The 57671-nt window shown below is 42.1% G+C and carries 48 protein-coding genes and 1 tRNA gene (1 of these 49 only partly in view); 27 read left to right on the top strand and 22 right to left on the bottom strand.

Annotation, left to right across the window (positions count from 1 at the left end; translation table 11 throughout):
- Window positions 1-188, bottom strand: the start of a protein-coding gene (locus tag MJ761_RS00455; RefSeq protein ID WP_093091005.1) for an acyl-CoA thioesterase. The gene continues 388 nt to the left of window position 1, outside the view; 188 of the gene's 576 nt are visible here — the first part of the coding sequence; the start codon lies at window positions 186-188; its stop codon lies off the left edge, out of view.
- 448 nt (window positions 189-636) lie between these two features.
- Between MJ761_RS00455 and pnp the strand changes: the two genes are divergently transcribed.
- From pnp to mpl, 3 genes are all read left to right on the top strand, one after another.
- A complete protein-coding gene (gene pnp, locus MJ761_RS00450; protein WP_093091003.1) occupies window positions 637-2760 on the top strand; it encodes a polyribonucleotide nucleotidyltransferase in 2124 nt (707 codons plus the stop codon).
- Between the two features lie 726 nt (window positions 2761-3486).
- Window positions 3487-3903, top strand: coding sequence for a PH domain-containing protein (locus MJ761_RS00445; RefSeq protein WP_093091001.1), 417 nt, complete (start codon window positions 3487-3489; stop codon window positions 3901-3903).
- 238 nt (window positions 3904-4141) lie between these two features.
- Entirely contained in the window at window positions 4142-5545 is a 1404-nt protein-coding gene (gene mpl, locus MJ761_RS00440) for a UDP-N-acetylmuramate:L-alanyl-gamma-D-glutamyl-meso-diaminopimelate ligase (RefSeq protein WP_093090999.1), read from the top strand.
- Window positions 5546-5744: 199 nt separating this feature from the next.
- Here the strand turns inward: mpl and MJ761_RS00435 are convergent, their stop codons facing one another.
- Window positions 5745-6020: a hypothetical protein gene (locus tag MJ761_RS00435; protein ID WP_037406328.1), complete on the bottom strand. Its 276-nt coding sequence runs from the start codon at window positions 6018-6020 to the stop codon at window positions 5745-5747.
- A gap of 182 nt (window positions 6021-6202) precedes the next feature.
- Between MJ761_RS00435 and MJ761_RS00430 the strand changes: the two genes are divergently transcribed.
- On the top strand, window positions 6203-6880 hold the full coding sequence (locus MJ761_RS00430; protein ID WP_093090995.1) for a S24 family peptidase: 678 nt from the start codon (window positions 6203-6205) through the stop codon (window positions 6878-6880).
- A gap of 200 nt (window positions 6881-7080) precedes the next feature.
- Here MJ761_RS00430 and clpX read toward each other — a convergent pair whose 3' ends face one another.
- Window positions 7081-8364, bottom strand: coding sequence for an ATP-dependent Clp protease ATP-binding subunit ClpX (gene clpX, locus MJ761_RS00425; RefSeq protein ID WP_093090992.1), 1284 nt, complete (start codon window positions 8362-8364; stop codon window positions 7081-7083).
- 415 nt (window positions 8365-8779) lie between these two features.
- Between clpX and MJ761_RS00420 the strand changes: the two genes are divergently transcribed.
- The 7 genes from MJ761_RS00420 to MJ761_RS00390 all read left to right on the top strand — a co-directional run bounded on the left by MJ761_RS00420 (window position 8780) and on the right by MJ761_RS00390 (window position 16558).
- Complete coding sequence (locus tag MJ761_RS00420; RefSeq protein WP_093090990.1) at window positions 8780-9730, top strand: serine hydrolase; 951 nt, start codon at window positions 8780-8782, stop codon at window positions 9728-9730.
- Between the two features lie 162 nt (window positions 9731-9892).
- Window positions 9893-10645, top strand: a complete 753-nt coding sequence (locus tag MJ761_RS00415) for an SDR family oxidoreductase (protein WP_093090988.1) — start codon at window positions 9893-9895, stop codon at window positions 10643-10645.
- Window positions 10646-10656: 11 nt separating this feature from the next.
- Window positions 10657-11157, top strand: a complete 501-nt coding sequence (locus MJ761_RS00410) for a Fur family transcriptional regulator (RefSeq protein WP_093090986.1) — start codon at window positions 10657-10659, stop codon at window positions 11155-11157.
- Between the two features lie 529 nt (window positions 11158-11686).
- Window positions 11687-12565: a helix-turn-helix transcriptional regulator gene (locus tag MJ761_RS00405; RefSeq protein WP_093090984.1), complete on the top strand. Its 879-nt coding sequence runs from the start codon at window positions 11687-11689 to the stop codon at window positions 12563-12565.
- Window positions 12566-12574: 9 nt separating this feature from the next.
- Window positions 12575-13435, top strand: a complete 861-nt coding sequence (locus tag MJ761_RS00400; protein ID WP_093090982.1) for an FRG domain-containing protein — start codon at window positions 12575-12577, stop codon at window positions 13433-13435.
- A gap of 730 nt (window positions 13436-14165) precedes the next feature.
- Window positions 14166-14969 (top strand): carbon-nitrogen hydrolase family protein, encoded by an 804-nt coding sequence (locus MJ761_RS00395; RefSeq protein WP_093090980.1) that lies wholly within the window; start codon window positions 14166-14168, stop codon window positions 14967-14969.
- Window positions 14970-15196: 227 nt separating this feature from the next.
- Complete coding sequence (locus MJ761_RS00390; RefSeq protein ID WP_093090978.1) at window positions 15197-16558, top strand: sodium-dependent transporter; 1362 nt, start codon at window positions 15197-15199, stop codon at window positions 16556-16558.
- Between the two features lie 779 nt (window positions 16559-17337).
- Here the strand turns inward: MJ761_RS00390 and MJ761_RS00385 are convergent.
- On the bottom strand, window positions 17338-18180 hold the full coding sequence (locus MJ761_RS00385) for a class II glutamine amidotransferase (protein ID WP_093090976.1): 843 nt from the start codon (window positions 18178-18180) through the stop codon (window positions 17338-17340).
- Window positions 18181-19506: 1326 nt separating this feature from the next.
- On the opposite strand from MJ761_RS00385, the gene argS reads away from it, so the two are divergent.
- Complete coding sequence (gene argS / locus MJ761_RS00380) at window positions 19507-21243, top strand: arginine--tRNA ligase (protein WP_093090974.1); 1737 nt, start codon at window positions 19507-19509, stop codon at window positions 21241-21243.
- A 35-nt stretch (window positions 21244-21278) separates the two neighbouring features.
- On the opposite strand, the gene MJ761_RS00375 is transcribed toward argS, so the two are convergent.
- A complete protein-coding gene (locus MJ761_RS00375) occupies window positions 21279-21743 on the bottom strand; it encodes an Lrp/AsnC family transcriptional regulator (protein WP_037406440.1) in 465 nt (154 codons plus the stop codon).
- Between the two features lie 616 nt (window positions 21744-22359).
- On the opposite strand from MJ761_RS00375, the gene MJ761_RS00370 reads away from it, so the two are divergent.
- The 6 genes from MJ761_RS00370 (at window position 22360) to hslO (ending at window position 29164) form a co-directional block, all read left to right on the top strand.
- Window positions 22360-23604 carry an arginine deiminase gene (locus MJ761_RS00370; RefSeq protein WP_093090972.1) on the top strand — a complete coding sequence of 415 codons (1245 nt, stop codon included), beginning with the start codon at window positions 22360-22362 and terminating at the stop codon, window positions 23602-23604.
- A gap of 22 nt (window positions 23605-23626) precedes the next feature.
- Window positions 23627-24634, top strand: a complete 1008-nt coding sequence (locus MJ761_RS00365; protein ID WP_037406443.1) for an ornithine carbamoyltransferase — start codon at window positions 23627-23629, stop codon at window positions 24632-24634.
- Between the two features lie 22 nt (window positions 24635-24656).
- Window positions 24657-25592, top strand: coding sequence for a carbamate kinase (gene arcC / locus MJ761_RS00360; RefSeq protein WP_093090970.1), 936 nt, complete (start codon window positions 24657-24659; stop codon window positions 25590-25592).
- Between the two features lie 62 nt (window positions 25593-25654).
- Window positions 25655-27127: a YfcC family protein gene (locus tag MJ761_RS00355; RefSeq protein ID WP_093090968.1), complete on the top strand. Its 1473-nt coding sequence runs from the start codon at window positions 25655-25657 to the stop codon at window positions 27125-27127.
- 179 nt (window positions 27128-27306) lie between these two features.
- Window positions 27307-27383 (top strand) — tRNA-Arg (locus MJ761_RS00350).
- An 866-nt stretch (window positions 27384-28249) separates the two neighbouring features.
- On the top strand, window positions 28250-29164 hold the full coding sequence (gene hslO, locus MJ761_RS00345) for an Hsp33 family molecular chaperone HslO (RefSeq protein WP_093091316.1): 915 nt from the start codon (window positions 28250-28252) through the stop codon (window positions 29162-29164).
- 80 nt (window positions 29165-29244) lie between these two features.
- On the opposite strand, the gene MJ761_RS00340 is transcribed toward hslO, so the two are convergent.
- The 6 genes from MJ761_RS00340 to MJ761_RS00315 form a co-directional block, all read right to left on the bottom strand.
- A complete protein-coding gene (locus tag MJ761_RS00340) occupies window positions 29245-30567 on the bottom strand; it encodes an aminopeptidase P N-terminal domain-containing protein (RefSeq protein ID WP_093090966.1) in 1323 nt (440 codons plus the stop codon).
- Window positions 30568-30569: 2 nt separating this feature from the next.
- A complete protein-coding gene (locus tag MJ761_RS00335) occupies window positions 30570-30953 on the bottom strand; it encodes a VanZ family protein (RefSeq protein WP_093090964.1) in 384 nt (127 codons plus the stop codon).
- On the bottom strand, window positions 30950-31159 hold the full coding sequence (locus tag MJ761_RS00330) for a dioxygenase (RefSeq protein ID WP_093090962.1): 210 nt from the start codon (window positions 31157-31159) through the stop codon (window positions 30950-30952). Before MJ761_RS00330 ends, MJ761_RS00335 begins: the two co-directional genes overlap by 4 nt.
- A 71-nt stretch (window positions 31160-31230) precedes the next feature.
- The gene (locus tag MJ761_RS00325) at window positions 31231-31959 is read right to left on the bottom strand and encodes a YebC/PmpR family DNA-binding transcriptional regulator (protein WP_093090960.1); all 729 of its coding nucleotides are present in this window, start codon (window positions 31957-31959) and stop codon (window positions 31231-31233) included.
- Window positions 31960-32128: 169 nt separating this feature from the next.
- Window positions 32129-32605 (bottom strand): low molecular weight protein-tyrosine-phosphatase, encoded by a 477-nt coding sequence (locus MJ761_RS00320; protein ID WP_093090958.1) that lies wholly within the window; start codon window positions 32603-32605, stop codon window positions 32129-32131.
- Window position 32606: 1 nt separating this feature from the next.
- On the bottom strand, window positions 32607-33707 hold the full coding sequence (locus tag MJ761_RS00315) for a conjugal transfer protein (protein WP_176715037.1): 1101 nt from the start codon (window positions 33705-33707) through the stop codon (window positions 32607-32609).
- A gap of 378 nt (window positions 33708-34085) precedes the next feature.
- Here MJ761_RS00315 and htpG point away from each other — a divergent pair, with 378 nt between their 5' ends.
- Window positions 34086-35984 carry a molecular chaperone HtpG gene (gene htpG / locus MJ761_RS00310; RefSeq protein WP_093090954.1) on the top strand — a complete coding sequence of 633 codons (1899 nt, stop codon included), beginning with the start codon at window positions 34086-34088 and terminating at the stop codon, window positions 35982-35984.
- 456 nt (window positions 35985-36440) lie between these two features.
- Entirely contained in the window at window positions 36441-36854 is a 414-nt protein-coding gene (locus MJ761_RS00305) for a DUF2628 domain-containing protein (protein ID WP_093090952.1), read from the top strand.
- Window positions 36855-37238: 384 nt separating this feature from the next.
- Here the strand turns inward: MJ761_RS00305 and MJ761_RS00300 are convergent, their stop codons facing one another.
- The 7 genes from MJ761_RS00300 to MJ761_RS00270 all read right to left on the bottom strand — a co-directional run bounded on the left by MJ761_RS00300 (window position 37239) and on the right by MJ761_RS00270 (window position 46428).
- Window positions 37239-38621, bottom strand: a complete 1383-nt coding sequence (locus MJ761_RS00300) for an amino acid permease (RefSeq protein ID WP_093090950.1) — start codon at window positions 38619-38621, stop codon at window positions 37239-37241.
- A 79-nt stretch (window positions 38622-38700) separates the two neighbouring features.
- The gene (kynU, locus tag MJ761_RS00295; protein ID WP_093090948.1) at window positions 38701-39951 is read right to left on the bottom strand and encodes a kynureninase; all 1251 of its coding nucleotides are present in this window, start codon (window positions 39949-39951) and stop codon (window positions 38701-38703) included.
- 162 nt (window positions 39952-40113) lie between these two features.
- Window positions 40114-41499: an amino acid permease gene (locus tag MJ761_RS00290; protein ID WP_218060188.1), complete on the bottom strand. Its 1386-nt coding sequence runs from the start codon at window positions 41497-41499 to the stop codon at window positions 40114-40116.
- Window positions 41500-41663: 164 nt separating this feature from the next.
- Window positions 41664-43121, bottom strand: coding sequence for an NAD-dependent succinate-semialdehyde dehydrogenase (locus MJ761_RS00285; protein WP_093090946.1), 1458 nt, complete (start codon window positions 43119-43121; stop codon window positions 41664-41666).
- Window positions 43122-43202: 81 nt separating this feature from the next.
- The gene (locus MJ761_RS00280; protein ID WP_176715036.1) at window positions 43203-43373 is read right to left on the bottom strand and encodes a hypothetical protein; all 171 of its coding nucleotides are present in this window, start codon (window positions 43371-43373) and stop codon (window positions 43203-43205) included.
- Window positions 43374-43856: 483 nt separating this feature from the next.
- Window positions 43857-45056: a sugar efflux transporter gene (locus MJ761_RS00275; RefSeq protein WP_239362622.1), complete on the bottom strand. Its 1200-nt coding sequence runs from the start codon at window positions 45054-45056 to the stop codon at window positions 43857-43859.
- A 370-nt stretch (window positions 45057-45426) separates the two neighbouring features.
- A complete protein-coding gene (locus tag MJ761_RS00270; RefSeq protein ID WP_093090942.1) occupies window positions 45427-46428 on the bottom strand; it encodes an asparaginase in 1002 nt (333 codons plus the stop codon).
- 110 nt (window positions 46429-46538) lie between these two features.
- On the opposite strand from MJ761_RS00270, the gene gltX reads away from it, so the two are divergent.
- The 4 genes from gltX (at window position 46539) to MJ761_RS00250 (ending at window position 52130) form a co-directional block, all read left to right on the top strand.
- Entirely contained in the window at window positions 46539-47930 is a 1392-nt protein-coding gene (gltX, locus tag MJ761_RS00265; RefSeq protein WP_176715042.1) for a glutamate--tRNA ligase, read from the top strand.
- Between the two features lie 255 nt (window positions 47931-48185).
- Window positions 48186-49292 (top strand): tRNA 2-thiouridine(34) synthase MnmA, encoded by a 1107-nt coding sequence (gene mnmA / locus MJ761_RS00260; protein WP_093090940.1) that lies wholly within the window; start codon window positions 48186-48188, stop codon window positions 49290-49292.
- A 152-nt stretch (window positions 49293-49444) separates the two neighbouring features.
- Window positions 49445-51109, top strand: a complete 1665-nt coding sequence (locus MJ761_RS00255; RefSeq protein ID WP_093090938.1) for an AMP-binding protein — start codon at window positions 49445-49447, stop codon at window positions 51107-51109.
- A gap of 673 nt (window positions 51110-51782) precedes the next feature.
- Window positions 51783-52130, top strand: coding sequence for an Imm51 family immunity protein (locus MJ761_RS00250; protein WP_176715035.1), 348 nt, complete (start codon window positions 51783-51785; stop codon window positions 52128-52130).
- Window positions 52131-52775: 645 nt separating this feature from the next.
- On the opposite strand, the gene purE is transcribed toward MJ761_RS00250, so the two are convergent.
- The 4 genes from purE to MJ761_RS00230 are packed head-to-tail and all read right to left on the bottom strand — an operon-like array spanning window position 52776 to window position 54886.
- A complete protein-coding gene (purE, locus tag MJ761_RS00245; protein WP_093090936.1) occupies window positions 52776-53288 on the bottom strand; it encodes a 5-(carboxyamino)imidazole ribonucleotide mutase in 513 nt (170 codons plus the stop codon).
- Window positions 53289-53312: 24 nt separating this feature from the next.
- Window positions 53313-53984, bottom strand: a complete 672-nt coding sequence (locus MJ761_RS00240) for a tetratricopeptide repeat protein (RefSeq protein ID WP_093090934.1) — start codon at window positions 53982-53984, stop codon at window positions 53313-53315.
- A gap of 30 nt (window positions 53985-54014) precedes the next feature.
- On the bottom strand, window positions 54015-54683 hold the full coding sequence (locus tag MJ761_RS00235) for an O-methyltransferase (RefSeq protein ID WP_093090932.1): 669 nt from the start codon (window positions 54681-54683) through the stop codon (window positions 54015-54017).
- Between the two features lie 17 nt (window positions 54684-54700).
- Entirely contained in the window at window positions 54701-54886 is a 186-nt protein-coding gene (locus MJ761_RS00230) for a DUF3460 family protein (RefSeq protein WP_093091308.1), read from the bottom strand.
- A gap of 206 nt (window positions 54887-55092) precedes the next feature.
- Between MJ761_RS00230 and pcnB the strand changes: the two genes are divergently transcribed.
- From pcnB to MJ761_RS00215, 3 genes are read left to right on the top strand one after another with little or no spacing between them, the layout of a single operon-like run.
- Window positions 55093-56427, top strand: a complete 1335-nt coding sequence (gene pcnB / locus MJ761_RS00225) for a polynucleotide adenylyltransferase PcnB (RefSeq protein WP_093090931.1) — start codon at window positions 55093-55095, stop codon at window positions 56425-56427.
- The gene (gene folK / locus MJ761_RS00220) at window positions 56424-56930 is read left to right on the top strand and encodes a 2-amino-4-hydroxy-6-hydroxymethyldihydropteridine diphosphokinase (RefSeq protein ID WP_093090929.1); all 507 of its coding nucleotides are present in this window, start codon (window positions 56424-56426) and stop codon (window positions 56928-56930) included. The genes pcnB and folK overlap by 4 nt, the downstream gene beginning before the upstream one ends.
- An 11-nt stretch (window positions 56931-56941) precedes the next feature.
- On the top strand, window positions 56942-57574 hold the full coding sequence (locus tag MJ761_RS00215; RefSeq protein WP_093090927.1) for a deoxynucleoside kinase: 633 nt from the start codon (window positions 56942-56944) through the stop codon (window positions 57572-57574).
- The last annotated feature ends 97 nt before the right edge of the window (window positions 57575-57671 follow it).

Raw genomic sequence — 57671 nt, 5'->3', positions numbered from 1 at the left:
GTATTAATAGCCGCAGTCACCGTTACAGCACGGGCGTGCTTGCTGGCACAGGCATAGGCAGCCTGATCCATCAAAGCCAGAATACGCCCGCCGAAAATAGTATTATTGGCATTGGTATCTTCCGGATGCATCACCACTGATAACAACACATCACTATCAGTTGGTTTCTTATATAAAAGCTCAGACATATATTGTTCCTTATTAATACAGGTACAGCCAAATCCGGTTGAACCAATATGATTTACATACATAAAATTTATTTTAACATATAAATAAATTACATTAATATGTAAATAAATTTTATCAATATGAGCTAGATAACACCAAGAAACAACCTTGCCATCTGAATAAATATTGGCATTTACAGCATAAAAAGACCAAAAACACCTGAATTAAATGGCTATATACCAGCACAAGCCCATCGTGCTTGCGATAAGGTAAAAAATATATGTTAGAATTTGACCACACACAAAATGTATTTGTGGTTATTACAGACCTGTATAAACCATATTTAATAACCATTTTGCAAATTTCGCCCAGCCAGAAACCCTACCCATGTAAATGTGTAGTTACGTATATATGGGTAGGTTTTTTAGCGGGTGCGGCTTTTGTAAAATTCAGAACAGAAAGTCCAGCATGTTTAATAAACATATTAAAACATTCCAGTACGGAAACCAGACTGTTACATTGGAAACCGGTGAAATTGCCCGTCAGGCTGCCGGTGCCGTAAAAATCTCCATGGGTGACACCGTAGTACTGGTGGCAGTAACTGCCGCTAAAGAAGTCAAACCCGGACAGGATTTTTTCCCGCTTACCGTAGACTATCTCGAACGTACCTACGCAGCCGGTAAAATTCCGGGTGGCTTTTTCAAGCGAGAAGGCAAACAAAGCGAAAAAGAAATCCTAACCAGCCGCCTGATTGACCGCCCGATTCGTCCTTTATTTCCAGAGGGCTTCTTTAACGATATCCAGATTGTGGCCATGGTCGTATCAGTTGATCCGGAAATCGACTCAGACATTCCGGCCATGCTAGGTGCCTCAGCCGCACTATTGCTAACAGGCGTACCTTTTGCCGGCCCGATTGGTGCTGCACGCGTGGGTTATATAAATGGTGAATATGTCCTAAATCCCACTAAAGCACAGCTAACCCGTTCACAACTGGATCTGGTAGTGGCCGGTACAGAAAAAGCTGTACTGATGGTGGAATCTGAAGCAGATGTTCTGTCAGAAGAAACCATGCTTGGTGCCGTGGTATTCGGACATGAACAGATGCAGGCAGCTATCCGCGCCATTAATGAATTTGCTGATGAAGTAAATCCAGAAGTATGGGACTGGCAGCCGCCGGCAGCCGATGAAACACTGGAGGCCAAAGTGCGCGAGCTGGCCGGAGCAACCATTGATGCTGCATTTAAAATCAAACAGAAACAGGCACGCACAGCCAAGCTTGATGAAGCTTGGGCAGCCGTAGAAGCAGCACTGATTACCGAAGAAACCGATACCTTACTGGCTAACCAGATTCGCGGTATTTTCAAAGATCTGGAAAAAGAAGTAGTTCGTGGCCAGATTCTCGAAGGCCAGCCACGCATTGATGGCCGCGATACCCGTACCGTACGCCCGATTAATATCCAAACTGGCGTATTGCCACGTACCCACGGTTCCGCTCTGTTTACCCGTGGTGAAACACAGTCACTGGCTACTGCTACCTTAGGAACCCAGCGCGACGAGCAGATTATTGATGCCCTGAGTGGTGAATATACCGATCGCTTTATGCTGCACTACAACTTCCCACCTTATTCCACAGGTGAAGTAGGCCGTATGGGTGCGCCAAAACGACGCGAAATCGGTCATGGCCGATTGGCAAAACGCGCATTACTGGCCGTTTTGCCTGATGTTGAAGATTTCAGCTATACCATGCGAGTGGTATCAGAAATTACCGAATCCAACGGTTCTTCTTCCATGGCCAGCGTGTGTGCCGGTTGTCTGAGTCTGCTCAATGCCGGCGTACCCCTGAAAAGCCATGTTGCCGGTATCGCTATGGGCTTGATACTGGACGGCAATAAATTTGCTGTACTGACTGATATTCTAGGTGATGAAGACCACCTTGGTGATATGGACTTCAAAGTAGCCGGTACCACTGCCGGTGTAACTGCCTTACAAATGGATATTAAAATTCAGGGTATTACCAAAGAAATCATGCAGATTGCCTTGGCTCAGGCCAAAGAAGCCCGTCTGAAAATTCTCAGCCAGATGCAGCAAGCCGTAGAAGGCCCGCAGGAATTATCTGCCCATGCACCTCGTTTATTTACCATGAAAATCCATCAGGACAAAATCCGCGATGTCATTGGAAAAGGCGGCGAAACCATTCGTGCATTAACGGCTGAAACCGGCACCGAAATCAACATTGCCGAAGATGGCACCATCACCATAGCTGCCAGCACCAGTGAAGCGGGAGAAGCAGCCAAACGCCGTATTGAAGCCATCACCGCAGAAGTAGAAGTAGGTAAAGTGTACGAAGGTACCGTAATCAAGATTCTGGATAATAATGTTGGTGCAATCGTATCCGTAATGCCGGGTAAAGATGGCCTAGTACACATTAGCCAGATTTCACATGAGCGGGTAAAAAATGTCAGCGATTATCTACAGATAGGCCAGCAAGTAAAAGTAAAAGCACTGGAAATCGACGATCGCGGCCGCGTGCGTTTATCTATCAAAGCACTGCTGGAAAAAGCACCACAGGAATTCAAACCAGCTGAAAACTGATTATCAGTATTCAATCTTTCAGGCTGCCTTGCATGTAAGGCAGCTTTTTCTTTTGGGCTGCTATTGGTTATTTTCCTGCAATAAAGTCAGAATTACACACCTGAAAACTGATCGGGCGGTTGTATGATCAGAAAATTCAAATCTTAATTACAGGTATGCTATGTCCCGATTATCCTCCCATGTACAAGTCATTAACAGACAGGAAACAAGAAATCTAATCTTATCTCATACTGTTGCCTAAAATTTAATCAATTAAATTTAATTTATAAGTAACAATGGTCTAAATTACTTATCCACAGTTTATATGCAATAACATCCCAGTAATGACAGGAATAATGTGTATTTATCCCAATACATCACACCTGTTCATAACCCAACTGGCAAAAGACTAGGCAAATGCGGCATAAATCATCTTTTTTTGTGGATAAACTCAATCTCCAATACTTATTGATACACAACACCTGCAACGAGCAGCTTTTCATCCTATTAAAATTTATACCAAACCTGTTTTATTTAAACATGGTTCACAGATGATCATCAAACTACAAAGCCAGATGTATACAGCATAAATAACACATTACTCAAAACCGTAATACAGTGCTGAATCATATCAACCAATATGATAAATATATTTTTTGATTCAGCGTTTCTCAGCTATACAAATCATGTTTACATGAATAGAATATTCATTCTAAGTATAATCTTTGTAACAGAGGAAATTTCTCTATGAGTAGTGGCTTAAAACTGGAACAAATCAAAGCTTATTTTGAGCAGCATCAATTACCAGCTTTTGATAGCTCATCAATAATCTATGGCATGATTAATGCCAAAGCGTGGCAATATGCACTATTTTCAGGCTTAGCAACCTTAGGTATTAAACATCTGCTTATCTACTTCAATGCAGAAAAAATAATTTTGATTGGATTGTCGCTAACTGCCAATTTGACGCAGTCTATAACCGTTATCCCAATGACAAAAGTTTCCGATTTAAGTTTCAAGAAAGGCATCTTCAGAGGAGAAATAACATTTACCTTTGAGCAAAAGAAATATCAAATTAAAGTACCCAATTTTATTGTTGCAGCAAAATGGCACAAAGGTAATCTGAAAAATATCTTGGAGCGCTACATCATCAGATATTCATAATAACCATATCTGAAGTAAGCAAATTTATGCCCCTGATTATTCATAGTATAGATCAATTTTAATTATTCAATGCATCATCATCGAATAGTGAAAGTAATCAACTGAGCTATATTCAAGAGCTACTGTCCATAGTGATATCCATTCCAACCAGAGTGCAATCACAGAAAATAAAAAACATACATGTAGTAACCATAAGGACAGTCTATAATGCAGGTTTTTACCGCGTAGAGACAAAAAAATGCAGCATATCCACATCATTGGTATAGGCGGAACATTTATGGGAGGCATTGCCGCTATAGCCAAACAGGCCGGCTACCGCGTCACAGGTTGTGATGCCAAAATGTATCCGCCGATGAGTACACAGCTGGCTGATTTGGGCATTGATGTGGTGGAAGGATTTGAGGCAACACAGCTGGATAACTATCCTGCTGATATCTATGTAATTGGTAATGTTGCCCGTCGCGGAATGCCTGTCGTTGAGGCCATTCTCAATCGCAATTTGCCGTATACTTCCGGGCCGCAATGGCTGGCAGAAAATATACTGCAACACCATTGGGTGCTGGCTGTAGCCGGTACTCATGGTAAAACCACTACAGCAAGTATGCTGGCATGGGTGCTGGAAGATGCCGGTCTGGCACCCGGATTTCTGATTGGCGGCGTGCCACAGAATTTTGCTGTATCAGCACGATTGCCACAAATACCTCCAGCAACACAATCCACAACTACACCAGAACGCAGCCCGTTTTTCGTTATTGAGGCCGATGAATACGATACAGCCTTTTTTGATAAACGCAGTAAATTTGTACACTATCGTCCCCGTACGGCAATTTTGAATAATCTTGAATATGACCACGCAGATATTTTTCCCAACCTAGCTGCAATTCAGACCCAGTTTCATCATCTGATTCGCACTATCCCGAGCGATGGTCTAATTGTTGTCAATGAAGAGTCAGCAGCTCTGGCTGAAGTTTTACAACAAGGATGCTGGAGTGAGGTAGAGGGCTTTGGTTCCGGCAAAGATTGGCAGATAGGCGAAATCTCTGCAACCGGTGGCTTCGATGTGCTGTATCAGCAACAAAAAGTAGGCCATATTGAATGGAAATTGCTCGGGCAGCACAACCGCATGAATGCGCTGGCCGTAATTGCAGCTGCCCGCCATGTTGGCATTTCCGTACAGCAGTCATGTGCTGCACTGGCACGCTTTGAAAACGTGAAACGGCGTATGGAAATCAAGGGCATCGTCAATAATATAACTGTTTATGATGATTTTGCCCATCATCCCACCGCCATTGCCACCACCATAGCCGGCTTACGTCAGAAAGTAGCTAATGCACGTATTTTGGCCGTACTCGAACCACGTTCCAACACCATGAAACTGGGTACCATGAAAGCAGCACTGCCAGCCAGTCTGGCAGAAGCCGATAAAGTATATTGTTATGCAGGCGGTGTAGAATGGGATGTAGCCGCCGCGCTAAGTCCGCTACAGGATAAAGTAAAAGTTTTTCAGGATATGCAGTCACTGATTAATGCCATTGCAGAAGAAGCACAGCAAAGTGATCATATACTCGTAATGAGTAATGGCGGCTTTGGAGGTATTCATCAACAAATACTCACACAGTTAGCACACCAAGCAGCGGATTAATTGCAATAAGCCTGAATTGTGGCACAGAAATAATATCCAGATGCCGATTCAGGCTCCACAAAAGCCAGATTTATCTGCTATCTTGACTAATCAACTGATATTACAAACTCAGTTTGAAACTAGACCTGTATGCCTATGCGTACAAAAGAACAACTAAATTAGTGCAAATATTACTGCCACAGCACAAGAGTGGCTCAGTTCAGGAAGTTTCATATACCATTGCCTTTACCAGCTCAGTATGGTTCATTTTTCCATATATTTTAAGCCAGCCCTGTGCAGCTTCACGCTGGTCACAGCTCTTGGCTACCTGTATCTGAGCTGGATTCATCTCTGTATAAGTTAATTGCGCCAGATGATGACAGTCTACAGCCTGTGCGATTGAGGTTGCAGCCACTGTGGCTCGGGCAGGAGCAGAATGAAAATTTCCCAGCAGCAATAGTAAAACCATCAATCCAGATATCTTCAATAATTTCATAATCTACTCCGAATTTAGAAAAATCTAATAAATTAGTTAATTTTTACTATAATAATTAGAAAAAAATAAATATTCAAGAGGTAGATTTCTTAAAAATATAATTACTATTCATTTTTTTAAAAATGAAGTATAATAAAACAAATTTACTGACGAAATTTCTAATAAATTGCTGGAGTTTGTGTATGCAAACATTCAAGGACCGTCTGGCTTCACTATGGCCGGGTGAGCGTCAATCCAAAATTGCCACAGACATTGACATGACTATGGCCGGATTCAGCCGTATCTGGCATGAAGGCGGTTTACCCAAAGCAGAAACCCTGAAACGCATCAAAGAATTAAAAGGATGCAGCATCGACTGGCTGTTAACCGGAGAAGGGGAACCTTTTCCTGAACACTCTGCTCAGGCGGCACGCGATACACTGGGTAATCCAGTTAATGCAGATGATTTTGTATACGTACCACGGTACGCGATTGAAGCTGCGGCCGGACATGGCAGTCTGGTTACCAATGAGACACCTATGTTTACCATGGCGTTTCGCAAAGACTGGATTAACTCAATAATTAGTCAGGAAGTCAGTGGTCTATCCGTTATTTCGGTTAAAGGTGACTCCATGGAAGGTGTGCTCAATGATGGGGATACCATTCTGGTGCAGAAAATGAATTACATACGGCGTGATGGATTATATGTACTACGTATCAACGATAATCTGCTGGTAAAACGTTTACAGCTAATGCCGGGTAATGTAGTCAATGTCATTTCTGCCAACGATGCTTACCCGAGTTTTGAAATCCGGCTGGATAGCGAAAGCGATGATGTGCAGATTATTGGCAAAGTCTTGTGGTTTGGCCGATATCTGTAACACCGTTAATAATTTATTCTAGCCTGAGTACACTGCCAGATAAAGCAATACACAATTGAACATAATAAATTTATAGATTGGCTATTTAGCTATTTATGCGCCTGCTGGTAATCTGATATACCTGAACAAATAAAAAAACCGCCTGAATTTAAAAAAATTAAGGCGGTTTTATATATACATTAATATTTCAGCTTATCGCTTCAATTCTTATAAACACTGCCATCAGCAAGTAACCACTCCGGTTCTGCACCTTTATCAATCACATCCTGATTGACCACAACTTTTTTCACATCAGCTAAATCGGGCAGGGCATACATGGTGTTCAGCAAAGCTTTTTCTACAATTGAGCGCAAACCACGGGCTCCGGTTTTTCGTGCCATAGCCAGCTTGGCAATAGCTCGCAAAGCTGAAGGCTGAACCTGTAGCTCCACACCCTCCATCGCAAACAAAGCCTGAAACTGTTTGATTAATGCATTTTTGGGCTCAGTAAGAATATTAATAAGCGCGTCTTCATCCAGTTCTGTCAGCGTGGCAATAACTGGTAGACGGCCAATCAGCTCAGGAATCAAACCGAATTTAATCAGATCTTCCGGCTCCACCGTTTGAAACAGCTCACTAACATTAGTGTTTTCGTCTTTACTGTGCACTGCCGCACCAAAACCAATACCGCCTTTTTCAGTACGCTGGCGGATAACTTTTTCCAAACCGGCAAAAGCACCGCCACAGATAAACAGAATATTAGTAGTGTCTACATTAATAAATTCCTGATTAGGGTGTTTACGGCCACCCTGAGGCGGAACAGAAGCAACCGTACCTTCTACCAGCTTAAGCAAAGCCTGTTGCACACCTTCACCCGAAACATCGCGCGTAATTGAAGGATTATCACTCTTACGGGAAATTTTATCGATTTCATCAATATACACAATGCCTCTTTGTGCTTTCTGTACATCAAAATCGCATTTGCCCAGCAATTTAGTGATAATCTGTTCAACATCCTCACCTACATAACCAGCTTCAGTAAGAGTAGTCGCATCGGCCATTACAAACGGCACATCCAGTTTGCGTGCCAAAGTCTGAGCTAACAGTGTTTTGCCGGAACCAGTAGGTCCAATCAGCAAAATATTAGATTTGGACAGTTCTACCTGACCCTCTTCCTTGCCCATACGTAAACGTTTGTAATGATTGTATACCGCTACCGCCAGCGATTTTTTTGCCGTTTCCTGCCCAATCACATATTGATCAAGATTGGCAACAATTTCTGCCGGCGTAGGCAATTTATCCTGACCGGAGCTGACATCTGAACCTGCGGAAGCAGTTGCAGCCGGCGTGCCTTTTTCTGTAGAAGAACCACCCGGATTATGTAGCATTTCATTGCATGTATCTACGCACTCATTACAGATTAATGCGTTTTCACCTTCAATTAAATTTTTAACTTCGTTTTCAGTTTTTCCGCAAAACGAACAATAACGAATTTCTTTACTCATAAACAGGATTTCATCAAGAAAATAGAGCTTATATTGAAAGCCTGACTGGCTACAGCCTTAACCACACCGTACCCAAACTCAGCCAAAAAATGAGTATATAGTGTTATTAGCCTGATATCAAACTGAATGCTAATGTGGTTTTAACTATTGCAGCAACCGGTTTAGCAATGAAAAACTGGTTAAAATATCGTTTATAAACAGCTTTTATTTGCGCTAGCAACTGATGAAAGTTCCGGCAATGATTAAAATTGTCTTATAATTAGCCACAGAAACAGATTTTGTATTGATTATTTGGACGCTGAAATTTCTATTAATCATAGCCAACAGAGATGTATCTGTTCCGCCCTCACGTTCAGCATGAGCATCTTAATTGAGAATTAAATTACCCCGAATCAGAGTCAAAAAGGAAGTTACCATGTCACGTTTATCTTGTCTGCGTCGCTGGCAGTGGGTAAGCCTGTTAAGTAGCAGTCTGTTTTTTGCAGTGCCTGCTTTTGCCGGAGACCTCGATGTCCTCGGTAAATTTATCGAACAAAAGCAAGTGGGTGACCAGAGTGATACCCTCAGTTCATTTATCACCAATCACCCTGATGCCAATCTGGAAACACGTGCCCAGATTGCCGGTCCCTTATTAAGCTCACAATCGGCACTGATTATGAATAATGAGACTGGCGAAATCCTGTACCAGAAAAACATCAATCAGGTACGCTCTATTGCATCCATTTCCAAGCTGGTTTCAGCAATGGTAGTGCTGGATGCCAACCAGAATATGAATGAGCACATTACCATCACCGATGCAGAGATTGACCGGCTCAAAAACTCAACCAGCCGCCTGTCAGTAGGCACCGTGATGACCCGGCGTGAACTGTTGCATATCGGTTTAATGAGTAGTGAAAACCGCGCAATCCACGCATTGGCGCGTACTTATCCGGGTGGTATGCCGGCATTTGTAGACGCCATGAATCGCAAGGTGGCTGAGTTGGGGATGACCAATGCGCGCTTTTATGAGCCAACCGGACTGGATCCGCGTAATCAGGCTACAGCACGTGATCTGGCCTTACTGGTACGCGGTGCCAGCCAGTATCCGCTTATCAGACAGTATTCCACCGATAATTCTGGTTCGGTATATACCAGTAATGGCCGTATAGAGCAGTATCGCAATTCCAATGCACTGGTACGCGAAGGCGCATGGCCAATTGCCTTGCAAAAAACCGGTTATATCCGTGAAGCAGGCCGCTCCATGGTTTTGCTGACCAGCGTACAGAATCAGCCGGTTACCATTGTCCTGCTGAATTCCCCCAGTTCCACCACCCGGGTTAGTGATGCACGTGCACTGCGCTCATGGGCGATGCAGCAGTCTTTGTAAAACTAACCTGTAATGAAACACCCCGTTAGCATTAACGGGGTTTTTATTATCAAGCCGGTTAAACCAGCAATTTACTTTGCTAGCAAAAATACCGGAACGTGCTAACATTAGCTGTTGAAAGACTACCATAGTCTGGAACAAACAACAGGGAAGGATGCTGATATGGCAATATTGATTACAGGCGCTTCTGCCGGTTTTGGTGCAGAAATGTGTCGGGTACTGGTTCATGCCGGCTATAAAGTGATCGGCGCAGCACGGCGGCTGGATAAGCTGCACCATTTACAGGCTGAGCTGGGCACAGCCTTTTTACCGTTACAAATGGATGTGGCCGACAAAAGCAGCGTCGATAGCGCATTGGCTTCCCTGCAAGGCACTTGGGCTGATATTGACTTACTGGTGAATAATGCCGGGCTGGCACTGGGCATGGAACCGGCGCAGGAGGCAAACTATACCGACTGGGAAACCATGATACACACCAATATCCTTGGCTTAACCTATGTAACACGGCAGATACTCCCGCGCATGATAGCCAAAAATGCCGGTTATATCATCAATCTGGGCTCCACTGCCGGCGCATGGCCGTATAAAGGTGGCAATGTATACGGCGCCACCAAAGCCTTTGTACGCCAGTTCAGCCTGAATTTACGTACCGATCTGGCCGGCACCCGTATTCGCGTCACCAATATTGCTCCCGGCCTGTGCGGAGATACCGAATTTTCCAATGTGCGTTTTCGCGGGGACGACAAGCAAGCCGCAGCCGTGTATGAAAATATCAGCTATCTGCAACCGGCAGATATCGCCAACACCGTGTTATGGCTCTATCAAACTCCTGCTCATATGAATGTCAACAACATCGAAATCATGCCAGTATCACAAACCTTTGCCGGCCTGAGTGTCACCCGTGATCTGGCATAAGGCTGGCAGGCATGAGTAGCAATACAGCATGGCAATCCAAAGCCGAAGATAAAGCACGTATCATGGCACAGTGCGCAGAACAGGGCGTTACCGTTACCCAGCTACGTGCTCAGGTACTGGATATTGTAATAAACATGGACGGCGTAATTAAAGCCTATCAGGTACTGGCACATATGCAACAGCACAGCAGCAACACCGTTGCCCCGCCCACTGCCTATCGGGCACTGGATTTCTGGGCGGAGCAGGGCGTATTACATAAAATACCGGCGGTTAACGGCTATATTCTTTGCCGTCATGTTCAGCATGAATGTGACAGTCATTGTCAGCAAGACAATATACATCACAGCGATTTTGTATTGGTGTGCAACCAGTGTGGCGCCGTAGATGAACAAAGCCTGAGCTCCGAATGGGCAGCATTGCGCCGGCGCGCGGCCGATAACGGCTTTATGCTCAATGATGAACATATCGTACTTACCGGCATCTGCCAGCAATGCCAGCAACGCCTGTCGTAAAGTATTTGATTAGTTTAAAGAATGATTCTGGATATCAGCTTTTCAATTAAGCACAATATCCAGAAATTTTCTGCAACTGATATTTGGTACCAATAAGCTATTTTACTGAGTTAACCATTACGGTAATTGCTACATAGAAAATTCTTTTATTAACTGAAAGAGGATTTAAATGTAAAAAATAACTGAGCATCTAAGCCTATTTATTCTTAAGAAAACAGACGCTGACTCCAGTTAAGAAGCGTTTTCGATGATATGGATAAACGATTCAGCTTTATTAAGTGGCGGAATAAATACCGTGATATGTAAATATCCGATATCCAATTCCTAAAGAAACAGAAAGCTGAAACCGTAAGCTTATCGGATACACAATATTAAAAACACGTTGTGTAATTTTCTACAGAGGTTGTGTACTAGGTATGGGTTAGTTACAGATTAACTTATGTCAGTAGTTTAAACGGATTATTTTCTCTTCTTTCGTGAATTATTAACTCATATAACTGAAATAATTTAAAAAAACATTAGTACTATTATGGAAAAATTAAAAAATTTAAGAAAATTATATAATTATAAGCAAAAAGATTTAGCTGCTAGGTTAGGTGTCAAATCAAAAGATATAAGTGACTGGGAGTTGAATAAATCTCAACCAGAATTGAAAATATTAAGAGATATTGCTGTAATTTTTGGTACAAGTGTTTATGATCTTTTAAATAATGACGTAGTTACTATAACATCTTGGCAGCCGTGGAATACTGACAAAAGGATTGATTCTTTTTGGGGGCATATAGGCATTCTTTTATACAACTCGAATGTTATTAAGTGGTATCCAGTTACTTCTGCAACAGCTAATAGAGTTGAACGTGTCTTACATGATGACCAACCAGATACACAAAGCAAAATACTTGCTGTGAAAACTTTAAATAACCGATTACTTTTTATCAATAAAAGTAAAATAAAAAAAATTTCACTCCTTGGTGATTATTCAGATATGCCAAAAGATTGGGAGCTGCCTTGGGATGGATATCAAGGATTAGGAGCAGAAGAGTATTATAATCTTATAGAAGAATATTTCTTTAATTATGAGCACTTTTGTGAGAATACCTCGGAAAAGTTACAAATTATTATTGATGAATTAATCAAAAAAAATAGAATTACAGATGATAATGTTCTTGAGCTTATTAATGATGTCTATATTTATTTTCATGACAATACAACTGAAACTATAAGTATAGGAGATGCTTCTGCATTGTTAAATAGTATCATGGATATTGAATTTGAAATGAGTAGATTCATTCATTTTGAAGACCTTAATGGTGAAATACATTTTATTCCTATAGAAAGTATTGGATTAATTGATATGCCTCTTTATTTGTATAAAACAGGATCTCATGAATTAAGTGATAATGAATAGGTAAATAATATGTATAGCAAACATGAAGAAAATGATATTTATATTGGGGAAGTGGTCGAATTTATTCAACAAATAGTCGCCATAAAAAATGACCACAAGCGACATATATATTATCGTGGACACTCAAGTGAACGGTATCGTTTAGTACCTTCATTATTTAGAAAAAATAGTGAAGGTCAGTCAATATACAGTATGCAAGAACATATTCTATATCGAGAGCTTTACATGTCTGAATATAAAGAATTTATCAATGATAAGTATACTTTAGATAAATTGGTACGAATGCAGCATTATTCAATGCCAACTCGTTTACTTGATCTAACAACTAATCCTCTTATTGCTCTTTATTTTGCTTGCAGATCTAGTGCGTCTATGGACGAGAGTGTTGGAGAAGTAATTATATTTTTTATAGATGATGAATATGTAAAATATTATGATTCAGATACTGCAAGCTGTATTGCAAATTTAGCTAGATTATCTCATCATGAGAAAGATGCAATTAATTTTAACAAAGAACGTGAGCGCTTTAACCAACAACCTAGCATAAAAAAACTTCTTCATTTTATTAGAGAAGAAAAGCCATTTTTTGAACCGAAAATCAATAAAAAAGACTTGGAAGATATTATTTGTATTAAAGGGATTAAAAATAATGTCAGAATATCTTCTCAATCAGGTGTATTTCTTTTATTTGGTTTAAATGCTACTTTAGATGAAATTGGAAATGACTATATTCAGATTAAAAGAATAAAAATTAATAATCGAAAAAAAATATTAGATGAACTTGATTTACTCAATATTAATGAAAGTACAGTTTTTCCTGATATCGAAAGTTCTGCTAGATATATTTCTTATAAAATTAAAGTTAGATAAATTTTAATTTAAACTACTAAACTACTAAACTACTAAACTACTAAACTACTAATATTTTTTAATGCAGCCTCCATCACTGCATTATCATACGAATAGTCTTTTTTGCTCAGGAAACGTTGAATGTTAAATGCATTGAAACACTCATCTGAAAACTAATTATCAAACTTCTTTTATCTATCGGAATGAAATAAATTTAGTGATGATAGAGGTTGCTTAATCTAGCTTAATACCGATATTACTAAGTCTGTTGTTTTATGTTAACTGAAACTATAACAGTTTCTTTGTCAATTAGATAAATTCATTAATACATACAAATAATTATTGTGATAAATGATTTGGACTTCTGCTGTAATTATTTATATAGCTGAATCATCAGCTATTCAGGTCATATTATTTAAAAGTAGTGGTTTGGTTTGTATTACTGCCTATTCCTCCTGTTATGCTGTTAAAGCAGTTAAGTATTAACCTCTGTTCAATTTCATGATTATTCTAGTAATAGCCTTACATTAAAGTCAAAATATATTTATATAGGTATGAATTTATTAATTAATATTAATATGTTAGTAGAAATTAAAATAACATTTCTACAACAATTGCTTTACCATCACAGCAACTACCTGCATTATCACAATAAATATTGATTTATTTGCGTATCAATCCAGTTAAGGCTATAAATAATCTTACGGCTACAGTTATGGCATAAGTTTTTTGAGTATTTAAGGAGCATTACATGAACAATATCAATGTTGGCATTGTACAAATGGTTTCAGGTACAGATGTTGCCGAAAATATCCAGTCTATGCAGCGCTTAGTGCGGCAGGCTGCCGCAGCAGGGGCGCAATGGGTGGTATTACCTGAATACTGGCCAATTATGGGTAAAAACGATACCGATAAAGTAGCTGTAGCAGAGACATTCGGCGATGGGGTACTGCAATCTGCCTTAAAAACACTGGCGGCTGAATTGGGTATTGTCCTGTTTGGTGGCACCATACCCTTACAAAGTACCGATAAAACCAAGGTGCTTAATACCATGCTGGTGTATGGGCGTGCCGGTGAGCTGCTTGGTTTCTATCACAAAATGCATTTGTTTGGTTACAGCGGTGCCAATGAATATTATGCCGAAGCCGATACCATATTGCGCGGCATGGATGTGCCGGAGTTAAAGGTTGATCATATCACTGTGGCGCAGGGTATTTGTTACGACTTACGTTTTCCTGAATTCTTCCGTGCTCAGCTCCCATTTGAGGTACTGGTTTTACCGGCAGCCTTTACCTATACCACTGGTAAAGCGCACTGGCATACCCTGTTAACGGCCAGAGCAATTGAAAATCAGTGTTATGTACTGGCTTCAGCACAAGGCGGGCAGCACCAGAATGGCCGCCGTACCTATGGCCACAGCTTGATTATTAATCCGTGGGGTGAAGTAATCGCTTCACTTCCAGAGGGAGAGGGCGTAATTTGTGCTGAGCTGGATGCAGATTTCCTGCAATCGGTACGCACCAAATTACCGGCACTACAACATCGCTTACTGTAATCATGAATGATTATCTGCCTTAACAGATGTTGAATTAATTGAATACATTAATTCAATAATTTGGACATAATGTCTAAATTGTGCCGTTATTAGCCAGAAAACAGCACATAAGCAATCATTTCTTGTCCAAAAATGCGATTCATGGCATGATTACCAATTAATTTTACATTATAGAGTTAAATGTTGAGTTTTCTATTGAATCTTGAATTAGGATGTAAGGGGCAGTTATGAGTGGCGGAACAAAGAAAAAATCGCATTCACAATGGAGCTCGCGGATGGGATTTATGCTCGCCGCAGCAGGTTCAGCAGTAGGTTTGGGCAATATCTGGAAATTCCCCTATATGGCCGGCCAGATGGGTGGTTCTGCGTTTGTGCTTACCTATCTGATTTGCATGTTTGTGATTGGTTTACCGATTCTGGTAGCCGAGTGGCTGATTGGCCGTCGCGGACAGAAAAATCCGATTCACACTATGGAAGATGTGGCTGCTGCTGAAGGACGATCCAAATCATGGCGCTGGGTAGGTATTATTGGTGTACTTGGCTCATTCCTGATACTGTCTTTTTACAGCGTGATTGGTGGCTGGGCCACTGATTACATTTTCCTTGCCGGCAATGGTACTTTCACAGGGCTGCATGGTGATGGTACCAGTGAGGTGTTTCAGCAATTTCTCGGCAGTGTAAATCATTTGCTTACTTGGCATACTGTGTTTATGTTGGCTACTGGCTTGATTGTAGCGATGGGAGTAGGTGCCGGTCTGGAGCGTTCATGTAAAATCATGATGCCGGGGCTGGGTATTTTGCTGATTGGACTGGTGATTTATGCTGGCGTTGTCAGCGGCCCTTCATTTGGCAAAGCATTTGCTTTCCTGTTTACTCCCAACTGGTCTGCCATCACGGGTAAGGCTGTATTGGCGGCATTGGGACATGCGTTTTTCAGTTTGTCTCTGGGTATGGGGATTATGATGGCCTATGGCTCGTATCTGGGCAAAGATGTTAATCTGATTTCCACTGCCCGTACCGTGGTAATTCTGGACGTAATTGTAGCTATGTTATCTGGTATGGCCATTTTCCCACTGGTATTTGCCAATGGTCTGCAACCGGCAGAAGGGCCCGGCCTGATTTTCGTTACCTTGCCGATTGCTTTTGGTAATATGGCTGGCGGTACCATCATCGGTGTACTGTTCTTTATCTTCCTTACCTTTGCTGCACTTACTTCCTCTATTTCGTTACTGGAACCAACTGTAGAACTGCTGGAAGAAAAAACTCATTTAGGCCGTAAATCAGCTACATTGGTGAGCAGTGTAATTATCTGGGCTTTGGGTATTGCCTGTCTGTTGTCCTTTAATGCATGGCAGGATGTCACCATATTTGGAAAAAATATTTTTGATTTTCTGGATTATGTCACCAGTAAGCTTATGCTGCCGTTAACTGGTTTGGGTACTATTATTTTTGCCGGCTGGATGATGAAGCAGGAAACCATTCGGCAGGAGCTGAATTTGAATCCGGTAATATTTGCGGGCTGGAAATTCTTATGTCGGATTGTTATTCCTGTGGCGGTAATAGCTATCTTGATATACGGCTTTATGTAAGCTTGCAATAATCAATATTAAAATCAAGCTTTATGCCAATGAATACACCGGCTTGCGGGGGAAACGCAAGCCGGTGTATTCATTGGCCTGATTTGTTTTTAAAACATAACATGTTGTTATATAATATAATTTATTCTAACTTTTAAATAATACTTAATCCCCAAGTTTTCTCTGTCACGCCAAAATCACATATGAAGCCAGATAAGTGATGCTGTAGAAAATGAGAGAAAAAGGTTTCGTTAATAAAGAAGATATAGTTCAGATAGTTATCAATATGGTCTGCTTGTTTATGGCTGTACCTATCTGCGACACTGATAATTTATATATTCGTTGTTAATGAAGCTTTATAAGTTTAAGACGGTAATGGACAATCTAATGATAAACATTTTTGTTTAAATCCACTATCGGCTGCAATACAGATATTAATCCGTTAGTAGAGTGAAAAACTTATTTGTAAGCAGCCGATATGCCTGACAATAGTTTTTTATGTTCTTATATTGGGTTTTACCAGTTAATTTATTACTTAAGCCGATATTCTGAGCAGATTAATATTATCGGTAAGACAAATTACTAGCTGACAGCTAAAATATTTTTACATGGCTTTTGCTATTGCCAGCAGATGGGTTTAATACTTTCTGTGCAGGCATAAATATTAGCTGTATCTGGTTTCAGTAATATATAGCCGGAACTATATATGATTGCAAATTATCTGGATTTGTTCCGCTGGCTTAGATTTAATTTAATATCTGATTAATAGTAAATCACCTCTGTTAAATACATCACATACTCACGCCCGCTTTACGTGCAACGGCCAGACCTTCTTCCACGCTCATATATTGTGGCGGCTGGATACAATCACGCAAAACAATTTCTCCCTGGCTGAACATCACCAGTTCGTTAATAGCCAGCTGCTGCCATTGTTCGTTACAGGTAAGGGGTAGGGTAGCGATTACCGCAACACGATCGTGAGGGGTAGTTACGGCGGAAAAATCAATGGCTACATCTTCATCAGTCAGAACTGCCTTACCAAAAGGAGCTTGTCGAATAATATAAAAGAGCAGGGTACTGGCATGGGCAATCAACCAATCGCCATTGGAAAGCATATAATTAAACAGCCCATATTGGCGTAATTCAGCAGTAATTTCTGCCACCGTTTGAAATAAAACTTCGCGTGAAGGCTTGTGGCGAAAACGCTGGCGTAATTGCTCAAGCAAATAGCAGAATGCTTGTTCGGAATCGGTTGTACCTACTGGATTAAAATATTCTCCACCGGCTGGCTTAAAGCGGCGCAGATTTCCATTATGCGCAAATACCCAGTATTCTCCCCATAATTCGCGTACAAACGGATGCGTATTGACCAAATGCACCTGCCCTTGCGTAGCCTTGCGAATATGTGCAATCACGTTTTCCGACTTAATTTTATACTGCTGTACGAGATCTGCTACAGGAGAGCTGGCGCAGGGCTTGTCATCCTGAAGCAGGCGTACGCCATGACCTTCAAAAAAAGCAATACCAAAACCGTCAGCATGATTATCTGTTAAGCCACCGCGTAAGCGGAAGCCTTCAAAAGAAAACACTATATCAGTGGGGGTATTGCAATCCATGCCTAACAACTGGCACATGTATTATTTCTCCATAGATAAATTAGTAAATTGATATGTGCTGTTTCATCAGGTAAAGATTATACATCCGGATTATGGTAATCGATAATTCAAGCTTATATTTGCCTATAAAAAAGCCTGTAACTGTTGTTACAGACACAGATGAAAGTTATCAGTATAAAAATTTGTGTTTATATAGCACTTAAGTTGATAAGTAATGATCAAGAGTGTACGAAGTTTATCACTGGGTCAGTGATATTGCCAAACTACTTTCTATGTTCTGAATCCGTAGCCATCTTGCCACGAAATAATATTGCAGCAGCAGGTTGATCAATCAGCAAGTAAAACCAGAATTGGGCGCTTTATTTCTTAGTGTAATTACCACTTGAATTAATACAGTACAAAAATAGAAAAATTTTTCACTTAATTCCAGAGGATTTAAAATAAAAGAGCTGGCTGAGTATTAAGTTGTAGTGATAGTAAAAGAAGTGGATGCTGCTATTACCGTTAAGATGTTTATATATTAGGGAATGTCGGGTTATTTACACTTCATTATAAAAATAATCTGTTAATGCGCATAAGGTGTTTTGCCTGATAACCGCTTTATACGATTTAACAGTATTGTAGTAGTTAATTTTTGCTTTAATGCTCGTCTATGGATAGGTTGGATTGGTAAATTTATGATTTATTTTATGTTTATTCGATTTTTTTGATAAGCAGATGTTTTCATTGTTCTGATATTCGCTGCCAATAGCTGAATAAATGCATTTAATGATATCAGACTAAAACATTGTCTTGCAGAACTCATGCTGAGCTAAATTGAGATTGAGTTGAGTCAATACCTGCATATGTTCGCACACAAAAAATTAGCAATCCAGACAAATAATTGTTCTCTGCTCTGTTGCTTTATCTTATTTTTAAGTAAAGATGAATACTTTGTGTCTGTATATAATATAACGTACGGATAGATTTTGTTATGGCACTTTACTTGCTACTTTAATTTATCTTTGTTGGATTTTTTAATTTTGACCAGACGTTTAAGACTATAGTTAATAATTATATAGGGTATATTTTAACTGGTTAATGAGGCAAACAGTTTCAATGCGGCTTTTTTTCGGTACATGATAAATGGCGGGGGACTGAGCATAAAGCGTTGAGCCAAAACAGTGACAAGTTATTCTCTTTTCAAAGTAATCATTAAATTTTTTGTCAGTAACAGGGCGTCAATTTAATCTTTTTATGTATATTCATGACAGTTTTTTTCCAATTTTCTGTAAACAATGCGACGATTTCTTACATTTTATGTTATATATAGCAATATAAATATAAAAGATGAGGTGTGAGAGAATGGAATTACAAAAATTTTTAAATAATTATGTGGATAAGGCTTTTGAAGATAGTGGTTTGTCTTCATACCCAGCTCTGTTACGTCCTGCATCAAAACCTGAATTTGGCCATTATCAGATTAATGGGGCTATGGGAGCAGCAAAATCCTTGAAATCAAATCCTAGAGAGATTGCTGAGAAAGTTGTAAACAATTTATCTTGTTTGAAAGATGAAGGAATTGTTGATAGCATCGAAATATTGGGTTCGGGCTTTATTAATATTTTTTTATCAGGCAGCTTTCTTAGTCAGAGGGCATTCGAATGTTTGTTTGATGAAAGGCTAGGCGTAAAAAAACAACCAAAACAAATCATACCGATTGACTACCCATCTGCTAATTTGGCTAAAGAGATGCATGTCGGCCATTTGCGTGCCAGTATTATTGGTGATGCTTTAAATAGAGTATTAAGATTTTTAGGGCATGATGCTTTCAGTCAGGATCATGTTGGTGACTGGGGCACGCAATTTGGAATGCTTATTACTTATATGGTTGAGACGGAAAAGGTTGGGCAGAGTGATGTTGCATTGGCAGATTTAGAAGCGTTTTATCGGAATGCAAAAAAGAGATTTGAAGAATCAGAAGAATTTGCACAAACAGCGAGAAGTTATGTTGTGCAATTACAAGGTGGAGATGAAAAGGTTCTGGCTTTATGGCGTCGCTTTGTACAAGTATCTCAAAAGCATTGTCAGGAAGTCTATAAAAAGCTTGGATTGCTGGTTAATGAAAGTAATTTGAAAGGTGAATCTTCATATAATGACGATTTACAGCCAACTGTAGATGAGCTTGTTCAAAAAGGTATAGCGGTAAATAGTGATGGTGCGAAAGTTGTATTTTTAGATGAGATTAAAGATAAAGACGGTAATCCAACTGCATTTATTATTCAAAAGCGTGATGGTGGTTTTCTGTATTCAACTACTGATCTGGCATGTATCCGCTACCGTGTTAGGCATTTGAAAGCAGACCGGATTATTTATGTTGTTGATGTCCGCCAAAGTTTACATTTCAAAGAGTTATTTGCCACAGTTCGTAAAGCGGGATTCGCGACTGAAAAGACTCAGTTAGAGCATATTGCCTTTGGTACTATGATGGGAAAAGATGGCAAACCATTTAAAACCCGTGATGGCAATACGATTAAGTTAATTGATCTGTTAAATGAGGCTGTTGAAAGAGCGTCAGAGCTGGTACGTCAGAAAAATCCGGCGCTATCGAATGAGGAAGTTACTAAGATATCAACTGCTGTAGGGATATCGTCGATAAAATATGCAGATCTATCTAAAAACAGAACGAGCGATTATATTTTCAATTGGGAAGGTATGCTGTCATTTGAAGGGAATACTGCACCTTATTTACAGTATGCTTATACTCGAATTCAAAGTTTGCTTAATAAAAGCGGGCAATCAATTGAACCCAATACTGATCATGTTATTCTGGCAACAGAGCAGGATGAAAGAAATCTGTTATGTTTATTGTTGCAGTTTGAGGATGTAATTATTACTGTGGCTAAGGATTGTATGCCTCATTATCTTGCAAGCTATCTGTTTCAATTGGCTTCTTCATTCTCTAAGTTTTATGAGAAATATCCGATTTTGAAAGAAAAGGATGAAATCAGAAATAGTCGTTTACAAATAGCCAGATTAACAGGAAGAACTTTAAAGCAGGGGATGGATCTTTTAGGGCTGGATGTATTAGACAAAATGTAGATAATAAAAAAGCCTGTAAATTCAGGCTTTTTTATTTAAATGTCTATTTCTGTTGTCCATTTAACAACTTGTAATGGTATTTCTGTTTTAATATTACACACGCCTGGTAACAATGCTAAGGTATTAACCTGAAAATTTCTATACTCTTCTAAATCGGTACACAATACTCGTAATAAAAAATCATTTTCTCCTGCCATAACATAACATTCTTGAATTTGTGACAATAATTTTACTTCATAAATAAATCTTTCAATGGCAGCAGAGCTGGTGTTGGCAATATCTATTTTTATTCTGACATATACTATTAGTTGTTTATTAATGGTTTTTTTATCAAGCAATGCTACGTATTGTTTTATAAATCCGGCGTCTTCCAATATTTTAATGCGACGCAGGCACGGGGATGGAGATAATCCTACTTTTTTGGCAAGTTCATTATTCTGAATGTTACCTTCTCGTTGAAGTATTCGGAGTATTCTTTTATCTATGTTATCCAGTTTCATAATAAATACCTCATTGTTCGTACAGCAATTACATTGAAAATCGTGCATTTTGTATCAATAATTTTTATTTTATCGGTATCATATTGCTTCATTCCTTATGAGGATGTTTGGAGTTATATGCTGCTAATATCTCTTTGATATGCTCCTTGTGTTTTTGAGATTAACAAAAAAATATAAATCTGGTATTTCTGAGCTGTTTTGTTGGTTAAACCGGCAAATATTTCAGGCTGGGTTGCTTTGGTGATTTTAATCTCAGGACAATGACTGTTTTATCATTTATAAGAAGTATAAACCCTCTTTTTTGCAGTGAAAGCCTTTGGCAGGTATCTCAGCCCCTGCTTTTTTAATATTGATACAGTTTGATGCTCAGCTAGTTTTTTCATACTTCACCAATTCCTTTTGGTTCAATGATAGAGAATTTTAAACATTTTTGCAGTACTTTTTAAGGAGTATTTACAATTAAAATCTGATTCTATCAATCTAAGATTATTTGATACAAAATTCTAAAATACAGTACATATAAATAATTAAAAAAATTTAATTTCAATGAAAAAAAGCCATAATAGCTTCGAATTCAGTAGATTCATGTTAAATAATGTGTTGAGGAGTTTTGATAATGTCAGGAAATTTCGGTGTTAATTCAGAATGCGGTAAATTGCGCAGTGTTATGGTATGTCGCCCTAATTTAGCTCATAACAGATTGACTCCATCTAATTGTCACGAGCTTTTGTTTGATGATGTTATCTGGGTTGAAAAGGCTCAGCGTGATCATGATAATTTTGTAAAAATAATGAAAGATCGCGGTGTCCATGTTATTGATGCAAATGTTGCGTTAAGTGAAGTATTACAAAATAAAGAACATAGAAATTGGATTCTTGATCGTCTTTTCGTTCCTCAAAACATTGGGGTTCATATGCTAAGTGATGTACGTGCTTGGTTAAATGAGCTTCCGGCTGAGAATCTGTCTGCATATTTATTCGGTGGTATTACTAAATCAGATTTACCTTTTAAAACAAGTTGTGATCTGATGTTCAATTATATGAGTGAAGATGATTTTTTAACTTCTCCAGCTCCAAATGCTCTTTTCCAGCGTGACCCAAGCTGCTGGATTTATGGTGGTGTGAGTTTAAATCCGATGTATTGGCCTGCACGCCGCCCTGAAACGCTAATCATGCGAGCAATCTATAAATTTAATCCTTATTTTGCAGGAAAAGCCAAAATCTGGTGGGGCGACACAGATGAAAATCTGGGAACGTTATCTGTAGAGGGTGGCGATGTAATGCCAATTGGAAACGGGATTGTGCTGGTTGGTATGGGCGAACGTACAAACCCGCAAATGGTATCTCAACTGGCAAAAAGTGTTTGCGGTAAAGAGAATGGGGCAACAAGGGTAATTGCCTGTCAAATGCCCAAATCGCGTGCTGCTATGCATCTGGATACTGTGTTTTCAATGTTAGATTATGATTTGTTTTCAGTTTTCCCGGAAGTTGTCGATCAGATTAAGTGTTACAGCTTATATAGAAGTGGTGCAGAAGATGAAATCGCTATTGAGGAACATAAAGGACAACATTTTGTTGATGTTGTTGCTGAAGCAATGGGCAAGGTAACGGGTTCACAAGTTACGCGTATCCAAACTGGCGGCGATAATTTTCAGGCGCAAAGAGAGCAATGGGATGATGCCAATAATGTGATTATGCTGGACAGACGGGTTTGTATTGCTTATGACCGTGATACTTATACGAATAAGATTATGCGTGATCACGGTGTAGAAGTATTGGAAGTGGATGCAGGTGAATTAGGACGTGGGCGTGGTGGCGGTCATTGTATGACTTGTCCGATTATCCGTGATTCAATCATTTAAATTTAAATAAAGGAAATTCATTATGGCTTTTAATTTGAAAAATCGTAACTTACTGAGTTTAGTTCATCATACTGAACGTGAAATTAATTATTTGATTGATTTGGCTCGCGATCTTAAAAGGGCTAAATATGCTGGTACTGAAAAACAGTTACTGAAAGGCAAGAATATTGCTTTAATTTTTGAAAAGACTTCAACCAGAACGCGTTGTGCATTTGAGGTTGCTGCTCATGATCAAGGTGCTAATGTAACTTATATTGGTGCTAGCGGATCACAGATCGGGCATAAAGAAAGTATGAAAGATACTGCCCGTGTATTAGGACGGATGTATGATGGGATTGAGTATCGCGGTTATAAGCAATCTATTGTTCAGGAGCTTGCTGATTATGCCGGTGTTCCTGTATGGAATGGTTTAACCGATGAATTCCACCCAACACAAATGCTTGCTGATGTGTTAACTATGCTGGAGTATTCTAACGGTAAACCTTTAAATGAAATTAAGTATGCATATGTTGGTGATGCACGTAATAATATGGGTAATTCATTATTATTAATTGGTGCAAAATTGGGAATGGATGTACGTATTTCTGGCCCTAAATCATTATTGCCTGAGCCTGAATTGGTGGCAATGTGTGAGAAATTTGCCAAAGAAAGTGGTGCACGCATTACTGTTACTGATGATGTGAAGAAAGCTGTAAAAGATGTAGATTTTATTCATACTGATGTTTGGGTTTCTATGGGTGAGCCTATTGAATCTTGGGGTGAACGTATTGATGCATTAACGCCATATCAGGTAAATAAAGAATTGATTGCGGCAACAGGCAATCCACGAGTTAAGTTTATGCATTGTTTGCCAGCTTTTCATAACTCTGAAACAAAAGTGGGCAAGGAAGTTGCAGAACAATATCCACAATTTAAAAATGGGATTGAAGTTACTGAGGATGTATTTGAGTCTCCTATCAATATTGCATTCGAACAGGCTGAAAACAGGATGCATACCATTAAAGCAGTTATTGTATCCAGCTTAGTTTAAGATAAAAACGATTGGAATTAATATGAGAATTGTTATTGCTTTGGGTGGTAATGCATTATTGCGAAGAGGAGAGCCGTTAACGGCTGAGAATCAACGCCAGAATACTAAGATTGCATGTCAGCAAATTGCTAAAGTTTATCCCGGGAATGAATTGGTTATTGCGCATGGTAATGGCCCGCAAGTTGGTTTAATTGCATTACAATCTTTGTCATATACTGATGTTCCTTCATACCCATTAGATGTTTTAGGAGCTGAATCTATTGGGATGATTGGTTATATGATAATGCAAGAGTTGGGTAATCTTCTTCCTCTGGAGACGCCATTAGCTACATTATTATCTCAGGTGGAAGTTGATAAAAATGATCCTGCATTCTTGAATCCAACTAAACCTATCGGTCCTGTTTACACAAAAGAAGAAGCAGAAAAGCTTGCGAAAGAAAAAAATTGGAGCATTGCTCCTGATAATGATAAGTACAGGCGTGTGGTTCCCAGTCCGATTCCTAAACGTATTTTTGAAATTAGACCTGTAAAATGGTTGTTGGAAAAAGGTACGGTGGTTATTTGTGCTGGTGGTGGTGGTATACCGACATTCTATGATGATGATGGTACTTTAAAAGGTGTAGAAGCAGTAATAGATAAGGATCTTTGCTCTGCTGTTTTGGCAAAACAGGTTGCGGCTGATATTTTTATCATTGCAACGGATGTATCAGCTGCTTTTGTTAATTGGGGAAAACCCAATCAACAGGCCATTAAAGAGGCTCATCCGGATACGCTAGAAAAAATGGGCTTTGCTGCTGGTTCTATGGGGCCAAAAGTACAGGCAGCCATTAATTTTGCTAGGGAAAATCCGGGAAAATCAGCGGTAATTGGTTCTTTGGCTGATATTGATGATATTGTTAAAGGTATAGCTGGTACGAAAATTAATACATCTTTTTCTACTGAGTTAACATACTATTAACTAAAGCAAACAAGGTATCGTATATGATAAATGCGATACCTTTTTTTTAAGGATTCTTTATTATGCAATCTGAAAAAAATACGCAACCAAAAGAAAAGAAAAAATCCTTATCAGCATTTAGTATTTTATTTATTATTTTGGCTTTGCTATGGATTATTTCTAAATTGCTATCCGGTCATTCATTTACGCCGGTCACGCTCCCTGAAAATTCAGAAGTAGTCTCTACAGTTATTTCTCCATCACTGAGTAATCTTGTGATGGCACCATTCAAATCCTTTCAAAATTCAATCAATATAGCAGTATTTATTCTTGTCTTAGGTGGGTTTATCAATGTAGCGATGAAGACAAATTCCTTGGAAGCAGGTATTTCTGCATTGGTTCAGAAGTTAAAAGGAAAAGAATTGGTGCTTATTCCGCTGCTGATGTTTTTGTTTTCTATTGGCGGTACTGTATACGGGATGGCGGAAGAAACTATTGCATTCTATATTCTTATTACTGCAACTTTGGTGGCCGCTGGTTTTGACACTCTGATAGCCGTGGGAGTTATTCTCTTAGGAGCAGGAGCGGGTGTATTGGGATCAACTGTTAATCCTTTCGCTACTGGTGTGGCCGGTGATGCGCTTAAGGGCGTTGGCTATAATCCTAATCAGGGAACCATTATTACGGTAGGAACAGTTCTTTGGCTCTCAACGCTTGCTTTTTGCATTTGGTATGTGATGAGATATGCCAAAAAAATTAGAAAAGATAAAACGCTTACATTATTGTCGCAACAAGAACAAACTGAAATGAATTTGTATTTCAATAAAGAGAATACAGAACATCTTAGTTTTGGACGACGTGAAAAAAATATTCTGATCCTGTTTGCATTCACTTTCATTGTTATGATAATTTCATTGATACCATGGGGTGAATTCAATATAACTGTTTTTAATGGCTGGACGTCGTTTTTAACTGGTAGTAATTTTGGCGATTGGACTTTTGGTGATTTAGCAATGTGGTTTTTACTGATGTCAGTAGTCATTGGTGTGGTGGCGAGGATGTCAGAAAAAGATATTATTGATAATTTTATTGCGGGTGCGTGCGATATTTTATCAGTAGTTTTGATTATTGTTGTTGCCCGTTCTATTTCGGTATTAATGGGGGAAACGCATTTAGATCTATTTATTTTAGATAAGGCACAAAGTCTGTTAACTGGATTGTCGCCAGTTATCTTTGTTCCTGTAGCTTACTTGATTTATTTAGGTCTGTCTTTCTTAATTCCTTCAACATCTGCTCTTGCCTTTGTTTCTATACCAATTTTAGGACCGCTAACTGCTAAGTTAGGTATGGATCCTAATATTATGATTATGATTTTTGTGGCTGGTAGTGGTTTAGTGAATTTGATTACGCCTACATCTGGCGTTGTCATGGGTGGCTTGCAGCTATCTAAAGTAAATTACAGTACTTGGTTAAAATTTATGGGGCGTCCAATCGCTGTTATATTAATTATGAATATAGTTATTTTAACGGTATCGATGATGGTGCTGACAAGCTGATTGTCAAATTTATACTGGCTATTTTTCTTTATCCCCCCCACTAATCTTTGGCAGGTTACAGGGGGGTACTTACGATAGACTGGGAAGCAGATTTTGAGAAGTAGTTTTTTTACGCAGGATAAATTCAAACTGAGAATTTGACGGTATGTTTTTATTTAGAGTAGTATAATAAATTAGTTGCACCCGTAGCTCAGTTGGATAGAGTATCTGGCTACGAACCAGAGGGTCGGGCGTTCGAATCGCTCCGGGTGCACCATCTGGCAAATTATTCTTATTAGCTATATAAATGGAGCTTTAGAATTTTGAGTTTGGTATGAGTTTATATCAAGCTTTTGTCATTAAATTCTATATGAGAGCTCATTATATAATTTTCTAAATTAATCATCAGCTACTACTTCAGGCATAAGCCAGTTTTAAACAGCTGGTTTTGTTTTCGTGCTGTATTTTATGCAATCAGGTGGTTACTATGCATTAAAATATTTCAGCCAGAAGTAGGATATATTTTATTATAAAATCCAAAATAAATAAGTTGAATGTGGTCAATGGATTCGATAAGTGACTGTGGCCGAAATCAATGTTGCTTTAAAACGTTCAATATAATTGAGGACTTCAATTGTGAGGTATTTAATACTGATACTGTGGTAATCAGCAGGCAGGATTACCTGAACTAGTCGAATTATGCTTGTCCGTTAAAAATATATGTAGATGGTGGAGTGAAATATACCAAAAAATATTCTTTAACTGGTTGTAATCATAAGGTATAACTCTAGATTATATTCAATCAGACAATTTATATGTAAATGGTTATGGTGAACGGTTTAATCGTACTTAGTGTATAAAAGTATTAGATTCATACTTTTGGGTGAGTGAACCAGAGTAAGTAAGGGTGTTAACTGGAGAATGGCTGACGGTTTATAACCAAGAAATACTTCATGAGATGCTAAATGATATGACATCTGATGAATATAAAACACTAGAACCGCTGCGTAATTTAGTATGTGAATTGTGAGCTGAGATGCTGGTATTTACAGAGGTTTTCTGATTCTGGTGTGGTGATAAGATGACTTGATTTTTTCACTAGGAGTGACCATATAAGCTGATTATTTTGCCGAGATAGTAATGATGACAGAAAGTAAGATGGCTAAGGCAGATCAGTTGACGCGTTTTATGTTTGATGATTGCCCGGTGCGTGGCCTGCATGTAAATTTACAGCAGGTCTGGCAGCATGTAGCTAAGAATAAGGCTTATCCGAAAGCGATCCATCGGGCATTAGGGGAGCTGACTGTTGCCGCGGTATTACTGGCCAGTAATCTGAAGTTTGATGGGAATCTGATTGTGCAGGTACAAGGTAAGGGTGTGCTGAAAATGTTGGTAGCGGAGGCTACATCAGCAGCTACCTGCCGGGCAACTGCGCGCTGGGATGAGTCTGCGGTAATTGATGAAAATATGCAGTTGGCGGATTTGCTCGGTGAAGGCGGCATGTTTGTGCTGACATTACAACCGGCGCAAGGTGAGTCATGGCAGGGGGTAGTGGAACTGGCCGGTGACAGTATTGCACAGATGCTGATGAATTATATGGCGCGTTCGGAACAGTTGGCGACTTATATTACGCTGGCGGCAGATGATGATCATGCTAGTGGGTTGTTGCTGCAAAGACTGCCAGAACGGGATATTGAGGAAGATAGCTGGACGGAATTATCTGCTCTGGCTGGTACGCTTACTGAGGATGAGTTGTTGCAGTTGGATGCTGAGACTTTATTGTACCGGCTGTTCCATGAACATGAGGTAAGGTTGTTTGCGCCGCAGGATGTGGAATTTGCCTGTACCTGTTCCCGTGCCAAGGTGGGTGATATGCTGCTGTTGCTTGGTGGACAGGAGGTAGGTGAAGCGGTAGTGGAGCAGGGCAGTATTGAGGTGAATTGTGATTTCTGTTATGCGCGCTATGTGTTTGATGAGGCGGATGTGAATGCTCTGTTTGGCAGTGATGTGGTGGCAACGGCACAGCAGGAATTAGCCGATAGGCAGATAAATCATTAGTCCTGAGTTTGCAACAGAAAGCAGCCGGTGTAGTTGGCTGGCTGCTTTTTTTGCAGGCTGATTATGGTAATTCTGTTGTTTTAATGCTGCATTAATATTTCTATTTCTGTGGTGGTTTTAGGCACGGAGGCGGTAAGAACTTCGTTGCCAGTTTCGGTAACCAGTACGTTATCTTCGATGCGGATGCCGATGTTATGGAATGCTGCTGGTATGTCATCGGCAGCGCTGATATACAAGCCGGGTTCGACTGTGGTTACCATGCCGGGCTGTAACAGGATTGGCTGTTCATTTTCATTAAAGCGACCGCCCACGTCATGGACATCCAGACCGAGCCAGTGGCCGAGGCCATGCATGTAAAAGCGTCGGTAGGCTTTAGTTTCGATATTTTGTTCAAGGCTACCGTGCAGTATACGCAAATCTATGAGACCTTGGGTCAGCATGTTGATGGCTGTGGCACTGATGGTTTGCCAGTTGGCTTGTTTGATGGTAGCGGCAATACAGGCCTGATTAACGTCCAGTACGATGTCGTAAACATCTTTTTGCGCGCTGTTGAAGCGGCCGCTGACGGGGAAGGTACGGCTGATGTCACCTGCATACATCTGGTATTCGGCACCGGCATCTATCATGAGTAGTTCGTTGTGCTGAAGCTGGCAGTTATTGCTGACGTAATGCAGGCAGCAGGCATTTTTGCCGCCGGCGACGATGCTGTTGTAGGCAGGGTAACGCGCTCCGCGCTGCATGAATTCGTGCAGAATTTCGGCCTCTACTTGATATTCATATTGTCCCGGGCGGGTGGTCTGCATGGCGCGGATATGCGCCTGTGCGCTGATTTCGGCGGCCGTGCGCATTAATGCCTGTTCATGCTGGTCTTTAATGAGGCGCATTGGATCGAGTATGGTGGCAAGATTGACCATGCTGTCTGGTGCGAGGGTGCTGCCATTGGCACTGCGATAGTTGGCGATGCGAGCCACTTCGTACCATAATTCGATTAGTTTCGGGTCGTTTTCAGGATACAGTCCCCACAAGGCAAATAGGCGACGATGTCCTGAGAGGGCATTTCTGAGGTAAGTTGGCCATTGGCTGATGTCGTCGCTGGCATCAAAGGCAAATGTTTCTCGTGCTGCTGTATGACCATAGCGAAAACCATTCCAGATTTCGTGTTTGGGATCTTTATTGCGGCACAGTAGGGTGGCGCTGTGTTCTCGGCCATTCAGTATGAGGGCTGCGCCAGTTTCGGGAAAGCCGGTTAGGTAATGGAAATAGCTGTCTTGCCGGAAAGGGTATTCTGTGTCGTTGCTGCGACGTTGCTCGGGAGCGGCAAAAAGAATGGCAATGCCATCTTCGCCGATTTGTTCCAGTACTTTCTGACGGCGTTGCTGATAAATGGTAATGTCGATAGGCATTGTTAGTATTTCTCCTTACTGCTGTTGCGACGAGCAGTTTGTATGTGTTGAGCCAGCCACAGTGCCAGTGCTGCACCGATGAGGTCGGCAATGGCATCTATTATATCGCCCTGGCGGGTGGTGAACAGTGCCTGAATGGTTTCGCTGGCTGCTGCCCAGCTGATTGCGGTGATGATAAACAGGCGTTGAGGTATGGTGATGTTGGCACTGAAGCAGGCTTTGGCCAGTAACCAGAACTGACCGAAAAACAGGCCAAGGTGGCAGATTTTGTCGAATTGTGGAATGGGTACTGGATTGCCGCTGGCTTTGAAAAACAGAAAATAGATGCTGGCGATAAACCAGCAGATGGCCAGTAATACCCATTTGTTGAGGTAGGCGGTTTTCATAGGGAGTTGGTTTCGTTCAGCCATTGCTGGCATAGGGAAGCCAGACGGTTAAATTTGCTGCCACGCTGTTGGAAGAGTTGCTGCCATTGCTGCACTGTCTGTGTATCCGGTGCTTGATCAAGGCTGCATTCGTTTAACCAGAAATCAAGAATTTCGGCACACTCACCGGCTGAAGCTGTTTGGAAAAGTTGGGTTGTGGCTTGCATGAATCTGTTGGTATTAATGGTTTTAGGGTGGTGAAGAATAAAAAACGGACTGGATTACAGTCCGTTTTGTTTTATTCAGTTTCCAGTACGGCGGTGGTGTATACGTTTTGGACGTCATCCAGATCTTCAAGTGCATCCAGAAGTCGCTGCATTTTTTCTGCTTCGGCTCCGGCCAGTACGGTTTCGTTGACTGGGCGCATGGTTACTTCGCCATCTGCGGCATGAAAGCCAGCAGCTTCGAGTGCTTCTTTGATGCTGCTGTACTGATAGGGCTCGGTGATGACTTCTTTGGAACCGTCTTCCTGTATGATGATGTCTTCTGCGCCTGCTTCCAGTGCGGCTTCCATTAGGCTGTCTTCATCGACATCCGGGCTGAAAAGCAGATAGCCCTGATGGGTAAACTGGAATGCCACGGAACCGTCGGTGCCCAGATTACCGCCATGTTTGGTAAATGCATGGCGTACGTCGGCTACGGTGCGGGTTTTGTTATCGGTGAGGCAGTCTACCATGACTGCTGCGCCACCGATGCCGTAGCCTTCGTAACGCAATTCTACGTATTCAACACCTTCGAGGTTACCGGTGCCTTTGTCTATTGCACGCTGGATATTGTCTTTGGGCATGTTGGCATCGGTGGCTTTATCCATTGCCAGACGCAGACGCGGGTTGGCACTTGGGTCGCCGCCACCCAGTCTGGCGGCAATGGTAATTTCTTTAATCAGGCGGGTGAATATTTTGCCGCGTTTGGCATCCTGACGTCCTTTACGATGCTGGATATTGGCCCACTTGCTGTGTCCTGCCATTTTGAAATCCTTGTTTTTGCGATAGTTTTATGCGTTAAAACAAAGCCAAAGCTTGAGGCTTTGGCAGGTTTGAACGCCATCAAATAATTGAAATATGGTGTTAATTTTACCATATTGCGTTTTTATTGAGTAGGCTGCTATCTGATTTGTATAAATGGGCTAATCTGAGCTATTTTGTACGGTTGTTTTGCCAGTGTTTTAGCCAGGCGATGCAGCCGGCGTGGACGATGGTGTAGGTTTCGCTAAAGTTGCCGCTGAAATAGGGATCGGGTACGTAATCGTATTCGCTCTCTGGTAGTAAATCGGTAATTTTATAAACTTTGTCCGGCTGATTGCCGCCAAAAATCCGTGCTAAGTCTTGCAGATTTTTATCGTCCATGGCGATGATATGATCGTAAATGGCGATATCTTCCGGCCGTACTTCGCTACTTTGGAAGCCATCGGTGTTGATGTTGTGTACATGCAGAATGTCTTTACTGCCTTGATGCATGTCTTCGCCGTTGTGCCAGCCGGAAGTACCGGCGCTGGCAATTTTAATCTGCTGACTTAGACTTTGTTGGGTAACCAGTTCACGCAGGATGTATTCAGCCATGGGTGAGCGGCAGATGTTACCCAGACAGACAAACAATACTTTGGTGGCAGGCATATCAGTGACTCCGGGAAAAGAGGGGATTATGGCCGATCATGCGGATCGATTGGGCATAACTGGGCAGTTGTGTTTGTATGCTGATAGGTTCATGCAGCAGGCGGATGTTTTCAACTTGGCATTCGGCCAGTAAATCAATGAAATTCTGTACGATGCTGTCGATATTATCGGCCTGAGTAAGTGGCCAGTGAAAGGTTTGTGGCTGTAGTTCGAATGCGCTGTCTGCTGCGTTAAAGCCAAACAGGATTTTGCCACCTTCCTGTGCGGCGATGACGACGCCTACGCGAGGACTTTGCAGGCGTATGGTGCGAATGGCATTGGTGGTGAATACGTCGCAGGCCATGCGCAAACGCATGGCATTGCCTGTACGCAGGGCACTCAGGGGCGATTGCGGGGAAAGCGGGTTGATAAATAATGTAGTACCGGTGGTAGCCAGATGGGTATGCCAGACTTGCATCAGGGGCAGGGCAGTATCGGCCAGATTGCAGTTTAAAGCCGGCCGGATGTCTGTGCTGGCAAAGCCTAAGGCGTAAAAAGCCTGTACGGATTGTCCGCTTTCTACTGATAGCGGTGTATGGGGCAACTGGTTAAGGAAGTCGGTGGCCAGTTGTGGATTTTGTTTGGCTGCAAACCACTGGTTGGCCTTGATATGGGTTAGGGCGGTGTCGCTGATGAGATGTGCAGCCCAGTGAATTTTATTCCAGGATTCAGACCATGGCTGGTTTTTGAAAGTTTCGGCAATGGCTGTTGCTGGTATGGTGTCGGGTAAACGGATGTTTTCTTTGGCACCACCTACTACTATGACAGGTAAAGCCAGCCATTGTACTTCTGTCTGGTTGTGTGCCTGTAAGACTGCTTCCAAGGTATCCCACAGGATATTGTAAATATCGCAGTTGGCAGCCATAGCCAGAGCTACTGATAGGTTGGTGTAATTATTCTGTGCCAGCATTCGGGTGATTTCTGCTTGCAGGCTTTCGCGGGCGAGGGTGGTCTGTGCTTTTGATGTAGGCGTTACCAGACTGGCTGCATGCAGTAGCAGTTCGTTTTTGATATGGTCGGTAGGATATGCGCGTGTATCTGGCAGGCAGTAAGATGTGTTCATGATGTTGAGATGGTTTTAGTAGGCTTGTTTGATGAGATAGTGTATTAAGTGTTAATAATCAATTTACACAAGTTAGGCAAAGTTTCAGGATAACAACAATTTAGCAATAGCAAATGAACGGGATTATTAATATTACTTTGCACAATAGGCACAATTTGTCTTATAGACTGTATATGCATAAATCGCAAGCTAATATATAAGCTATTGTAGCAAATTAGTTCTGGCTGAAATGAATATGCTGGCAGGAGGTTATATTTTTGTCTGCTGATTTGTTGCAGCAAAGCTGTTGATTTGGATAACAGGCTGGCTTGAAACTGGTTTGTGCTGCCCTTATTTTGAGCTAACAACAATCAATTTTTGGGTAATTTGAGAAAGATTATGAAACAAACACACAGTTTCCAGACTGAAGTAAAACAGTTGTTACAGTTGATGATTCATTCTTTATACAGTAATAAAGAGATTTTTTTGCGTGAGCTGATTTCCAATGCAGCAGATGCCTGCGATAAGTTACGCTTTGAGTCATTGAATGATGCCTCTTTGCTTGGGGATGATACGGAATTCAGAATTACTGTTACTGCGGATGCGGAGGCTAAAACGGTTACGGTATCGGATAATGGTATTGGTATGAATGAGGCAGATGTAATTGAACATCTGGGTACGATTGCCAAATCTGGTACGAAAGCATTTCTGGAAAAGCTGACTGGTGATGATAAGAAAGATGCCAATCTGATTGGTCAGTTTGGTGTGGGTTTTTATTCTGCATTCATTGTGGCAGATAGGGTAACTGTTGAAAGCCGCAAGGCTGGTGTGGCTGAAAATGAGGCGGTACGCTGGGTGAGTGCCGGTGATGGTGAGTTTACTGTTGAGCCCATCAGTAAGACTACGCGTGGTACAGATGTGATTCTGCATCTGAAAGAAGACGAAAAGGATTTGTTGTCTGACTGGACGTTACGCCGGATTGTGACTACATACAGTGATCATATTTCTGTGCCGATTTATATGAAAAAGGCACCGGAATATGATGAAGAAGGTAATGTAAAATCTTCAGATGAGCTGGAGGTGGTTAATCAGGCTCAGGCGTTATGGCAACGACCGAAAAATGAGATTACTGCTGAGCAGTATCAGACTTTTTATCGTCATGTAGCGCATGATTATGATGATGCTCTGGCGTGGACGCATTTTCGTGTTGAAGGCCGGCATGAATATACGGGCTTGCTGTATGTGCCTAAACATGCGCCGTTTGATTTGTATGAACGCGAACAGAAACATGGGGTGCAGTTATATGTAAAACGTGTGTTCATTATGGACGATGCGAAAAAGCTGATGCCTTCCTACCTGCGTTTTATCCGTGGTGTAATTGACAGCAGTGATTTACCGCTGAATGTATCACGTGAAATTTTGCAGGAAAGCCGTGATCTGGATGCTATTCGTGCTGGTAGTGTGAAAAAGGTATTGTCTTTACTGGAAGATTTGAAGAAAAACCAGCCGGAGAAATACACTGAATTCTGGCAGGTATTTGGCAATACGCTGAAAGAGGGTATTGCTGAGGATTATAATAATAAAGATAAAATTGCTGGCTTATGCCGTTTTGCCTCTACGCATAATGATAGCAGCGAGCAGAATGTGACGCTGGCTGATTATATTGGTCGCATGAAAGAAGGGCAGGAAAAAATTTATTATATTACTGCCGATAGTTATGCTGCTGCCAAGAATAGCCCGCATCTGGAAATTTTCTTGAAAAAAGGTGTTGAGGTATTGCTGCTGACTGACCGTGTGGATGAATGGGTGGTAAACAGTCTGCCGGAATTTGATGGTAAAGCTTTGGTGAGTGTGGCCAAGGGGTCGCTTGATTTGGGTAATCTGGCTGATGAGGAAGAAAAAGCAGCACAGGCTAAAACTGAAGAAGACAATAAAGACTTGGTTGAGTTGATTAAGACTGCTCTGGGCGATAAAGTAGATGCTGTGCGTGCAACGGCTCGTCTGACTGAAAGCCCGGCCTGTCTGGTGGTTGGTGAGCATGATATGAGCCAGCATCTGGCGCGTATGCTGGAAGCTTCTGGCGCGGCCGGCCAGATTCCGCACACTAAGCCAACGCTGGAAATTAATCCGGAACATCCGCTGATTAAGAAAATTGCAGGGGAACAGGATGAAACCCAGCGCACTGAGCTGGCTGAACTGGTATATGATCAGGCGCTGCTGGCTGAAGGTGGCAAACTGGAAAATCCGGCTGCATTTGTGAAGCGCATGAATCATTTATTACTGACGTTAAACCAGTAAAGCTGTTTGTATGGTTTATAAAGGCTGTCTCGTCTGAGGCAGCTTTTTTATTGCTGTTTGAATAGTTGTTTTATTTGATGTGACTTATGGCAATGTGGCATAAGGTAGATAGATTCAATTATTTATTTTGCTGTAATGATAATTTCTTTCCGATATGCTTTGTTTGACAAGAAAAAAATCAATACATTCAAAAATATAATTAGCAGTATGAGATTACATACTATTTTTATCGCTCAGATAGGTTAGTTCAACACGGGTTTATGGTTTCAGAAGCTGTTTTATAAAATAAAATGTAAAGAAATTTTTGATTAAATTATTTTAATATATTTATATTAATAAAATAGGTTAAAATAATAAATTGCGTTAAAAATTTGGATTTTATTTCTAAAATTATTATTTTTTGTTAAATATAATATTAGGATTTCTTTTTTTGAGTTGTATATTAAAAGGTCATTTATGGATAATAGCACTGAAAAAGATTTTGATTTCAACAATTGGGGGCTTAGTAAGGCATGGCAGTTGAGATTTAAATTTTACGAAGAAAATGGTTTACCAAAATTTAAACCAACTGCTCAATACACAGAAAAATTTAAAGCTTTATCATTTGGGCAGCGGTTTACCTTAACTAGTAATATAGGTGCGTGTTTTTTTGGACCTCTGTATTTTCTATGCGTTGGTATGTGGCGTAAAGCGATAGTATTGTGGCTATTATTGTTTACTATTGGATTTGTTATATTGGCATTCACTGGAAGTAGAGCTATAGCAATCTGCGTTAATATGGCAATTTCAATGACAATTGCTAATCCGGCCTATTATTTACATAGAGTAAAAAAATCCAAGTCCTTTAATATATTTGAGGGATTGTTTTAATAGCTTGAGCAAAATGTTACTGATAACGGCTATCTATCGTGTTTTTGGGAATGCGTTATTTAGCCGTTTTATTTATTGTCTATTTTGAAAAATATGATCGTTGCTGACGATATTTATGGAGAAATCAGGGGTTTATCCTAGCAGTTTTGTGCTGGCAGAATATGTAGTATAGGTGTAATTAGTTAATTAGATTATATAAGTTGTATAAAATAAATTATAGTATATCTTTTATGTTGTTGATTGAATTTATGGTTTAATTTCAGACAGTATTGCCCACTTCTAAATAAGCTGTATTTTATATTTGTTACCGTTTAATTCTGAATTAAATAGCAGCTTCATGGCTGTTACTATTGAAGCTGCTATTGTATGCGATTAAGCATGGGTTTATTTATTTGCCTGTGCTTTTTTATGATATGCCTGAATAATATACATCAGAATTAAAAACGCCAGAAAAGGAATGCCAAATAACAGGGTGGCATGGAATATTGGTGTAAACCAGGTGGTAATCATGATACTGATGATGGCAATCAGGCCGGCCAGAGTGATAAAAGGAAATCCTGGAACCCGGAATTTAAGGGTTTGTTGCTGCTGCCGCATGCGGATGCGAAAACACAGATGTGTCAGAAACACTGCGCCCCAGCTAAACAGGGCGCCGAACATGGACAGGGCGATCATGATGGGAAAGGCGGTTTCTGGGTTAAACACATAAACCAGCGCAGCCACGGCAATGCCGGCAGAAGACAAAGCTAGCGCATTGAGCGGTACGCCATTGTTTTTTACTTTGCCGAGTATTTGTGGTGCTTCGTTGGCACGTGACAGGCTGAACATCATGCGGGTAGCAATGTAAAGCATGCTGTTCATGGCTGAAAGTGCAGCCACGATGACAATAAAGTTAAGTATGCTGTCGGCAAAGGGGATGCCTACATTTTGCATTACGGTTACGAACGGGCTGGTACTGTTTTCTTCAATTAGTTCCTGCCAAGGTACCAGCATGACAATCAGGCTGAGGGCTAGCAGGTAGAATATCAGTAGTCGTGCCAGTGTGCCCTTGAATGCTGTTTTTACTGCCTGTTCGGGATTGGTGGCTTCGCCTGCGGCTATGGCAATCATTTCGATACCCAGATAACTGAATATGGAAATAATGACGCCGGTCCAGATACCAGAAAATCCATGCGGGGCAAAACCGCCGTTGAAAAGATTATGCTCAATCCTGCTGATACTGCCCTGTGACAGTAATACGCTGACAGCCAGCACGATGAATACCATAATGGCGAAAATCTTGATGGTGGAAAACCAGTATTCTACGGAACCGAATGCTTTGACACTATAAGCATTAACACCAATCAGGCTACCGGAAAACAGGATAATCCATATCCATGAGTTTACCTGCGGAAACCAGAATTTCATGTATTCGGCAATGGCGGTGACTTCGGTACCTACAGCCAGTACGATACATGCCCAGTAGCTGTAACGTACGAGAAAGCCGGCCATTGGGTGCAGATAGAATTCTGCGTAGGCGCCAAAAGAACCAGAAGTAGGGTGTTGTACGGTCATTTCTGCCAGACAGCCCATCAACGCCAGTGCAATCAGCCCACCTAAGGCATAGCTGATTATGACGGCTGAGCCGGCAAAACCAATGGCAAATTTACTGCCCAGAAACAGTCCCGTACCAATTGCACCGCCAATGGCAATCATACTCATCTGGCTGGCAGACAGTTTTTTGTGTAACCCGGTTTCCCGCGACTGTATTCGCTCGAAATTACCCATCGTTTTTCCTTATGATGAGAAGCACAAGCCGAGCAGAATACTTATTCTCGGCTTGTTACCGTTTGAGTTAAAATGCAAATCAGGTTACTTGTCCGCGCGTATGAAACTGCGGTTGTGCCCATTCCTGATTGAGCAAAACCTGTTTCAGGTGCTGTACAGCATGCCAGATATCGACGTGGCTCAGGTATAGCGGGGTTACACCAAGACGGATAACTTCGGGTTCGCGGTAGTCACCTATCACGCCGCGGGCAATCAGTGCCTGCACTACGGCATAACCATGCGGGTGGCGCAGGCTGACGTGGCTGCCACGCTGTACATGTTCACGTGGGGTAATTAAGGTGAGGTCAAAGCCGGCACATTCTTGTTCAGTTAGCGCAATCAGTAAGTCGGTTAGTTGCAGGGATTTGCGTCGCAGGGCGTGCATATCGGTCTGTAAAAAGATATCTACACCGCTTTCGATCAGGCTCATGGAAACAATCGGCTGGGTGCCGCATAAATAGCGGCGTATATTGTCGGCAGGTGTGTAGTTTACGGCCATATCGAAAGGTTGTGCATGTCCCCACCAGCCGGAAAGAGGTTGACTGAATGCAGTCTGGTAGCGTTCATGTACCCATAACATGGCTGGTGCACCGGGACCACCATTGAGGTATTTATAGGTACAGCCAATGGCAAAATCGCTGTTACTGCTATTTAAGTCAATGGGTACGGCACCAATTGAGTGACACAAGTCCCAGATGAGCAATGCGCCATAGGCGTGTACCAGTTCGTTGGTTGCCGCCATATCGTGCAGGTAGCCGGTGCGGTAGTTGACATGCGAAAGTACTACCACGGCGGTATGCTGGTTGATACTGGTAGCCAGATCAGCGCGTGAGTCGATTAAATGAAGCTGATAACCCTGATTAATCAGCGCCATAAAACCTTCAATCATGTAAATATCGGTAGGGAAAGAATCGCGTTCGGCAATAATAATTTTACGGGTATTATCATTATTCTGCTGAATATGTACCGCGGCAGCCAGCACTTTAAACAGGTTGAGGCTGGTGGTATCGGTAACCACTGTTTCGTTTTCCTGTGCTCCAATCAGCCGGCCGATTTTGTTGCCCAGCCGTACTGGTAAATCCCACCAGCCGGCTTTGTTCCAGCTGTTAATCAGATCTGTGCCCCATTGCTGATTAATTACAGCCTGTGCGCGTTCGACTGCCTGTCTGGGTTTGGCACCCAGAGAGTTGCCATCCAGATAAATAACACCTTGCGGCAGTTCAAACTGGTTTTTTAGTGAAGCCAGGGTGTCGGCTGCATCCCATTGCTGACATTGTTCTAGTGTAATCATGTTACGCAGGTTAAATTTGGAAAATTAATAGTGTACAGAATAGTTGCGTGACATGGAGAATAAATTTTAAATTAATTTATCCGAATATTTACTTTAAACTAAATTTGTGAAGTCAGATGGGTAAGGTGTTAATGCTGTTATGATTGAAAGTGGTTGTTGGTTTTAGCCTGCTTTGCCCGTGTTTCGGCCAAATTTGAATGTCTGTGCCAGTATGCCCATAATCAGAATAATAGCTGCCAGCATGCTGGTGTAAATTACTTCATGTTTATAAGTTCCGTCAATAATCATGATGATGATGGAGGCGATAATCAGCCCGATAACTATATAGGTCAGCCAAGGAAAGCACCACATTTTGAATGTCAGTATCTGTCCCTGTCTTTCCAGTTTCTTGCGCATAAATAACTGTGAAAAGCTGATGGCCAGATAAACATACAAAGCAATGGTGCCGGTAGCTGTTAGCAGTACGTCGTAAATGTTCATTCTGGCACTGGCAGTTAGGTAAACAGCAAATAGGGTAAAGATACAGGAAATGAATACGCTGATTTGCGGGCTGCCATTATTCGAGGTATAGGCCATTATCCAGTGTGCATCACCACGTTTGGCCAGTGAATACAGTATACGTGAACAGGTATATAGAGCTGAGTTAAAGCAGCTTAATACTGATGTGAGTACGACAAAATTGACAATATGGCGTGCATGCGGAATACCTAATGAGGTTAATACGACGCTATATGTGCCCCATGTAGGGTCGTTCAGGCGTGGGTCATTGTAAGGAATCAGGCAGACGGTGATAAAAATTGAACCGACATAAAACAGGATAATGCGCCAGACTACAGATTTGCTGGCTTTGCGGATTTCTGTTGCCGGATGGCTGGATTCTGCTGCGGCAACCGTTACGATTTCGACACCGATATAGGCGAACATTACGCCCAGTAAGGCGATGACGACCGAAGCTATTCCGTTGGGCATGAAGCCCTGATTGCTTAAGTGCGACCAGCCTTTGGCATCTGTCTGTCCCCAAGGCCATAAATGCATAATGGCCAGACTACCCACAATCAGAAACAGGATAATAGCTACCACTTTGATTAATGCAAACCAGAATTCAAATTCACCATAATTTTTAACATCCATCAGGTTGATAATGGCTAATGCTATTGTTACTGCCAGCATATAGCCCCAGATGGGGATCATCGGAAACCAGTTATTAAGAATTTGACCGGCTACATATGCTTCCCAGCCCATAAGTAGTGCCCAGAAATACCAGTATAACCAGCCGATGCTGAAACCTGCCCAGCGGCCGATAGCAATATCGGCATAGGTTGAGAAAGAACCGCTGTCCGGATGGGCGATGGCCATTTCACCAAGCATGCGCATAATCAGCATGACCAGTATGCCGCCTGCGCCGTAAGCAAGAATAGCTGCTGGTCCGGCATGGTAGATTACTGGTCCGGAACCGATAAATAATGCACCACCAATGACGCCGGCAATGGATATCATGGCTAAATGGCGTGTTTTAAGTCCGTTTTTGAGTGCGGATGATGTACTCAATGTGTTCTCCTATTGTGGTAGTGAATGTCAGACTGGCAAACTGGTATGAACAGTAGTCAGTCCGCCACAAACTGTCCTGATTTATTGTAAGGCTTCAGGATTTTTTACCATTACAGGAACGAAGATAGCAGCACCCTGTGGTGATGCTGCTATCGTTTTAGAAGTTACTGGTTGATACCGGCCAACAGTACGTATTTGATTTCAAGATAATCTTCAATGCCATATTTGGAGCCTTCGCGTCCAAGGCCGGATTGTTTGACACCACCAAACGGGGCTGCTTCATTCGAAAGCAGACCAGTATTAATGGCTACCATGCCATAGTCTAGATTTTCGCTGACACGCACAATCCTGCCGATGTCACGGCTATAGAAATAACTGGCCAGTCCGAATTCTGTATCATTTGCCCAGTTAATGACTTCTTCTTCTGTTTCGAAGCGGAATACTGGTGCCAGCGGGCCGAAAGTTTCTTCGCGGGCAACTTTCATCTGCTGAGTAACGTTTTTCAGCAAAGTAGGCTGAAAGAACAGTTCACCATGATGGTCTGCCGTTCCACCGGTAACGATTTCGGCTCCTTTACCAACGGCATCAGTGATATGTTCCTTAACTTTGCTGACTGCACTGGCATCAATCAGGGGACCAACGGTTACACCCTGTTCCAGTCCATTGCCGATTTTCAGTTTGGCAATAGCCTGTGCCAGTTTGGTGACAAACTGGTCATATACTGCGCTTTGAACGTATAGGCGGTTGGCGCAGACACAGGTCTGGCCGGCATTGCGGAATTTGGAAATCATTGCTCCTTCAACCGCAGCATCGATATCAGCATCATTAAAGACGATAAACGGTGCGTTACCACCCAGCTCCATGGAAACTTTTTTTACCGTGCCGGCACATTGAGCTATCAGTTTTCTGCCTACTTCGGTGGAACCGGTGAAGCTGAATTTTTTAACCCGATCGTCTTCGGTTAATACCTTGCCGATTTCACTTGAGCTGCCGGTAACCACATTGACTACGCCGGCTGGTATACCGGCACGTTGTGCCAGCTCTGCGATGGCCAGTGCAGACAAGGGTGTTTGTGAGGCAGGACGAATAACAAAAGTACAGCCGGCAGCCAGAGCCGGTGCAATTTTGCGCGTAATCATGGCGTTCGGGAAATTCCACGGGGTAATTGCTGCACATACACCGATTGGCTGTTTGAGCACCATAATCCGCTTGTCATTAGCAGGAGCAGGGATGGTATCGCCGTAAATACGTTTGGCTTCTTCTGCATACCATTCCAGATAAGACGCACCATAGGCAATTTCACCTTTGGCCTCAGCCAGTGGCTTGCCCTGTTCTGAAGTCAGTATCATGCCCAGATCTTCCTGATGCTGCATCATCAGTTCAAACCAGCGGCGCAATAGATTACTTCGCTCCTTCGCTGATTTCGACTGCCATGGCTTCAGGGCAGCATGAGCTGCGGCTACGGCACGTTCTGCTTCTGCTTTACCCATTCGGGGCACATCGGCCAGATTGTCTCCGTTAGCCGGATTAATCACTGAAAGAACTGCGCCGTTGTCGGCGTTTACCCATTGACCATTTATATAGCACTGGGTCTTTAGTAGTGCAGGATCATGCAATTGCATAGATTTTCCCAAAGTAACTGAAACACACACAATAGGCTGCCAGTAAACCAGTCTGTACTGGTAGCCTGTAGATACCGGATATTATTGAGCCAGACGCGGGGCTGTTTCAAGTATAGCCAGTACTTCATCAAACACGTTGTCTTCGATGGTTAGCGGATACAGGCAGCCGGTTACATTGTAGTACTGGCCGCAGATGGAATCATCAGAGCATTTTCCAGTTTGACACTGGCAGAAGATGTCTGTTTGATTCATTAACTCTCTCCACAAATGTAGGCAGGAGTAGGCAGGCATATTACGCATACCATCGGTATGATGCGCGTTGTAATAATAAAATTAACTGGCGCAGATGAACCAGTCAATAGGGGTAATTGCATTATTCCGGCAAGTTACGGGATTAAATTTATACTGTCAATCCAACTAAATATTTTCTTGGCGTGGATATAAAAAATAGCACATTAATAGAATTAAATAATTTATAGACTGTAAATATTGAAATTATATTAAAAACGGCTACTGATAATTAATTCGATAGCTTAATTCATATACGTACATTTATATGTGCAGCTTGAGCTAAGGGTTATTTAAATCTTGGTACTTGTATTGGCTTAACTTTATGAAAGTAATGGGTATCGCCGGTAAACAGGCTAAATCACCCTGATTTAGCCTGGATACATAACAGATCAACATATGCCGATACGGAAATGCTATGTGAGTGCAGCAACTTTTGACAGTTGTTCAGGAGCGCACCTTGATACGGGGAGATTTACCAATAAGCAGACAGAAAACAAAGGAAACAGAAATCATCGCCAGCGCAATCTCATATATTACATGATGGCCAAAATTGGCGGTAATTGCTCCCTGTAGCATACCCGCGAGAATAACGCTGCAAGACATGCAGTTATTAAACAGTGTAGAGGCAACACCAGGGCGTCCTGGCAGCAAATCCTGAAAGTAAATCAGGCCGATACTGGCTACGATACCGATAAAAAGACCATTGAACAATTGCAGGGCAATCAGCATCCTTTCGTTCTGGGTATAGATGATACCGATATAAAATATGATGCCGCAAATAACAGCAAAGCAAATCAGATTCTTGTTGCCAAACCGTGGCACAAGCATACTGGCTATCAGCATAGCCGGAATTTCAATCGCGGCAGCAATACCCATTAAATGGCCGGGCAAGGAGGGGGAGCCGGGCAGAATACTGTCGATGTACAACGGCATATCAATTAAATACATCATATTGGCTGTACCCATGCTGATTGAGGCGATAAAAAGCAAAAGTACATTGCGGTTACTGAAAATTTTTTCTTTCTGCTCATGTTGTTTGCTGACAGGTGCAGGGCGTCTGATGGCTGGAAAAAACAGAAAAACAATCAGCAAGGCTACAAAAAACATTGCCGCAGCACTCAGATACATGACAGTAAAACCGTAATTTACCGCCAGTGCAAAGGATAATGGGGGGCCGATTACCCATGCCAGCGATAATTGAGCCCGTAAGATGCCATTGAATACCACAACATTGCGGCCAGTCTGATCGGTATATTCACGTGCAGAGGCAAAAATCTGTGGCATGGCTGCCGAAGTGAGTGCAGAAAAAAAGATACCAACAGTAACCAGAATCAGATACTGGCGAGAGAAGGCAAATGTTATGCAGTTACCGATACCCATCAGGCAGCAAAATAAAATAATATTGCGCCGAATACCTTTATTATCTGAATACTGTGCCAGTAGAAAACTCACTACTATTCCGGCGATGGCATTTATTGAGTAAAACAAGCCTACCTGATATGGATTGACTTTAACATCTTCAGCCAGATAGCGACTGAGGGTAGGTGCCTGCAAAGCTCCGGCAATACCAATAATAAATGCAGCAACCAGAAAAGAGCCTAGAATAATATAAGTCTTTTGTTTAATAGCAATATTCTCTTCCACGTTTAATTTTCTATTCTGAAAATAAAGATTTATATTACATCTCATACAGACGAATGTCTAAAATTCTACCTGAGCGGGTGGCTGTATCAACACAATCAATATTAAATATTGTTAATCTGTTAACTAAGCTGCTATGCAATGTTAAATTTTTTTATTATCTGTCTGTTACGCATGTACCATTAGCCTGTAACTGAATGATAGTAAAATCAGTTGGCGGGTATAAATAGTGGCTTGGCCGTTTGAATAAACCATTTAAATTTTTATTGCGTACTATCTATGCCAATGGCTGATAATTAAGCATATTAAAGTGAATAGATGTGCAGGATTAAACATTTTTAAATTGCCGAATAATCCCGCTCTGGCAAAAGATTCAAACTAATTGCTGCTGATGCAGTAAATTTTCAATCTGTTCTTTTTTCCAGTGATTGCTTGCGGCCAGCGTGAGAATAGCCAGCGCTGTTTCCAGATTGCATCTGCCTCCATTAATGATACCGGCAGTGCGTAGCTCATGTCCTTGTGCATAAACCGCGGAGGCGCAACCCTGTAAAACTTGACTGATATTTAACACAGGTATGGATTGCTGGCTGATTTGTCTGATTGCAGCCAGAAAGCTGGCATCAGTGGGCGTATTACCATTGCCATAACTTTGCAGAACCACACCATCGGGCGGGTTGTGGGTTAGGCTGGCGGTAATCATGTCAAGATTGGCACCCGGAGTAAGGATAAAACAGTGAATTCTGGCATACGGGCTGATGCAATAGCGTATTGGTGCAGCCGGGGAAGAGTTGGTAGGCAGATTAGTGTTGAACCAGCCGGTTGTGGCCGACCATTGTGCCAGTGTGCCAAATTGCGGGTTTGCAAATGCTTCTGCCTGCTCCGTACTGATTTTACTGCTGCCAATGGCTGGCCAGAGCTGGCCGTTGAAAGCAATCGCGGTCTGAGTAAAATCAGACAGGCTGAAAGCAGCCAGTGCAGTGTGCAGATTCAGTGGTGCATCACTATTAGCCGCAGCCAGCGGCAGCATGGCGCCGGTAAAGATGACAGGAATACCGAGGTGTGGCCGTGCCAGTGCAATGATATTGGCGCTGTAAGCCATGGTATCGGTGCCATGCAAGATAAGCAGACCATCATAATCAGCAGCCTTGCTGTCAATCCAGTTAAGCCACGTCTGCCAGTTGCTCAGGGTAATGGCTGAAGAATCGATTAATGGTTCGCTGATAAACCAGTCACATTGAAGCTGATGACTGTATTGCTGAAAGATAGGAGTGGCCAGACTGGCAAGGTTGGTTGCAGGCGCCAGACCGGCAGAAGTTTGCTGCATACCTATGGTGCCGCCGGTGTAGTAAACAGCCACATGTTTCGGAGTTGTCATGTATATATCGCGTTTCTGACAGTGGAAGTAGCAGATGCTAGCATAGCATGAACGGGTTTTGTTTAACCCAGCTTGCGCGTACAATAGCAGTTTTCTGTGTCCGAATGGTAATCATGATACGTACTCGTTTTGCTCCCAGTCCTACCGGTTTTCTGCATATTGGCGGTGTGCGCACAGCCTTGTTTTCATGGGCATTTGCACGTAAACAGCAGGGTAAATTTGTGCTACGGATTGAAGATACGGATCTGGAGCGCTCTACTGCGGAATCGGTACAGGCTATTCTGGATGGTATGCACTGGGTTGGTTTGGATTATGACGAAGGACCGTTTTACCAAACGCAACGCTTTGAACGCTATGCAAAAGTGCTAGATGAATTGTTGGCATCCGGCCATGCCTACTATGATTACACCAGTCGCGAAGAACTGGAAGCCATGCGAAAGGAAGCCGAAGCACGCGGTGAACATTTCTGGTACGACCGTCGCTGGCGCCCGGATGAAGGTAAAACGCTACCACCTGTACCGGAAGGGGTGCAGCCGGTGGTACGTTTTAAAATGCCGTTGACTGGTGAAACTGCATGGGATGATTTAGTTAAAGGGCATATTGCTATTGCTAATCAGGATCTGGATGATCTGATTATTGCGCGTGCCGATGGTACGCCTACTTATAATTTCTGTGTCGTAGTAGATGATTATGACATGGGTATCACGCAGGTAATCCGCGGTGATGATCATGTTAATAATACGCCGAAACAGATTAATATTCTGCGTGCCATGGGCGCTACGCTGCCACAATATGCTCATTTGCCGATGATATTGAATGAAAAAGGCGCAAAAATGAGTAAGCGCCGTGATGCAGTGAGTGTGGTTGATTATGACAAACAGGGTATTTTACCAGAAGCACTGTTGAATTATCTGGCTCGGCTCGGTTGGGGGCATGGTGATGATGAATTCTTTACCATGGCACAATTTATTGAGTGGTTTGACTTAAAGGATGTCAGTCCCTCAGCCAGCCGTTTTGACCATGAGAAGTTGTTGTGGCTGAATGCACAGCATATTAAAGCCAGTGATAATACCCGTCTGGCTGAGCTGGTACACCCGCGTTTAGTACAGTCTGGCATCGAAGTTAATGAGCAGCCGGCTTTGGCCGATGTGGTGGCATTAGTTAAGGAGCGCGCTCAGGATTTAAATCAGCTGGCCGAAGAATGCCGATATTTCTATGTGAAAGCCACTCCGAGTGAGAAAGAAGTAGCCAAACACTGGGATGCTGATGCGCCTGCACGTATGCAACGTTTTGCCACTGAGCTAGAACAACTGTCACAGTGGGATGCAGAGAGTATTCATGCCCTGTTTGCGCCATTCTGTGAAGCAGAAAATATTAAAATGGGTAAATTAGGTATGCCTTTACGACTGGCCGTATGTGGTACAGGTAAAACTCCTTCAATTGATCAAGTGCTGGCGTTACTGGGGCGTGAAGAAGTATTGCGCCGATTGCGCCAAGATTGAGTCTGATTTGCATTTGCACAGGCTGCTGGTATTGTGATTATTTGTCTGCGGACAAATATTGCAGTACCGGCAGCCTGTGTTATTTATTCTGTTGCTGCTCTGCCGGCCGTCTTTCAGGAAAAAATACTTCCTTTTAATGATTATTGTGTGTTTATGCTGGCATATGACTAGTATGCTAAAAGATTAATTGATACCGGCAAGTTGTGGCTACGCTGTAGCTGTGGCACAATCTGCGCCGGTTTTGGATGAATATAAATGAATATAAAGGCAAATTTATCCCAACGTATTGTTGTTGGTATGTCCGGTGGTGTGGATTCATCGGTCACTGCTTGGCTGCTCAGACAGGGTGGTTATGATGTGCGCGGTGTTTTCATGCAAAACTGGGAAGACGATAACGATGACGAATATTGCTCCATCAAGCAGGATTCACTTGATGCGGTAGCTGTGGCCGACTTGATTGGCATGGATATCGATATTGTTAATTTTGCTGGTCAGTATAAAGACAATGTTTTTGCGTATTTTCTGCAGGAATATCAGGCCGGGCGCACACCCAATCCGGATGTACTGTGTAATGCTGAAATTAAATTCAAGTGTTTTCTGGAATATGCACTGGCCGGTGGCGCGGATTTGATTGCTACCGGACATTATGCGCGCAAGGATGTGCGTGATGGTGTGCATTATCTGCTCAAAGGGCTGGATCAGAATAAAGACCAGAGCTATTTTCTGTATCGTCTGCAACCCTATCAGTTGCAGCGTGCTCTGTTTCCACTGGGCGAACTGGAAAAATCTCAGGTGCGTCTGCTGGCTGAACAGGCGCAATTGCCGACAGCAAAGAAAAAAGACAGCACTGGTATCTGCTTCATTGGTGAGCGACCTTTCAGACAGTTTTTACAGCGTTATCTGCCTACCAATCCGGGCGCAATGGTAACGCCGGAAGGTAAAGTGGTAGGTGAACATGAAGGCCTGATGTATTACACCCTAGGACAGCGTAAAGGTTTAGGCATTGGTGGAGATGGCGAACCGTGGTTCGTAGCCGGTAAAAATCTGCCATGTAATGAGCTTGTGGTGGTGCAGGGACATGATCATCCACTGTTATTTAGCCACAGCCTGATTATGCATGATTTGAGTTTCACTACTTTGCAGCGACCGGCTGAGGGGCGATATGGAGTCAAGACTCGTTACCGGATGCCAGACGCACAGGCTACTTTGCGCTATCTGGATGATGATTGTGCCGAGCTGGTGTTTGATCAACCGCAGTGGGCAGTAACGCCCGGACAATCTGCGGTACTGTATGCTGGCGAGGTATGTCTGGGTGGTGGTATTATCAATGATACTGATAGCCACAGTATTTATAATAATTAGTTTAATTTCAACAGACTGTCTGGATACAGGCAGTCATCTTACAGGCAATAATGCTGAAGTTCTGATTTGATGTTTTCTTTAAAGTTGGTTTTGACTGAAATTTCCTTACTTCCTTTTAAATCAGACGTATTGTTGCAGAAGGATAAAAGATAATGGAAAAAATCTGGTTAAATAGTTATCAGGAAGGGGTGCGGGCAGAGGTGGATGTGCGTGCGTATTCGTCGATTATTGACGTGCTGCACTCCAGTGTAAAGAAGTTTGGTCCGCAGCCAAGTTTTTCCAATATGGGTACAACACTTACTTATACGCAAACTGCTACTTATGTGAATCAGTTTACTTCTTATTTGCAGAATATACTCAAGCTGCAAAAAGGTGAACGGGTAGCAATTATGATGCCGAATGTGTTGCAATATCCGATTACCGTATTTGGTGTATTGCAGGCGGGTGGTGTTGTGGTGAATGTCAACCCGCTGTATACGCCGCGTGAGTTGGCTCATCAACTGATTGATTCAGGTGCTACTGCCATTATCGTGCTGGAAAATTTTGCCCATACAGTGGCTGAAGTATTGGCACAAACAGCAGTTAAACAGGTAATTGTGGCCAGTATGGGCGAGATGCTTGGCTGGCTAAAGGGCAGCGTGGTGAATTTCATGCTGCGCAAAGTTAAAAAAATGGTGAAGCCTTTTCATCTTCCTCAGTCGATTACTTTTGCTCAGGCATTGGCGCTGGGGAAAAAGCAGCGTTTTACCCCAGTACCATTGGAACTGGAAGATTTGGCATTATTGCAGTATACCGGCGGCACAACTGGTGTTTCCAAGGGGGCAATGCTGACACATGGCAATATTGTGGCCAATATGCAGCAGGCATCGGAGTGGATTAAGGCCAATCTGACGCCGGGCGAGGAAGTGGTGGTAACGCCATTGCCGCTGTATCATATTTTTTCACTCACTGTGAATATTATGATTTTTGCCAATACCGGCTCCAAGAATATTCTGATTACCAATCCGCGTGATATCAATGCTTTGGTTAAAGTATTGAAGAAGAATCGGGTAACGGTAATGAGCGGAGTCAATACACTGTTTAATGCATTGATTCATAATGAGGAATTTAAAACAATTGACTTTGCATCATGGAAATTGGTTCTGGGCGGCGGGATGGCTACTCAGAAAATAGTGGCGCAGGAGTGGAAAGCTATTACTGGTGTACCAATTATCGATGCCTATGGTCTGACTGAAGCCAGCCCGGGCGTGTGTGCTAATCCCTTAAATAATCCTGAATATACAGGTACGGCAGGTTTGCCAGTATCGAATACGGATATTGAAATCCGTGATGATAACGGTAAGGTGCTGGGTATTGGTGAAGTGGGTGAGTTATGGGTGCAGGGGCCGCAGGTGATGAAAGGCTACTGGAACCGGCCGGAGGAAACCGCTAAAGTACTGGATAGCCGTGGCTTTGTGGCTACGGGTGATATGGCTGAAATTGATGCCAAAGGCTATGTGCGTCTGGTTGACCGCAAGAAAGACATGATATTGGTATCAGGTTTCAATGTCTATCCGAATGAGGTGGAAGAAATAGTAGCCGCTATGCCCGAAGTATTGGAAGTAGCCTGTATTGGTATACCCAATGAGAAAAGTGGTGAGGCGATTAAATTATTTGTGGTTAAACGCGATCCCAATCTGACACGTGAACAGATTATTGCTTATTGTCGCCAGAATCTGACTGGTTATAAAGTGCCAAAAGATATTGAATTCTGCCCTGAATTGCCTAAATCTGCGGTAGGCAAGATTCTGCGCAAGGACTTACGCACCAGCAAATAACTTTTCAGGTACAGAAAAACGGTTACTGCCATTATGCAGTAACCGTTTTTGTTCCGTATCTTTATAATATCTGCGGGAGGAATACTGGTTTATTTTATTTGCATGAGATGGTAATAACTCTGCTATAAATTATGGATAAAAAATAATGTGCTGTTGATTTATATAATCTGCGCCAGTGTGAGTTAAATTTGTGATATTTAACTAGAATTAAATTCTGTTCGTATCTGGATTATAATTTCAGTTAATGAAAATATAGAGTAAGCAAATGTATTGAAATTCAATAATGCTCATTTGTCTATCAACAGGTAATAAGTGAAAATGAAAATAAGTAATTATGTAATTAGTTTACTACCTAGTAACGATAGCTAATTTTAATATTTATATGCTCAATATGGCTAATCTGTAAATACCAAGGCTTAGTATTAATACCAGAATCCCTCGGAATTGATTAGATGGAAACGGGTCATTATATTTAGAAATTATGCATTTTAGATTTTTATGGGAATGGAGTCATTTCCGTATATTTTTATAAAGAAAGAAATATTTACTGTATTAGCAGTAATCCTTTATACTTTCTAACCGTCTTTGAAACAAGAAATGCAAAAGATGGGTATGGTTAAAAGAGCAGACACATAAAATACATTGTGTGATGAAATTGAGGTTTTCAATGGATATGAGTAATGAATTTAAGAAATCAATTCAGCCTTTTTTCTGGGTGGAAAATGGCGAAAACGTATCTGTATGTTTGAATGCAGGTACATACAGAAATGAATTATTTCAAACCAGAAAGGAAGAGGGTTTTGAAGGTAATGGATATGACTGGACAGCTTTAGCAACAAGGTTCTTAAAAGAAAAATTGCCTAATTTGAAGAACGCCATTAAGTTTGACTCCGAAGCAGAAATGTTTTGCGCATATTCATCAGATAAAGATGCATTGGAAAAGTTCATTATTGGTTTTAAAAATGCCTGTGAAAATAATTTTCTAATACAAGACTTATTTTCCAAAATAGAACTAGATTAACTACCATTTTTCAAATTACTGGGAATAAAACGCTCGAAAGGGCTCTTTTGGTCTTATTGTCTGATTTAATAAAACAATTATTAATTAAAAAATTTGAAATTTTGATAATTCGTAATTGCCATTGTTATATACATAAAAGTTTTGGCGGGGTCGATTAGAATATAAGCCAGTTTATCATTCTTACTTCAAACAGTACCTTGAGAAAAGTAAAATATTTGTACGCCAGTTTTTAAATTAAATGACGGGATATGGTTGTAGCGATTATTGCGATTTTATTATCCAAATAACTTGCTGCTTGTTGCTCACATTGTTGTATCTCTTCACGCTAGCCATCTTCTATTAAATTTGTGTCAATCAAGCAATACTTTTTATTGCTTGAATTTTATCGGTTGCAATTTGATTAATATGAATATTCTTTTAGTTAATTTAAACATTTAATACTTCTGTATTTTATTAGATGTATTGATTCAACACTAAAGTTCGGCAATTGAGTGGCAAACAAGTAGTGATGTGATAATTAATCCGAACAGGTAATGAGTATGTGTTGTGACAACGCATTACTATACAGGTTTTTATCTGAATAAAATGCCATAGGAGCAGCAATAGGATAATTCAGTTCGGCATGGACTGTTATTCAGAAGATGGCTACAAGAAAGTATGGCAATCAGGCTGGCTGGGTAAATTCATGGCCAGTACGCTTTGCTTCTGGTTTTCACGGAAATCAGCCAGTTTCTGCGCCAGCTCGGGGTTGTCATTGGCCAGAAGGGAAATGGCAAACAGAGCCGCGTTGGCAGCACCGGCTTCACCAATAGCGAATGTGGCTACAGGTACTCCTTTAGGCATTTGTACAATAGACAATAATGAATCTTCACCACGGAGATATTTGCTCGGAACAGGTACACCCAGTACTGGAACAGTGGTTTTGGCAGCAACCATGCCTGGCAGGTGAGCTGCGCCTCCGGCGCCGGCAATAATTGCTTTCAGGCCGCGTGCACGTGCATTTTCGGCATATTCAAACATTAAATCCGGAGTACGATGGGCGGAAACAACGCGTATTTCATATGGAATGCTGAATTGTTGCAGAAATTGTTCAGCTTGTTGCATTACTGGATAATCGCTGTTACTACCCATAATGATGCCGATTAGTGGCGTGCTCATGTTATACCTTTACTGATAAACGGGTTATTTTTTTAACTGATGTCTGGCTTTGTTGGCTGCACTACTATTGGGATAACTGCTGATAATGCGCTGATAAGTGGTACGGGCAATATCCTGCTGTTGTAAATGTGCCTGACATTGTGCCACTAGATACAGGGCATTAGGGCTTTGGCTAGACTGCGGGAACAGGTTAACGAAACGTTTGCCAATATTGATAGCTGATTCGCAGTTATTTAATCGGGCATGGTTTTGCAGGAGTAACCACATACGCTCCCGTGCCAGTGTATTGCCATTGCCACCACTATCAGCATTTTTAAGTAGCCGGATACTTTGTGCATAAAGCCCTGCATTATATAAACGGCGTGCTTCGCTGATATTGTCGCTGGTGGCTGGTGTTTTGGCTGAATTAACTTTACTGCTGGGTGTACGTACATTCATATAGCGCGACAAGGTGGCCTGTTGCTGGCGAACATCGTTAATCTGATTTTGCAACCCGTTAATCTGAGTTTGTAGACTGGTCAGTTGTGCCTGAATCTGGCTGAGCTGGTTCGCAGTCTGGGTAATTTCTGGCGCTGGATCGTCTGAGGTAGGGGTAATGGTTGTGCCGGAGGTAGCAGGCATAGTGCTGCTACATGCGCTGGTGGTTAAAATAGTGATCAGTACCAGACAGAAATGACGATAGTTTGAAAGTGGCATGTGGCGTTTTGCTCCTCTGGGTGATTATGATCATTTTTTCTGAATAAGTGTCAGACCATCACCCAGCGGTATGGTTAATGGACGGATGCGCTGATCGTGAATTAGCCCAGCGTTAAACTGACGCATGATGTGAACACTTTCAGATTCACTGCCAGTGGCTGTCTGAGCAACACGGCCATGCAGCAATACATTATCTATGGCGATAATGCCACCGGGGCGAACCAATTGCAGGCAACGTTCAAAATAATAGGGAGTAGGTGTTTTGTCTGCATCTATTAGGGCGATGTCGTAATGATTGGTCTGATTAGTGGCGATTAGTTTATCCAGTGTGATTAGCGCCGGTTGCAGGTGTAACTGTATTTTGTGGCTGACTTTAGCCAGTTGCCAATAGCGGCGAGCAATATCGGTATAGGTAACGTTAATGTCACAGGCTGTAATGTGTCCGTCATCAGGCAGCGCCAGCGCCATGGCGGTACTGCTGTAACCGGTAAAAACGCCGATTTCGAGATAATGACGTGCCTGAATCAGCTTGGCCAGCCACACCAGTAATTTTATCTGCTCCTGTGCCATGCTCATGGCACCCTTGCGGTGTTGTGTGGTTTCTGCACGCAGCTGTGCCAGCAAGGGTTCTTCTACAGGATTAATTCCGGCCAGATATTGCGCTAATGCGGGCGTACTCAGACAGGTGTGTTGACTCATAACAGACCAGCCAGCGATTATTCTGTCAGATAGGTATAGCCTTTTTTCGGCAGTTTGGCAGCAGCAAAATTTGCTTCATCTTCTGGGTTGAGCTGGACATCCCATAACATGCCGCGATGTTTTAGCTGAGTTTGGGCTTCTTCGGGGTGTTTTGCCATAAATTCATTCAGGAATCGGGTAGTGTCAGACTGATAATTGTACATTTTGGTTTGTTCTTGCATATGTTATTCAGAAACGAGTGTAATATTATATACAAATTAGCGCCTACTGGTGTAGATACTGGCCTTATTGCACCAGTTTTGGCAGCGGGGAATGATAAGATATGAGCAGATTAGGTTATACTATGCCGTTTTATTGGTCGTGTTTGCTGCGGCACGCGAGTATTTTTTCATAAATTATTGTATTATTTATGCTAACAAATTGGTTACATAGGGTTTTGCCGCGAAAGAGTATTCGTGGTGGCAGAAAACGGGAAATACCCTTGGCTCAACACAATATTCAGGCAGATGAGCTTAGTTTTGCTGCGGAAAAAGTTATTACGCGCTTGCAGAAAGAAGGATATCAGGCCTATGTGGTGGGCGGTGCTGTGCGTGATTTGTTGCTAGGTGTGACACCTAAAGATTTTGATGTGGCGACTAATGCCACGCCTGAGCAGGTACGCAAGCTGTTCAGGCGCAGTCGCATTATTGGCCGGCGTTTTCCGATTGTACATGTTATGGTTGGTCCGGAAACGATTGAGGTAACAACTTTCCGGGGTGGTGTGGTCAATAGCCACAATGAGCTCGGCCGGATTATGAAAGATGCCAGTTTCGGTACTCTTGAGCAGGATGCAATGCGTCGCGATTTTACTGCTAATGCACTGTACTATGATCCCCAGCGTCAGGTTATTCTGGATTTTCATCATGGAATAGAAGATATCCGTAACCGCCGTCTGGTAATGATTGGTAATCCACTGGAGCGCTATCAGGAAGACCCGGTACGGATGTTGCGTGCAGCACGACTATCAGGCAAACTTGGTTTTTCTGTCGATAAGCATACATCTAAGCCGATTGCCGAATGTGCGCAATTACTACAACGCGAACCACCTGCCCGGCTATTTGATGAAGTACTGAAGATTCTGTTTAGTGGCAATGCTCAGGCATGTCTGCGTCAAATGGCTGTTCTTGGGCTGAAAAATACTCACCCATTACTTGATGCACTGATGCCGGGTGGTGAAAGTGATGATAATATTGTCGCATTGGCTCTGCATAATACGGATGAACGTCTGCGGGCAGATAAATCAGTTTCGATGGGCTTTGTACTGGCTGCTGTGTTATGGCCTCATATCAGAGATGCATGGCAGCGCGAACAGGCCGCTGGCATGCGTACCAATGCGGCTATGAATGCGGCCATCGCTTCGGAACGACAATATGTGGATAAACGTTGGGGTGTGCCGCAGCGGTATAGTGTTACTATGCGTGAAATCTGGTCTTTACAGCCTCAGTTTGAAAATATGCGCGGGGCACGGCCTTACCGTTTACTTGGTCAGCCACGTTTTCGCGCTGCTTTTGATTTTATGTGTCTGCGTGCAACACTAGGCGAATTGCCGCAGGAAACCGTTCAATGGTGGCAGACTTTTCAGCATGGTTCAGATGCAGAGCGGGAACAGTTAATCTGTGCGGCCATGCAGATGGAAAAAACTTCAACAAGACAAAAACGATATCGTAACAGACGAAATAAGCAATCCAAGCAGGAGGAATTATGAATACAATGACAGCGGTTATTGCTTTAGGGGCAAATCTAAAAAATCCGCGCCAGCAGGTTGAGGCAGCCATGGCGGCTTTAAATCAGCTTGCAGGTGTTCGCGTTAAGGCAATTTCACCACTTTATAAGACTAAGCCGGTAGGGCTGACTGACCAGCCTGATTTTGTCAATGCAGTGGTATTGGTCCATACCACGCTGAGTGCTCCTGAATTGTTAAGCGCTTTGTTAAAGCTGGAAGAGCAGTTGGGTCGGGTACGCGATGTTCCCAATGGTCCGCGAGTTATTGATTTGGATCTGATTGATTACCATCATCAGATTTTTAATGATACTGATTTGGTTCTGCCTCATCCGCGTGCACATGAGCGTGCCTTTGTGATGGCTCCGCTGGCTGCCATTGCTCCGTATTATGTGATTGGTACACATGGCAGTGCTTCAACTCTGGCTGCGAAATTATTGAAAGCACAGCCGGATGCGGTGACGATTATTACTGATGGTCAGGACTAGGCAGGGAAAATATGGATTATCGCTACATTGTCGTAGAAGGCTCTATAGGCAGTGGTAAATCAGCTTTAAGCCGTCGTCTGGCGCAGTATTTTGATGCCTTACTACTGTCGGAAATACCGGAAAGCAACCCGTTTCTGGAAAAATTTTATCTCAATGCCACTAATCATGGTTTGGCCACCGAGATGCATTTTCTGATACGTCGTTGCGAAGCAATCAATGTAATTTATGCTGAAGATGAGCGCCGTTCACGGATAATTGCTGATTTTCTGCTGGAAAAAGACCAGATATACGTGCCGGTTATTTTGCGCGAAGATGAGCAGACTCTGTACTGGCAAGTCAAGCAGAAAGTGATGCCGAAATTTCCGGTACCCGATCTGGTGATTTATCTGGAAGCAGATGATGATTTGCTGGACAGGCGTCTGCATCAACGGGGTGATGGGTTAATGAATCTGTTTCCTGCGGGCTATCTACAACAGATTCATGCAGAATATCGCCGTTTCTTTCATTTATACCAGCATGCTCCTCTGTTAATTGCTAATACCAATGAGCTGGATTTTCTTGGTAATGACGATCATTTTGAACTGTTGTTAAATACTATTGCTAATATGCAGGGTAGTCGCAACTATTTGAATCTGAGTGAGTAGTTATATTATGAGGCATCTGATAAAGATGCCGTTAATATCTGCGGCTTGTTGTGCATTTGCAGAATGAGGCTGTTGTGAATTTGCTATTTTAATTGGC

The organism is Snodgrassella communis (genome assembly GCF_914768045.1).
Classification (GTDB): domain Bacteria; phylum Pseudomonadota; class Gammaproteobacteria; order Burkholderiales; family Neisseriaceae; genus Snodgrassella; species Snodgrassella communis.
This window is presented reverse-complemented; position numbering and strand designations above follow the sequence as displayed.

What these genes read in the sequence shown, in the direction of transcription:
- MJ761_RS00420 (WP_093090990.1), top strand. Translation starts at nt 8,780, where the DNA reads ATGTCACGTTTATCTTGTCTGCGTCGCTGGCAGTGGGTAAGCCTGTTA.
- MJ761_RS00395 (WP_093090980.1), top strand. Translation starts at nt 14,166, where the DNA reads ATGAACAATATCAATGTTGGCATTGTACAAATGGTTTCAGGTACAGAT.
- MJ761_RS00365 (WP_037406443.1), top strand. Translation starts at nt 23,627, where the DNA reads ATGGCTTTTAATTTGAAAAATCGTAACTTACTGAGTTTAGTTCATCAT.
- MJ761_RS00375 (WP_037406440.1), bottom strand. Translation starts at nt 21,743, where the DNA reads ATGAAACTGGATAACATAGATAAAAGAATACTCCGAATACTTCAACGA.
- MJ761_RS00255 (WP_093090938.1), top strand. Translation starts at nt 49,445, where the DNA reads ATGGAAAAAATCTGGTTAAATAGTTATCAGGAAGGGGTGCGGGCAGAG.
- kynU (WP_093090948.1), bottom strand. Translation starts at nt 39,951, where the DNA reads ATGATTACACTAGAACAATGTCAGCAATGGGATGCAGCCGACACCCTG.
- MJ761_RS00235 (WP_093090932.1), bottom strand. Translation starts at nt 54,683, where the DNA reads ATGAGTCAACACACCTGTCTGAGTACGCCCGCATTAGCGCAATATCTG.
- mnmA (WP_093090940.1), top strand. Translation starts at nt 48,186, where the DNA reads ATGAATATAAAGGCAAATTTATCCCAACGTATTGTTGTTGGTATGTCC.
- clpX (WP_093090992.1), bottom strand. Translation starts at nt 8,364, where the DNA reads ATGAGTAAAGAAATTCGTTATTGTTCGTTTTGCGGAAAAACTGAAAAC.
- MJ761_RS00315 (WP_176715037.1), bottom strand. Translation starts at nt 33,707, where the DNA reads ATGAACACATCTTACTGCCTGCCAGATACACGCGCATATCCTACCGAC.
- MJ761_RS00230 (WP_093091308.1), bottom strand. Translation starts at nt 54,886, where the DNA reads ATGTACAATTATCAGTCTGACACTACCCGATTCCTGAATGAATTTATG.
- MJ761_RS00385 (WP_093090976.1), bottom strand. Translation starts at nt 18,180, where the DNA reads ATGTGCCAGTTGTTAGGCATGGATTGCAATACCCCCACTGATATAGTG.
- MJ761_RS00215 (WP_093090927.1), top strand. Translation starts at nt 56,942, where the DNA reads ATGGATTATCGCTACATTGTCGTAGAAGGCTCTATAGGCAGTGGTAAA.
- MJ761_RS00430 (WP_093090995.1), top strand. Translation starts at nt 6,203, where the DNA reads ATGCAAACATTCAAGGACCGTCTGGCTTCACTATGGCCGGGTGAGCGT.
- arcC (WP_093090970.1), top strand. Translation starts at nt 24,657, where the DNA reads ATGAGAATTGTTATTGCTTTGGGTGGTAATGCATTATTGCGAAGAGGA.
- MJ761_RS00355 (WP_093090968.1), top strand. Translation starts at nt 25,655, where the DNA reads ATGCAATCTGAAAAAAATACGCAACCAAAAGAAAAGAAAAAATCCTTA.
- MJ761_RS00410 (WP_093090986.1), top strand. Translation starts at nt 10,657, where the DNA reads ATGAGTAGCAATACAGCATGGCAATCCAAAGCCGAAGATAAAGCACGT.
- MJ761_RS00300 (WP_093090950.1), bottom strand. Translation starts at nt 38,621, where the DNA reads ATGGGTAATTTCGAGCGAATACAGTCGCGGGAAACCGGGTTACACAAA.
- MJ761_RS00330 (WP_093090962.1), bottom strand. Translation starts at nt 31,159, where the DNA reads ATGCAAGCCACAACCCAACTTTTCCAAACAGCTTCAGCCGGTGAGTGT.
- argS (WP_093090974.1), top strand. Translation starts at nt 19,507, where the DNA reads ATGGAATTACAAAAATTTTTAAATAATTATGTGGATAAGGCTTTTGAA.
- MJ761_RS00405 (WP_093090984.1), top strand. Translation starts at nt 11,687, where the DNA reads ATGGAAAAATTAAAAAATTTAAGAAAATTATATAATTATAAGCAAAAA.
- mpl (WP_093090999.1), top strand. Translation starts at nt 4,142, where the DNA reads ATGCAGCATATCCACATCATTGGTATAGGCGGAACATTTATGGGAGGC.
- pcnB (WP_093090931.1), top strand. Translation starts at nt 55,093, where the DNA reads ATGCTAACAAATTGGTTACATAGGGTTTTGCCGCGAAAGAGTATTCGT.
- MJ761_RS00280 (WP_176715036.1), bottom strand. Translation starts at nt 43,373, where the DNA reads ATGAATCAAACAGACATCTTCTGCCAGTGTCAAACTGGAAAATGCTCT.
- folK (WP_093090929.1), top strand. Translation starts at nt 56,424, where the DNA reads ATGAATACAATGACAGCGGTTATTGCTTTAGGGGCAAATCTAAAAAAT.
- purE (WP_093090936.1), bottom strand. Translation starts at nt 53,288, where the DNA reads ATGAGCACGCCACTAATCGGCATCATTATGGGTAGTAACAGCGATTAT.
- MJ761_RS00250 (WP_176715035.1), top strand. Translation starts at nt 51,783, where the DNA reads ATGAGTAATGAATTTAAGAAATCAATTCAGCCTTTTTTCTGGGTGGAA.
- MJ761_RS00390 (WP_093090978.1), top strand. Translation starts at nt 15,197, where the DNA reads ATGAGTGGCGGAACAAAGAAAAAATCGCATTCACAATGGAGCTCGCGG.
- pnp (WP_093091003.1), top strand. Translation starts at nt 637, where the DNA reads ATGTTTAATAAACATATTAAAACATTCCAGTACGGAAACCAGACTGTT.
- MJ761_RS00270 (WP_093090942.1), bottom strand. Translation starts at nt 46,428, where the DNA reads ATGACAACTCCGAAACATGTGGCTGTTTACTACACCGGCGGCACCATA.
- MJ761_RS00325 (WP_093090960.1), bottom strand. Translation starts at nt 31,959, where the DNA reads ATGGCAGGACACAGCAAGTGGGCCAATATCCAGCATCGTAAAGGACGT.
- MJ761_RS00400 (WP_093090982.1), top strand. Translation starts at nt 12,575, where the DNA reads ATGTATAGCAAACATGAAGAAAATGATATTTATATTGGGGAAGTGGTC.
- MJ761_RS00415 (WP_093090988.1), top strand. Translation starts at nt 9,893, where the DNA reads ATGGCAATATTGATTACAGGCGCTTCTGCCGGTTTTGGTGCAGAAATG.
- MJ761_RS00335 (WP_093090964.1), bottom strand. Translation starts at nt 30,953, where the DNA reads ATGAAAACCGCCTACCTCAACAAATGGGTATTACTGGCCATCTGCTGG.
- MJ761_RS00305 (WP_093090952.1), top strand. Translation starts at nt 36,441, where the DNA reads ATGGATAATAGCACTGAAAAAGATTTTGATTTCAACAATTGGGGGCTT.
- MJ761_RS00370 (WP_093090972.1), top strand. Translation starts at nt 22,360, where the DNA reads ATGTCAGGAAATTTCGGTGTTAATTCAGAATGCGGTAAATTGCGCAGT.
- hslO (WP_093091316.1), top strand. Translation starts at nt 28,250, where the DNA reads ATGACAGAAAGTAAGATGGCTAAGGCAGATCAGTTGACGCGTTTTATG.
- MJ761_RS00320 (WP_093090958.1), bottom strand. Translation starts at nt 32,605, where the DNA reads ATGCCTGCCACCAAAGTATTGTTTGTCTGTCTGGGTAACATCTGCCGC.
- htpG (WP_093090954.1), top strand. Translation starts at nt 34,086, where the DNA reads ATGAAACAAACACACAGTTTCCAGACTGAAGTAAAACAGTTGTTACAG.
- MJ761_RS00340 (WP_093090966.1), bottom strand. Translation starts at nt 30,567, where the DNA reads ATGCCTATCGACATTACCATTTATCAGCAACGCCGTCAGAAAGTACTG.
- MJ761_RS00240 (WP_093090934.1), bottom strand. Translation starts at nt 53,984, where the DNA reads ATGCCACTTTCAAACTATCGTCATTTCTGTCTGGTACTGATCACTATT.
- MJ761_RS00435 (WP_037406328.1), bottom strand. Translation starts at nt 6,020, where the DNA reads ATGAAATTATTGAAGATATCTGGATTGATGGTTTTACTATTGCTGCTG.
- MJ761_RS00285 (WP_093090946.1), bottom strand. Translation starts at nt 43,121, where the DNA reads ATGCAATTGCATGATCCTGCACTACTAAAGACCCAGTGCTATATAAAT.
- MJ761_RS00445 (WP_093091001.1), top strand. Translation starts at nt 3,487, where the DNA reads ATGAGTAGTGGCTTAAAACTGGAACAAATCAAAGCTTATTTTGAGCAG.